This window comes from Tenuibacillus multivorans, assembly GCF_900103915.1.
Lineage (GTDB): Bacteria > Bacillota > Bacilli > Bacillales > Alkalibacillaceae > Tenuibacillus > Tenuibacillus multivorans.
The window spans coordinates 1-56,972 of the sequence record NZ_FNIG01000008.1 but is presented as its reverse complement, the minus strand read 5'-3'; the positions used below and the strand labels follow the sequence as shown (position 1 = coordinate 56,972).

The following is a 56,972-nucleotide window of genomic DNA, read 5'->3' as shown; positions in this document are numbered from 1 at the left end:
TAATGTTATTTTTCGAGATTTTCCACCTCATGAAAGTGAACAAATTACAAAGGTTATGGAAAAATTCAGGAAAACAATGATCAATATTCATAAAGAGATTTTATTTGATACTTACGGATATAAAGTCTCACCGTATATTTCGGATGTTGTGACCATACTTGAAGGTATTCTGAAAGAGTATGTCTTCACAATCGTTTTCAAACGGCAATTTGTAAATGTAAGAAAACTCGCAAATTTGATCGCCGTCAGTATGGATGCCATTGTTCAATCTTTATTGGATGTTGAACCAGTTCTAGATGAACAATTATTCGGTGAATTTGACATAGAAGAAGAGCTTGAAAATCGATTAAGCATTATTAGAGAAAAGATAACAAAATTAAATATATCGAACACAGAAATAGAAAAAATAGAATCGTCATTACAATTAATTCATGATGAAATATTCAAGGAAAACCCAAAAGTATTTTTACTGGAAGCATTGATTGTTTATTTGAAGAATGAAAGTGAATTAGAAGAAGACTTTGAACTAATGGAGCGTTTATTAGATAGATACGTTGGAGAGGATTGATAAATATGTCAGAAGTTAATACAGATCAAATAAAAAAAGCACCGATGCTTGCTGTTATGCTTGTCGGTGCGTTTTTTGCTTTATTAAATGAAACTTTGTTAGCAACAGCTTTACCGAGTATTATGGACGATTTTAATATTACAGAGAATAAAGTTCAATGGTTAACGACAGCTTTTTTACTAACAAATGGGGTTATGATTCCGATATCAGCATTTTTAATTGAGCGTTTTTCAACTCGAAAAATTTTCTTAACAGCAATCAGTGTTTTTATTCTCGGAACCTTTGTGGCATCTATATCTCATAGTTTTCCGTTATTATTAACGGCACGTGTCATTCAAGCTGCCGGCTGTGGAATTATGCTTCCGTTAATGATGACAGTTACGTTAACGATTTTTCCTAGAGATAAGCGTGGAAAAGCAATGGGATTTGCAGGATTAGTGATTTCATTTGCTCCTGCAATAGGACCGACTTTATCTGGTTGGCTATTAGAGTATAATTCATGGCGCTCGTTATTCTATGTGGTATTACCAATAGCCATTATGACTTTAATTGTGGCCATCTTTGTCATAAAGAATGTAACGAAACTGTCGTACCCTAAAATTGATATTATTTCTATTATTTTATCTTCATTTGGTTTTGGTGGATTATTATTTGGATTTAGTAGTGCAGGAGATGCTGGTTGGACAAATGAGCGCGTACTCATTAGCATTATTGGTGGTATAGTAATTCTAGCCTTGTTTATTTGGCGTCAACTTAAATTGAAAACACCTATGCTAGAATTTAGAGTGTTTAAATTTAATATTTATACGATATCATTAGTCATTACGATGATTGTTATGATGTCCATGATAGGGGCTGAGACCATGCTCCCGTTGTATATGCAAAATACTCGTGGTTTTACGGCTTTGGAATCAGGACTAATGTTACTTCCTGGTGCTATTGTGATGGGGATTATGTCTCCAGTAACGGGAATGCTGTTTGATAAGTTAGGTGCACGAAAATTAGCTATCCCTGGTCTTGCTATTGTAGGGATCACAACCTTAATGTTTACGAATTTATCCATGGAAACATCATTTACGTTTTTAGTTATTGTGTACGCTATTCGAATGTTTGGACTATCATTGGCGATGATGCCTGTTATGACGAATGGATTGAATCAACTACCGCAAGAATGGAATGCTCACGGGACGGCTATGGCCAATACACTGCAACAAGTATCTGCTTCCATAGGTACGGCTATATTAATTACAGTTATGACGACAGGTGCTGAGCGTTATAATCCAGATATGTCGGCCTTACAAGGGTCACAAGCTGAGATAAAAGAACAAATAGCCAATAACGCTTTAATCAATGGCTATAATATAGCGTTTATCGTTGCAACGGTACTTTCTTTTGTAGCCATGTTTTTATCATTTTTTCTACAGAAGAAAATTTCAAGTCAAAGCAAGCCATTAGCTTAAGTAGCATAGCACAGTTTTAAGGACACGTGAATTCACAATTGAGTTCACGTGTTTTTAATTTATCATTTCTATCAGCATAAGTAATCTATGTGATTTAAATATCGGCATTCTTTTTTATTTAAAGTCATGATATTATTTTTATGTGAGATTTAAAAAGACATGGAGGAATAGAAATGAATCAAAAACATATCATTTTTTTCGATATAGACGGCACTCTACTTGATCAGGATAAACAGCTACCTAAAAGTACAAAACAAGCGATCGCAACATTAAAAAAAGAAGGTCATGAGGTGGCAATTGCGACTGGTAGGGCGCCGTTTATGTTTAGAGAACTTCGTGAAGAACTCGGAATCGATACATATGTAAGCTATAATGGACAATATGTTGTTTTAAGGGGAGAAGTTATCTTTAAAAATCCACTTAATAAAGTAGCCTTGGATGGCTTAACTGATTTGGCCGTTTCCAATAATCACCCTGTGGTTTATATGGATCATGAGGATATGAAAGCTAATGTTCCTGAGCATGAATATATCCATGAAAGTATTGCCTCACTTAAAATTGATAAGCTACCAGGCCATGATCCGAATTATAAGGATAGAGTGTTATATCAGGCGTTACTTTTTTGTGAAAAAGGAGAAGAACAGCCGTATCAAAATAAATTTGATGAATTTGAGTTTACGCGTTGGCATCCATTTTCGGTCGATATTATTCCAGCAGGTGGTTCAAAGGCAGAAGGCATTGAAAAAATTATCGAGCAATTAGGTATTCCAAAAGAAAATCAAGTCGCATTTGGAGATGCCTTAAACGACCTAGAGATGTTAAATCAAATCGAACATAGCTTTGCGATGGGAAATGGGCATGAACTGGCTAAAAAGGCAGCAAGATATGTGACGAATTCAGTTGAAGATGATGGTATCTACCACGGTTTGAAATCAATTAGTTTAATATAGTATATGACCTTTAGGAATACTTTGGTATAATGATGTGAGATTATCCAAAGGGAGCGAGTGCAGTGAAAAAAGTATTGTGGGGGATGTTATTGTTGTTTTTAGTGGCTTGTTCAAATAATGACGAAAATGCTGATCAAAACCAGTCAGAGCAAGAAAAAGAGCCAGTAACTGAGGAAGAACAAGATAAAACTGAATCAGAACAAGAACAGTATCATGAACCGATTACGGTAGAGGATTTCCCTAATGCGTTTTTAGAAGGGAACTTTGAAGCGATTTATAATCAGATGAGTGAAGAATTTAAAAATATGGTAACGTTTGATCAATTTAAGGTATTAGGTATAGATTTTAATCAAAATGTTCAAGGTTTTAAACTCATTTCTGAGATGCCTTATCAAAATGTAACGGAATATCAATGGTTAAGTGACCAAGGTGATAAAGGAATACGTGGTCATTTTTCAGACGATTTAACGATACATGGACTTCAATTGATGCTAATTTCATCTCATCCGGAAACAGATAAGGAGTATACGCAAAATACTTATCAAATGCCTTTTAAAGGTGAATGGTTTACGTTTTGGGGCGGTACAAACGAATTAGTTAACTATCATTACGCCTTAGAAAATCAAAGATATGCCTATGATTTAATGATTGTTAAAGATGGTTATTCGTTTGATGGTGATCCAACTGATAATGAGAGTTACTTCGTGTATGGTAAAGACGTCATTGCTCCAAATGGAGGTGTGGTTGTATCAGTTGAGAATGGTATCGAAGACAATACACCAACAGTTGATACAAATGCTGAAAATCCATTGGGTAACCATGTCATCATTGAGCATGACCACAATGAATACAGTGTAATAGCGCATTTGAGGCCAGGGAGCTTAGAAGTAACGGAAGGGGATGTCGTGGAGACCGGTGATTTACTAGGTCAAGTAGGGAACTCAGGTAATTCCAGTGAACCCCATATCCATTTCCATGCTGCTGATGGACCAAATTGGGCAGAAGCAACATCTATTCGAATAAAATTTGAAGGAGACAAAAATCCTGTTCGAGGGGATAGTGTCATTGGTTTTGAAGAATGATTTTTAACAAGGGGAAGAGGAAGAAACGTCTATGTTAAAGCTTAAACAAGCAGAGAAAATCCAAGGTCATTCAAAAATGTTTTCCAATGTAGATTTAGAAATTAGACAGGGTGATTGCGTTACTATCCATATAAATGCGGATACCAGAGTGACCCTAATGCAGTTATTGACTGGGAAAGAGGAGTTATCATCTGGTGACATTTGGATTGATCAACAATTAATGACTAAAGGAAAGAAGCCAAGTTGGGAAAAGGTTGGCTTCTTATTTTTGAATGACGGACTATATGATCGATTAACGGTTCGTGATTATATCAAATTTAATATCAAACTATTCGGTTCAACTAAGACGGTTGAAGAAGTTTTAAATTTCGTGCAATTAACTAAGGAAGCGTCAGTTAAAATCGGTCATCTAACATTTTCGAAAAGGCAACGACTGTTATTTGCTCGGTTGTATATACATAATGCGCCTCTTATGATCTTAAGTGATCCGGATCAAAATGTAGATATTGAATCGAAAAGGATTATCATAAATGGACTTAACCAGCTTCAAAAAGAAGATCATGCCATCCTTGTTCTGACAAGTAACATGGAAAGTGCCTTAACGTTTAGTAATCATGTATATCGAATGGACGAAAGAGGTTTACACGAGGTTAATGAAAGTCAAGAAAATAATCATGACGAAGAAAAGTTAGATGAACAAGTAGACACCACATTGGTTGAATTTAATAAAATACCGACGAAAGTAAACGATAAAATTATTTTATTTGACCCCGTTGAAATTGATTATATCGAAAGTATTAAAGGCAGTTCTTACGTTTATGTCGGTGGATCTGGATATCAATGTACGTTTACGTTAAATGATCTTGAATCAAAATTATTATCCTTTGGCTTTTATAGATGTCACCGCTCTTATATTGTTAATTTACAAAAGGTTCGAGAAGTAATTACTTGGACAAGAAATAGTTTTAGTTTAATGATTGATGATGGTGAAGAATCTAAAATCCCGCTTTCGAAAAATAAGATGGCAGAATTAAAAGACATGTTGGGGTTGTAAATAACTCCACTCACCCTTAAATATGCTCCATTCATCTAAATTTTAATGCTGAACCTCCTAATATTGCCTAAACTGAAGGCAGTTACAAGGAGGGAGAAACAGATGGAAGAGATTATAAAAGTAGATTCTTTAACCAAATTTTTTGCCAATGAGGAGGCACTAGACGGATTGGATCTCTCCATTCACTCACGTGAAATTTTTGGATTTTTAGGCCCGAGTGGAGCTGGTAAAACGACAACAATTAAATTGTTGACAGGCCAATTATTACCTACGAGTGGATCAGCGACCGTTTTTGGTGTTCCTGTTAAAGAGGTGAATTCGCCTCAGCATCTTAAGAAAATAGGCGTTATGTCTGATAATAGTGGTCTTTATGAAAGACTGTCTATTTATGAGAATTTAAAGTTGTATTGTGAATTGTATCAGGTTACAACTGATCGCATCCGAGAAGTCTTAGAAATGGTGAATTTAATCGGAGAAGAGAAGAAGATGATCTCTAAGTTATCTAAAGGAATGCGCCAGCGTGTCGTATTGGCGAGAACATTTTTGCATAAGCCCAACCTTTTATTTTTAGATGAACCAACTGCTGCACTTGACCCGGTGAATTCGGAACAAATTCATCGAGGGTTAAGGGAGCTGAATCAAAATGGCACAACTATATTTTTAACGACACATGATATGCGAGAGGCTGAGACACTCTGTGACCGTATTGCCTTTTTAAATAATGGCGAGGTTCAACTCATGGGGCCTCCCAAGGAGCTACAACGTCAGTATAGTAATGGAAATATCCGATTGGAGTTAAAAAATGGCCATGAAGTTGAAGTTCAAAACAATAAAGAAGGTGCACAAAAAGTCCATGAGTGGATGTCATCGGGTGAATTAGTCCGTATCCAATCTCACGAGCCTACTTTAGGAGAAATCTTTGTGGATATAACGGGGAGGAAACTAATATGAATTTATCCGTCAAACGCATCAATGCTATCTTTCAAAAAGATCTGAAGGATATTAGTAAAAATATATTTGTGCTATCGACTGTGCTCATACCATTTTTATTTGCCTTTCTTTACGGGCGTCAGGGAGATGTCCCATTAGAAGTTCAATTTTTAATTATAAATATAGCCTTTACTGCCGTAGGTGCTTTTGTCCAAAGTGCTGTTATAGCAGAAGAAAAAGAGAAGAACACTTTAAGAGGTTTAATGATGTCTCCAGCAACTTCGTCTGAGATTTTAACAGGAAAAAGCTTACTAAGCGCTGTTCTGACCGTTGTAACAATGATTGTGTGTCTGTCAATTACCAACTATGTCGTAACCGATCCAATTATGTTACTAAGTATGATAATTGCTTTGATTTTCTTCATTTCACTTGGTACCTTGGTTGGATTAATGACGAAGTCATTGATGGAGGCTTCAGTGGTTTCGGTTCCCATCATATTTGTCTTTGGAATGGGAAGAATGTTTCAAGAGTTATTTCAAGGGAATAAACTAGTAATGATTTTTGATTATCTACCAAATGTTCAGTTAGAAATGCTTGCTAGCCAAATAACAGAAGGAGCTAGTTTTGCCGAATCGTTACCTTACCTAGGTACAATATTAGCATGGACCCTGATTTCAATTATCGTAACCGTCATAGTTTACAATAAAAGTACTTTGGATGCTTAATTTTTTTCAACAGAATAATATATACAGCTCTCGCTTTCGGGCGAGAGTTTTTATTATGAATAAAAGTATCAATGCTTAAGATAATAAAGACATAGAAAACTTTTCCCGCTTACTGGCCGTAAATAATTGAGCCCGCTATACAGCAGAAAGGAGTCTTTTTGTCATGTTCAAAAAAGCAACAGCTGTGTTTAAAATATCTGCAAGTGTTATGTTAGTGCTCGTGTTAATAGGTGTTTTGTGGCCAGATGGGTTGGAAGAAGCTACAACAAACATACAAGGATTTATTTCAACGACATTTGGGTGGTATTACTTAATTATCGTTACTATTTTTGTGTTAGTTTGTTTAGTTTTTTTAATAACGCCACTTGGAAGGATTAAGCTCAGTGAACCAGGAGAAAAACCAGAGTTCTCAAGACCTACTTGGGTTGCCATGTTGTTTAGTGCTGGTATGGGGATTGGTTTAGTGTTCTGGGGGGCTGCTGAACCAATCAGTCACTATGCCACGAGTTCGCCTACTGGTGAAACAGGCACTGATCAAGCTATAAAAGACGCTATGCGCTTTACCTTTTTCCATTGGGGGATTCATGCTTGGGCGATATACGGGATCGTTGCTTTAGTTTTAGCTTATTTTAATTTTAGACATGGAAGAAGAGGTTTGATAAGTGCTACACTACATCCAGTATTCGGTAAAAGTATGGATGGCACATTTGGGAAAGTGATTGATGTTCTTGCCGTTATCGCAACGGTAATAGGTGTTGCGACCACTTTAGGCTTTGGGGCCGTTCAAATAAACGGTGGTTTGTCCTTTTTGTTTGATTTGCCTTTAGGCTTTCTTATGCAATTAATTATTATTGTTATTGTTACAGTTTTATTTATGATCTCAGCATGGACAGGATTAGGTAAAGGGATCAAAATATTAAGTAATGCTAATATGATTCTCGCTGCTTTATTGTTTGTCGTAATGTTTGCCGTTGGACCAACCTTATATATTTTAAATTTATTTACTAATTCAATTGGGGCCTACGTGCAGCATCTTCCTTTCATGAGTTTCAGAATAGCCCCTTTAGATCCAGAATCACGTGAATGGATTAATAATTGGACCATATTTTATTGGGCATGGTGGATTGCATGGTCTCCGTTTGTCGGTATTTTTATTGCGAGGGTATCAAAAGGACGTAGTATTAGGGAATTCGTCTTTACGGTATTGATCATTCCTTCAATAGTTGGTTTCCTATGGTTTGCTACGTTTGGTGGAACAGCGATTAACCTTGAACATAATGGGATTGATATCATTTCTGATCTCGCGACAGAAGAAGCCTTATTTGGTGTCTTTTCTAATTTTCCATTAGGTATGATTGCTTCGATTGTGGCGATTACTTTGATTGGGACATTCTTTATAACCTCTGCTGACTCTGGAACCTTTGTATTAGGTATGATGACAACGGGTGGATCACACGAACCAGGTCAAAGAATTAAGCTAACATGGGGTGCACTACTGTCAGCTACAGCGATTGCTTTATTATATACAGGTGGACTTCAAGCTTTACAAAACACGATGATCATTGCAGCTTTACCATTCTCAATCATCATGTTACTAATGGCCTTTAGCTTTATTAAAGCCATCTATAAAGAGGGAAGGCAATTAGGAATTGGGAAGATAAATTATAAAGACAAAGAATTTAAAAAGAAAAAGTAAGGGTGCTGAAACTTGACCGGTTCCATTATGAGGTGCAAAACTGAAAAACTCATAGGGCACAAAGAAATCACAATACAATTTCACACGAAAAGGGGCTTGGATTATCAAGCTTATTGCCTTCTTCCACTAAAGCAGGACGATAATAAATTGCCTATTTAGCGGAACAAGGTGCAATATCGTTGAACATATATATTTGTTGGGATCGTCGTTCCGCTATTTTCGATAAATTGCCTATTTCGAGCACGATATGTAATCCTGATTCCGCTATTTGATCTTTTCATCCTCATTTTTAGGTGTTTTGGTCATTTAACGGAACCAGGATCCACTTCATCCCTTTTTGGACCGCTTTTCTTACATTTAGCGGAATGAGGATTCATTTCAATAATGAGTTGGATCCTGGTTCCGCTATTCTTGTAACTTTTATTTACATCTTTCCTCAATAATCCTACAAGTACACTTCTTTGCAATAATATCCCCATAAATTTCCAAAAACACATGCGAAATTACAAAAAATTCACAAGCCTCAATAATTATTTCCATATATGTGAATAGCATTGTGATTTAACCTGATTTTTTGTCCATAATCCTTCATAAGTGTAAGAAAAGAAAACACGTGAATTCACGTGTGAAATTGGTTCCGTTTCGACTTGTTTGCACTTCAAAACGGAACCCGTTAGCTGAAACTTTAATAAATTTTATCCCCATTAAAAATTGAATTTTTAACAATGACATAGTCTACGTGTCGAATAGCAGATAATTGTGAGCCGCCAGCATATGAAATAGCCGATTGCAAATCTTGTTCCATTTCAGTTAAGGTATCCTGTAAAGAGCCTTTATGTTCAACATACATTTTCTTGCCTTCAACGTTTTTCTTCTCGCCTTTTTGATATTCAGATGCCGAGCCAAAATATTCTTTGAAAAGTTTACCATCTTGCTCAACAGTTTCGCCTGGTGATTCCTCATGTCCCGCAAAAAGTGAACCAATCATGACCATAGATGCACCAAAACGAATGGATTTGGCGATATCTCCATGTGTCCGTATACCACCGTCAGCGATTATAGGTTTCGTCGCAGCTTTTGCGCACAGGCGAATCGCGGCTAATTGCCAGCCACCTGTTCCAAATCCTGTTTTAATCTTTGTAATACAAACTTTCCCTGGGCCAATTCCGACTTTTGTGGCGTCAGCTCCAGCGTTTTCTAGCTCCCTGACGGCTTCTGGTGTTCCGACATTTCCTGCAATAACAAAGCTAGAAGGTAAGTGTTTCTTAATATGCTTGATCATTTGAATAACTGCATCGGAGTGTCCGTGTGCGATATCAATCGTAATATATTCAGGTGAAAGGTTTTCCTCCTCGAGTTGTTCGATAAATTGGTATTCCTCGTCTTTAACACCTACACTTATCGATGCGATTAAATGTTTTTGTTTCATATTTTTAATAAAATTAAGACGTCTTTCAGGTTTGAAACGGTGCATGATATAAAAATAGCCATTTTCAGATAGATAGGTTGCGATCTTTTCATCGATAATTGTCTGCATATTTGCCGGTACGACTGGTAGTTTGAATGTACGACCTCCAAATTCAACAGATGTATCACATTCCGACCGACTTTTAACTACACATTTTGCGGGAATTAGCTGAATATCCTCGTAATCAAATACGTTTTCCACATTTATCTCCCCTAAAAGCGAATACTTTTTGATAACATTAACTTAATGTTCGTATATTGTTAATTTACATGATTCTTTAAGTAATGTAAAGTGTATGAATTTTAAGTTTCTGTTAAATTGAAAATTCATAGCGTTAGCGATATATTGAATGGGGGAGTGATATAATTGAAGATTGTCGATACGGTACCATTTTTTATGGAAAATTATAAACCGAATATTGAGTTTCTCAAAACGTATTATCGTCAATATCCGGATATTTTTGATGAATATTTTGCTTATCATTGTCAAAATACAGATGATAGGCTTGGACAGTCCATTCAAAGATATCCAGACTCATTTGATCAAATTAAGCAGGTACATCAAAATATCAAACCGATTATAGCTGAAGTGGGATATCGATACGAAGGGTTGTATGGTGTATCATTTCCGATTGATATTAATTTAATTGTCGGAGGATATGGTTCCAATGCCTATACACATCGACAATATGTCCCAAATATAACATTTGCCTTAGAGCGGCTATCTCCGAATGTGAATCATTTGAAAGTGATCGTAGCGCATGAATTTGGTCATGCTGCACAGAATATATTGTCTAATGAAGCGGGTATAAATTGGTCTGAGGTACGTTGGGATAGTCCTTTAACATGGTTAAGTCAAGAAGGGACAGCAACGTACTTATCAAGGTGTATTATTCCGAATTTAAATCCATCTATTTATTTTTCTTACGATGATGAAGGGTCGAAATGGTTAGCGTTTGCCGAAACACATAAAAATCGAATAAAAGATGCATTTCGGGAAGACTTTTTTAACCAAACATCTAAGGACATGTTTCGAGAGTGGTTTTCCATTAACGGTGGAAAACAATTTGGTTACAGCAGACTAGGGTATTATTTGGCTGACCTATTTTTTCAAGATCAAGTTATTAAATCAGGTGAACGAAAAGCGATTATGTCCTGGAAGGATGAGGGTTTTTACGATAAAGCCAAGGATTGGTTAAGTCGCCAAGAATAATAGTTTGCTATAATGTGGATGAGGTGATCACATGGCTCGTCAGCGTAAATTTTCAATAGAAGAACTATATCAGTCAACTAAAGAATTACTGTTAGAACGTGGTTATGAAGGCTTTACGTTCAGCATACTAGCAAGCCAATTAGATGTGTCACGCGGGACGATTTATAAATACTTTGAAAACAAAGAAGAACTGATTATGGAATATATGATATATGAAATGAATATATTTTTAGAGGATTTGACGGACATTCAACGTTTTCATAGCTTTGAAACCCAACTTGAGTTTTTACTTGAACTGATGTTTGACAATGTCGAAATCCAACAGCTAATTGAAATTGGTCAGCAGGTTCCAGACAATACGAGTTCAAAAGCAAAAGAACATAAGGAGCGATTGGATCATCTTCATCTTGAACTGTATAACTCATTGCAAAGTTTTATCCAATTAGGTAAAGATGAGCAAAAGATAAAAGAGCATTTACCAGACTCATTGGTTTTAGGGTTTATTTTTCAAGCGATTACAATTCCTAATCACTATGGAGTTCCGCATAAAGAATGGGTAAAATCCATTAAGGAAATTATCCGACATGGAATGTTCATTAAAGTAAATTGACACACTTGTTTCGTTGATGGAAAATGAAAATGACAAGAGTGTCATTTATTTTTTGATTAAAAGTAACACCAGTGTCATTTTGGCTCAATGTAAATGGAAAGGATTCTGAGATGAGAAAATTACTACAAGCTATAACTGATCGTGTCTCGACTAAAAAAGGGATGTGGATAACATTAACTTCATGGTTAGTGATTACGATGCTTTTGGCAGTCTTTGCGCCGAATGCAAAGGATTATGAAGTATCGCGGATTGCATCATTACCAGATGATGCACCGTCCGTAATAGCCAATGAAAAAGTCGATGAATATTTTGCTGAAGACGATGGAACTTTAGCATTGTTAGTTTTTCAAAATCAACAGGGTGAAATTAATGTCGATGAATTGGCCGGCGTCGTTGATCAAATACAAAATGAAACCATTCATGGTGTGAAAAGTATGGTTCCACTGTCAGATTTGCCGCCACAAGCGATGTCTAGCTTTCTTTCTAAAGACGGAACGACGGCCATGGTTCCGATGACATATGAAACCTCATTAGAAACTGATGAAATGAGTGAGTCGAATGAACAAATCAATGGAATTGTTGAAGCGTCGACTGACCTAAGTTTTTACGTGACAGGACCTGCAGGAATTGCGACGGATTCACTTGACTTATTCTCACAAGCTGATTTGGTCTTAATTTTTTCAACAATAGGTATTATTTTAATTCTTTTAGTCATTATTTATCGCTCACCATTGCTTGCGTTTATTCCATTATTAGCGGCAGCTTTTGTCTATGAAGCCACTATGCAAATACTTGGGCTAATGGGTAAAGCCGGACTGGCAATGAGTAATCAGACATTATCTATCATGTCGATTCTATTGTTTGCAGCCGTTATTGATTATTCGTTATTTGTGTTGTCACGTTTTCGTGAGGAATTAAAAGTACAGGAAAATAAATATGAAGCGATGAAGCTTGCGATGGGACGGACTGGAATGCCTGTTTTTTTCTCAGGTGGAACGGTTCTAGCTGCAATGTTAGTACTATTCTTTGCACAATTAGGAGATTATCAGAACTTTGCTCCAAGCTTTGCAACGACAATGGCCGTAATTATGCTTGCATCGGTTACATTAGTTCCAGCACTGTTTACACTGTTTGGTCGGAAATCTTTTTGGCCGAAAATCCCACGAGTGGGTGATGAACTGGTCAAAAATAACTCATTTTGGCTTAAGGTTGGGCGTCTTGTTTCAGGTAAACCCGTCATTTCAGTTGCGTTAGTCGGTATTTTCTTAATTGCTTCAGCTTTAAACCTGTTCAATTTAAAATATGAGTTTAACACGCTAAACTCATTCCCAGAAGATATGCCGTCACGAGCAGGTTATCAAATATTAGAAGAAAAATTTGACCCCGGTGATTTGGCTCCAACGACGGTACTGTTAGAAGGGGAAGAGGCTTTAAACGACGAACAGGTAGAAGATTTACGAGAGCAGCTCAGTCAACAACCGCTTGTCAATAATGTTCGAATGAACGGTGTAGCAGAAGACGGACGAGTCATTAATTACAGCCTAGCTTTTTCAGAAAATCCATATGACACCGAAACGATTGATGAACTAGAAGCCATCATACAAAATTCGGATGACGTATTAGCTAACAATCAAATTGAGGGAGAATTATACTTCGCTGGAGAGACAGCAACCAAAGTTGACGATCGTAATGCGAATAACCGTGATGTTGTTGTCATTGTCACATTGGAAACCATACTTATATTTATCATGCTAATTGTCTTAACTAGATCCATTAAAATGCCTGTTTATATGATGGGAACGATTATAGTATCTTTCCTAGCCGCATTAGGTTTAGGCAAGTTTTTAACAAATCTGTTCTTTGATATCGATACAATTAGTAATCGAGTCCCCTTATATGCCTTTGTCTTCCTCGTCGCCTTAGGGATTGACTATAACATTATGTTAGTGTCAAGGTTCCAAGAGGAAAGGAAGAAACATGGTGTTAAACAAGCGGTTGAACTAGCGGTTGCTAATACAGGCGGTGTCATTACATCAGCTGGTCTCATATTAGCGGCAACATTCGCTGTTTTAATGACACAGCCCGTACAATTATTGTTTGTTTTCGGATTCATTGTTGCGATCGGTATATTACTGGATACATTCTTGATTCGAGGCGTTTTACTGCCTGGATTGATTGTTTTATTTGAAAGGAAGCGGAGTGGATAGTGGAAATTAGCACACAATTTTTAGGTTGTGTACTAATTTTTATATTTGGGTGCTGATATTTGAGCGAGTTTTTGGTTGGACGAACATTTTTGGACAAAAACGATTAGTTTATTTTGAAAAAATATTATAATTTAGAGTTATTCATACGATACCAATAATTTATGCTGTGAAGCGGTGTGTAAATCGCGATAAATTCGATTGAGTTCGGTGCTTTCCATAATGGCATCCATACCAAGATAACGAAAAATAACTTGTGCGCCTGAAACAGCGCTATGTGCAACCTCTTGGCTTTTTGTCATAATATCGATGAGCTGATCATCGGTTACAGTCTCCCCATTCAGATGGGTATCCCACGATTGCTCGATGGACTGATAGAAGGCTTGCACATCTTTTATATAAGGTTGTTCTGATTGCTTAATTTTTTCGATTACCGTTTCATAACGGTTAGGATCCCAGGTTTCTTTCTTTTTCCCGGCATATGCTCTTGCTTCTTCGAAAAAATGTTTGGCGATACCAATAGTTGTTGACGCAATATTAGCTACTGAAAATGGCAAAAATGGGTAATGGTAGACTGGATCATCATAATGAAAATGTGGCTTCATAACATCAAAAGTATATTCTTCTGGCACAAAAACATCTTGCACACGAAACGTATGGCTATTGGTTCCTTTTAACCCGAACGCTTCCCAATCTTCAATAATTTCGACTTGTTCTGCTGTAAAGGTAAAAGCTTTAGCCATGCCTACAATTTCACCGTCTACCTCAATTTGACAGTTCGCAGTAAAAATTGTTGCATTCTTTGAACCACTAGCAAATTTCCATTCACCATTAACGATGTAACCTCCATCAACTTTTCTAGCTGTCCCCGATGGACGATCGCTTCCAGCTATATAAATATCCCGTTTAGAAAAAATATCTTTTGCAACTTTCGGATTCATAGTTGTTACAAAAAATCCCGCACCAGAACCTATTTGGACTAACCAGCCAAAGCTACCATCAATATACGCAGCATCTTCAAATATTTTAATCGCTTCAGGAAATGGAGTCATGTTCCCATTAAGCTCATTAGGAACAAATAGTTTAAATAGTTTTTTCTCATAAATTAACTCCAAGATTTCACGCGTTAACTCGCCGGAAGATTCAATTTCACGTGATTGACTTCTTATAAGCTGAATGTCTTTTTGACTAAACATTTATATCACCTTTCTAATTGTGAGATTCAGCGATACGTTTTAATTTACTAGCTCGGTTAGCAAGAAATTGTTTCATATATCTTTCTAAAAACAGTTTATCAGCTATAGATCCAAGTATGCCAAAGGGAGATTGATAGTCAAATATATCTATCATTACTGTTCCTTGATGCTGTATAATAAATTCGTGTTTATGCGTAAAGGATTTAAATGCCCCTTTAACCATAATATCGGTAAAATAATTGGGTTTGTCCATCGCAGTTATCTTCGCTGTCAGACTTTGTTTAATACCAAAGTGAACAGCTTCCCATGTGACTTTATCGCCTTTTTCGAGTAGGCCTTCAGTAACGCCAGCAATAGCTTTTTCTTTACTTTTAGATGTCGTTAAAGTATGTATTTGGACATTTCTAGCAAGGTCAAAGCAAACATCACTCGGCGCTTCTATATAGATTTCGTGTTTAATGATTGGCATAATCCCACCTCATAACCGGTTTTATACACATTATATCGTATTAAGAAAAATCAATATTAAAATTCAGAAAATTGTTGACTTTGGATGTAAATTTACTTAATATATAACTTAATGGTTATATAACTTCTGGAGGTGATGAGGACGTCGGGAAATATATACCGTGCGTTAGCGGATCCAACACGACGAAAAATCCTTAATCTACTATCAAAAGATGAGCATACCCAATCAGATATCGTGAAAGAATTTGATATTTCACAGCCTGCGATTAATAAACAACTCAACATTTTGAAAAAAGAAGGGTTTGTACATGAAAGCAAGTCAGGACGGTATCGTTTTTACTCATTAAATACGAAGGTGTTTGCTGTGGCTTATCAGCAAATGATTGACGAAATAGGTGCTATGTTAGACCAAACATTGGTCGACTTAAAACATTATGTAGAAAATAAGGAGGAAGACGATGATTAAATCAAAAACAGTAACAAGAGTTATATGGATTGATGCTTCAGTAAAGAAGGTTTGGCGTGCCCTAACTAGAAAGGAAGAATTATTACGCTGGTACACTTGGGATTGTGAAATTGATTTTCGTGAAAGTGGAAAGGGAACTACAACCACGGGTGGGGAGCTTGGACTTCTGGTACATTTGAAGAAATTGTAAAGTATGAAAAGTTTGTCCTACGTACGGGTGAAGATTCAAGAACTATTACGACTCTAACACCAGAAAAAGGAGGGGTCCGTGTAACGATTGAATATGAGATGCCTAGTCTAGAAAACGAACCAGAGATAAGAGAGAACATGGCCTTTGGAACGTATCAATTTATGACAAATCTAAAACGTGTGCTTGAGGACGGGGAGGATTTAAGACCAACTTTTTGGAAGTCCTGGCTTGGATTTAGTCATTCATCCGTAAGAGTTGAAAAAGGTTCTAAAGTTCGGGGTATTAAGGAAGGTACACCTGCTGAAAAAGCTGGAATCGATAAAGGGGATGTTATAACGGGTGTTAATGGGAAGCAGGTTGAATCTTTTCAGGACTTAGAACGAATGATTACAACGTCAGAAGTTGGAGAAATATTAACGCTGACTATAGATCGAAATGGAACGGAAGGGGATGTTCGATGTGAAACTGTACCATACCCTGTTGAATATCGGAAAAAAGTTGAGTGGTAGTTATTATATGGGATTATTTTCTAAAGGAAGGTAGCCCTTTCTTAAACAATCATTTATTTTTTAGTAAGTGCTTACATAAAGTTGTTAAGCAACTAGGTGAATATCATAGGATAGGGTTATATCTAGATAGTTGGAGGTTTATATATGTCAGTATCAGATTTTAATGCTGCTAAAAAGTGGTCGAAAATACCGAAAAATTTACAGGATAAGTTAATAGATAATGTATTTTGTTCTTCTTGCCTAGATGTTACAACGATTATTGATTATAGTATTAAAGATGATGATCATGGTATTGTCTTAAAAGGGAAATGTAAAACATGTAAAGGTAATGTAGCTAGATTTATTGAGGACTAAATACTATTTTATGTTATGATGGTTTATGTTATAATTTGCGTTGGAAAAATAGGGGGCATTAGTTCAGTGGGAGAATGCTTCACTGGCAGTGAAGAGGTCGCCGGTTCGAGTCCGGCATGCTCCATTAATTATGGACAGCGACACTATTTTTCGCAAAAAAGCGAGAGATAGTGTCATTTTTGTTAGAGTAGTTGAAACATAAAATTTACGGACATAGGTTCCGCCTAAATTGTAAAATCATTAATAATGATAAAATATAACTCGGTAAAAACCTTAACGTCACGATTATTCAAAAGATTATATTTTTTGGTTTGACAAAATACCTATGCGGGTATAAGATGAATGTGTAATTTGAACCAACACATATTAATCTTGTGTTGTTGAAGGAATAGAAAGGAGGACAAGCAACTATATGGAATACGATGCTAAGGTTAAAAATAGAATTAAACGTTTAGAAGGACAATTACGCGGTGTACTTCGCTTGATGGAAGAAGGTTCTGATTGTAGAGATGTTATTACGCAATTATCAGCGAGTCGTACAGCTATTGATCGAACAATAGGTGTGATTGTCAGTAATAATTTAATTGAATGTGTTCAAGAAGCTTATGAGAATGGTGAGGACTCGGAAGAAAAAGTTAAAGAAGCTGTTAACTTACTTGTTAAAAGCCGTTAGCAAAAAATATTTGTTGACGGATTTCATTTTATAGGTTAATATACCCCTGTGGGTATTAAAACAAAACTTTTAAGGAGGAATCTGAATTGAATATTGATAAATCATTAGACGCAAAAGGGATTGCATGCCCAATGCCTGTTGTTAAAACTAAAAAGGCAATTGAGGAAATTGAAAGTGGGCAAATTCTTGAAGTTGTTGCAACTGATGCTGGGTCTAAAAGCGACTTAACTGCATGGTGTAAATCCTCAGGTCACGAACTGGTTGACATGAATGAAGATGATGGCGTTTTTACGTTTTATATTAAAAAAGGTTAAAATATTTTTTTGGAATAATATATACCTGTACGGGTATATGTATTTAAGAAACGTGTTAAACATTTAACGACGTTCTTCCAGAATCATTAAACAAAATTAAGGAAAGGGAGGAATCCAAATTGGCTGACAAAAAGAAAACGAACATTATCCTCTTCAGCGGGGATTATGATAAAGCAATGGCAGCCTATATCATCGCAAACGGTGCCGCCGCTTACGATCATGATGTAACGATTTTTCATACGTTCTGGGGATTAAATGCGTTACGTAAGGATGAAAAATTACAACCTAAAAAATCGTTCATGGAGAAAATGTTTGGCAAAATGATGCCGCGTGGTGCAAACAATATGCCATTGTCTAAAATGCAGTTTTTAGGAATGGGTCCTAAAATGATTAAAGGTGTTATTCAAAAACACAATACTGTGCCTTTACCAGACTTAATTGACATGGCAAAAGAGCAGGATATTACATTGCTTGCCTGCACGATGACAATGGACTTATTAGGCCTAAAAAAAGAAGAACTTTTAGATGATATAGAATATGGTGGCGTTGCAGCATATATTGCTGAGGGGGAAGACGGCGCAATTAACCTATTCATTTAAAAGCAGGAGGTTATTAAAAATGAAAACAGTCGATACAATAACAGTAGCAAAGAGGTTAGACAATGGTGAACAACTTCATTTAATTGATGTTCGTGAAGTAGATGAGGTTGAAACAGGTAAAATACCTGGTGCGGTAAATATTCCGCTTGGCTTATTAGAATTTCGCGACAATGAATTAGATAAAAGTCATGAATATATTATGGTTTGTCGCTCAGGTGGCCGAAGTGGTAAAGCTACAAAGTACCTTGAAAGTAAAGGGTTTAAGGTTATGAACATGGCTGGTGGAATGTTGGATTGGAAAGGACCAGTTGAATAAACTTGACAGGAGGATGCGGTATGACTGAAATTAATGTCAATCACGTATTAGATGCAAAAGGCTTGGCATGTCCAATGCCTATTGTTAAAACGCGAAAGGAAATTGAGCATATTGAACCAGGCCAAGTGTTGTTAATTGAGGCAACAGACCAAGGTTCTAAAGCTGATTTAAAAGCTTGGTCTGAACGTAGTGGCCATCAATATTTAGGAACAGTTGAAGAAGGCGATGTCTTAAAACACTATGTTCGTAAGGCATCAGAAGTTGAAACAGGTAATGTTGCTTCGTTTGAGCAAAAAGTAAATAATGCTGAGTTAAAGCAGAAGCTAAATTCTGATCACGTCACATTATTAGATGTGCGTGAATCGGCTGAATATGCTTTTGGTCATATTCCAAATGCGATTTCGATTCCGTTTGGGGAATTAGAAAATCGCCTAGATGAATTAAATAAAGAAGATGAAATCTATGTTGTTTGTCGTACAGGTAACCGAAGTGATTTGGCAGCAAAATTATTAAGTGACAAAGGGTTTGAAAAAGTATACAACGTTGTTCCAGGCATGAGTGAATGGGACGGCGATATTAAATAACAGTAATAATGTGGTCAACATTACTGGAAAGGCCTTGCCTTAGGGAAGGTATATATTTTTAACTATATTAATACCATAGGGGGTATATAAAAATGACTGTTAAAACAATGACAGTAAAAGAAATAGCAAAAAAGGTTATTAATAAAGAGGAATTATTTATTTTAGACGTACGAAATGAAGATGATTTTGCGGATTGGAAAATTGAAGGTGACAAGTTTGAATACCTTAACAAACCATACTTTGATTTAATAGATGGAATTGACTCTATAAAAGATCAAATTCCGACTGACCGAGATGTTGTTGTAGTTTGTGCCAAAGGGGGATCATCAGAATTTGTAGCCGAGCAACTAGTTGAAGCTGGTTTTGACAATGTTTATTCATTAGAAGGCGGAATGAAAGCTTGGAGTGAACATTTAGAACCGGTGAAAATAGCAGATTTAAATGATGGTGGTGAGCTATATCAATTCGTCCGTTTAGGGAAAGGGTGCTTATCATATATGGTCATCTCTGACGGTGAAGCAGCCCTCATTGATGCGGTAAGAATGACGGATGTTTTTATCGATTTTGCAGAGGAAAAAGAAGCAACCATTAAACATGTATTTGACACACACCTACATGCGGACCATATTTCGGGTGGACGTGAGATTGCAGAAAAGACAGGTGCGATCTACTGGTTACCGCCAAAGGATGCATCAGAAGTTCAATTTAACTATCGACCACTAGAAGACGGGGAAGATGTACAAATCGGATCATCAAAGATCAGCGTTCAAGCGCTCTATTCACCAGGGCATACCATTGGATCGACTTCATTTATCGTAGATGATCATTATCTCATGTCAGGTGATATTTTATTCATTGATTCTATTGGTCGTCCAGACTTAGCAGGAAAGGCTGAAGATTGGGTTAGTGATTTGCGTGAAACGTTATATAAACGTTATAAAGCTTTATCCGAAGATTTAGTAGTATTACCAGCTCACTATATGACCAACCATGAATTATATGAAGATGGTTCAGTGGCTAAAAAACTAGGCGAATTGTACAAAGAAAATCATGGTTTGAACGTCGATGATGAAGATGAATTCCGTCAAATGGTGACAGTGAACTTACCGCCACAACCAAATGCTTACCAAGAAATTCGTCAAACGAATATGGGTAAAATTTCGCCAGAATCTGAAAAGAAACGTGAAATGGAAATCGGGCCAAACCGTTGTGCGGTGAAGTAAGTGTAATGAAATGGGAATTAGTGTTGTTTATCACTAATTCCCATTTATATGCTTCAGTATCATACCCAAGGGGGTGTTGAGTTTGGAATATAGTTTGCTTTTTATAGCTTTAATATTTCTAATTGGTTTTGCCGGATCTTTTGTATCAGGAATGGTCGGAATTGGTGGATCGATAATTAAGTACCCATTGCTTCTTTATATTCCATCATTATTTGGATTTGCAGCATTTACAGCTCATGAAGTTTCAGGAATAAGTGCGGTTCAAGTCTTTTTCGCCACAATCGGTGGGGTTTGGGCTTATCGAAAAGGTGGCTATTTAAATAAAGAACTCATTATTTATATGGGTATAAGTATTTTGGTTGGTAGTTTTATCGGTGGATATGGTTCACGTTTACTCTCTGAAGACTCAGTAAATTTTGTATATGCCATATTAGCAACAATTGCAGTCATTATGATGTTTATGCCCAAAAAAGGCATAGATGATATGGCGTTTAATGAAGTTACGTTCAATAAAGTATTAGCGACTATCTTAGCTTTAATCGTCGGAGTAGGAGCCGGTATAGTAGGTGCAGCTGGTGCATTTATCTTAGTTCCCATCATGTTAGTCGTATTAAAAATACCTACTCGAATGACCATCGCAACCTCATTAGCGATTACGTTTATGTCATCTATTGGTTCGACTGCAGGTAAAATTTTGACAGGACAAGTAATACTAGTCCCTGCCGTCATTATGATCGTGGCTAGTTTAATTGCTTCACCTTTAGGGGTTAATGTTGGGAAAAAGATGAACACTAAATTTTTACAGTGGTTCTTATCTTTACTGATATTAGCTTCAGCCATAAAAATTTGGCTAGATTTAATATAATGTTGAAAGCTCACCTTATGTAAGATGGGTTTTCGTTTATAAGGAATTTATAGTGACAGATTGGTTATATTAGATGGAGAAAAATACATTTTATTCTCAGGTGGTGTTATAATGTTTCATTATACGACTGAATCCAATCAAGCAATAGAGGACACAATCAAACGCCTTGAAAATACCTTAAAAGATGAAGGGTTTGGGGTATTATGGCAATTTGATATACAGGAAAAATTACAAGACAAAGGCGTGGATTTTGAAGTCCCTTATCGTGTTTTAGAAGTTTGTAATCCACATGAAGCTAAGCGTGTCCTAACTAAAGATAAATTGGCCGGCTATTTCTTACCATGTAAAATTGTGGTTTATGATGATAATGGTAAAACAAAAATTGGTATGCCAAAACCGACTGTCTTAATAGAGATGCTTGATGATGAGTCTGTAAAGAACCTAGCTAAAGACATAGAAAAGAGGTTAATTAACTGCATTGACAATGTATAATGCTGGATTTACAACTTGATTTTAAATATAGGTATCTTAATATTTTCATAAGAAAACTAATGAAAAAAGGAGGCTTATGATGGCTAAAACAATAACTTCAGAAGAATATCAAGACTTGATTAGTCATATGGACAAACCGGTTGTACTTGAATTTAGTGCTACTTGGTGACCAGGCTGTAGAATGTTGGGGCCGGTGGTCTCAAAAGTTGATGAAGAATTGGATACAGTAGATTTTTACAAGGTGGATGTCGACCAATCTCCAGATGTTGCTCAACAATATGGGATTCAAAGTATTCCGACGTTAGTCTTAATCAAAAATGGCGCGGAAACGAAACGTTCTGTAGGGTTTATTCCAGAAGAGCAAGTAATCGAATTTGCCCAATCCTAACGTATAAAAGTATTCCTGAATATATGTGATATTTAGGGATACTTTTTTTCATTGATAAATAAAGAGGAGTCCACAGTCATGAATATGGTTGATTCTCGTGTGTCCTCCTAAGGTTTTCGCCTGTTTTTATATATATAATTTTGGTTTAGAGGGTTCATCTTTTTTATGGTTGTTTTGCGGTTCTCGACTTGTTGTTTGGACATTTGAAGAGCGGGTATTGTTTGGTTTTTCGGTGTCATTATCGGATTGATCATTAGTTGATAATTCGGTTTTTTCAGAGCTTTCATTTGTTTCTTCACCAGATCCTTCATCTTCATCCATATTATTAAACTCCTTTAACATTTTTAGCATGGCAGGCATATTTTTCACCATGGGTCCGTATTGCCTTATAATCGGAGCCGTTTTTTCCACCATTTTCAGGGCTGACTGAACATTATTAAGCGTCCCGGTTAAACCTGAATTGGTAGTCGAATTCGTCGTTACATTTTCGATTCCTTGTGATGGCAATTGGTTCATAAACGGGCCGAAATTTTGAGGCCATTGTCCTGGGTTACCCGGATATTGTGATGGTACATTTGGAAACCCACCCTGGCTATCTATATTTGATTGGTTTCCTCTTTTAAAGATTGAGTTTAAGAGGCCTTTTGATTGAACGTTACCTTGTTGAAATGATTGAGGAGATCTAGGAAACATCATTTGATCAAAGGGTCCAGGAGGAGGCATTTGATTCATCACATTTTGCTGATTATTTTTATTTAATAATGATGTCAATAATTGGAGCACTGTTTTCCTCCTTTCACATTGTAGTCATTAATATTAAACCAGCGTGTTTAGAAATTAAACACACTGGTTTTAACTAAACCGCTTTAAATTATAGGATTTATATTGTCATTGGGCTTAATAGCCGTAACCACCGTATCCCCAAGCAGCTCCTACAATAATTAATAAAATGAACAAGACGACAATTAAAGCAAAGCCGCCTCCATGGCCATATCCATCTGACATAACATTTTCCTCCTTTTGTGTATTCGATAGTCATTATATGTGCGAATAACTGATACGGCAGGGCAATTGCGGAATAGTCATAAATATTTATTTAAACTTAACCGATTGTAAAATCTTATGACAAATGTCGCGACAAAATGGGTTGTAAATTCATATATTTATGTAGATAGCGATAAAAGGAGGGGATAAGTGTTGTTTAATAATTTCTTTGGTAATATTGAAAGAAAAACCGGTGTTAATGTAAATGAAGTCGTTCAATTAGCTCAATCGTTACAGAATGCCAATTTTAAAGATGAACATACAGTAAGAAATGTTGTGAAAAGAGTATCTGAAATTGCTGGTAAACCGGTTTCCAAACAAAAAGAAGATTATATTGTGAATGCGATCGTTAGCGGTAAGGTTCCTAAGGATATGAAGGAAATTGAAAAAATGATGGGGAAATAATGATAGCTTTATAATAAATAAGTGCCACTCAGGAATATGAGTGGCATAATCCTCCAATTGAATTTAAAACTTATAGAATTAATTAAAAAGATTTAATCCAATCAAATTTGCCGATACCGGTTCCATCTCCATCTCTCTCGCCCATACAGAAAGCTGACCGATATGATGGGTCTCGTGTACAGCTACATGTAATAGAACTTCTATGTAAAAGTAAGAAACCTCCTCACCTTGTTTGTTGACTCCGTGGAGTATATCTGTTTTTAACTTAGAAGTATTATAGTGATTTAGAAATTTTAACGTATAGGCCTTAGTTTCCTCAGATAATTCAATCAGTGCATCTAGGGTATGATAATCCTCAAAATTATGGGTTCTGGGTTCATCTTTAGCTAATCCTCTAAGCCAACGATTTTCAACATCAATGATATGGAACAAGGTGGGTAAAATTCCCTTCATACCACCTTTTCTTTCTTTTTGGAGTTCCTTACTTGAAAGGTCTCGACACCAATCAAACCATTTTTCACGAATAGTCCAGTTGTACTCAAATAGCGATTTTATATCATATAAACCCATTTATCTCCCACCCCTACGGAATGTTTAACGTTGTTTTTGAAATATCACGATCTCCGCTTAGCTCCTTTATTCTAGGAGCATCCTCCATTGTAAATGGTCGGTAACAAAGCCTTTCTGATTCTAAATGTAACGACATGTCGAACACTCCTTTAATTGTCAATACATAAGTATTCGACAAATTCTAGTTATTTCCTTTTAATGATGAATATGTGGATAATAATTTTTCAATTTCTTGATTAAGTTGCTCGATATTAGCGCGTTCAACAGGTTCGTTATTTAAGTCGTATTTCTGTTTTAATTCAATAATTCGGTGAACACTCTTGTTAATTCTTTCTTCAGTAATTTCACCTTGTTCGACAGCTGTTTTAATGGCTTGAATTGTTTTAGCGGCACGGTCATATTCGTGTGCTATCATGATTAAATCCGTTCCAGCTTGAATGGATTGTACCGCTGCTTGTTCGATGTCATTGTATTTGGTAATCGCCTTCATGGTCATATCATCCGTGACAACTACGCCATCAAAGCCTAGTTGTTTTCTTAAAACATCAGTAATAATAGGTTTTGATAGAGATGAAGGGTTATGCTCATCAATTTTTGGTAGTAAAATGTGAGCGGCCATCACCATATCGGCACCTTCTTCAATCGCTTTCTTAAATGGAATTAATTCTAAACTTTTGAGTTCCTCTAAATTTTTTCTAATCACGGGTAGTTCTGAATGTGAATCTGTTCCCGTATCACCGTGGCCAGGGAAATGCTTAATGACTGGCGTAATGCCTTCAGATTGCAACCCTTTCATGACTTGGATGCCGTGTTGGCTTACGCGTTCAGCTGTACTACCAAAAGAACGGTCACCTATGACGACGTTATTCGGATTATTGTTAATATCTAAAACCGGTGCAAAGTCAATATTGAAACCAAAAGCGTGAAGCTGTTTTCCGAGTAACCTACCAATTTCATAAGAGAATTCTTCATCATCTATTTCTCCGACTTTTTGGCTTGACGGAATATCTTGCAATACTGGTAAACGTTGAACACGACCACCCTCCTGATCAACGCCTAGAAATAGTGGAAGGGGGTTGTCTTGGTTTTCAGATTTAATTTGATTGAGGAATTGTGTTATTTGGGAAGGATCTTTTAAGTTTTGATCGAAAAATATTAACCCACCTACATGAAATTCATTGATTAAATGAAGGGTTTGCTCATCAGTTGTTGTACCTGGAACCCCAGTCATGATCATTTGTCCAATTTTTTCTTCTAACGTCATTTGATGAATCTTTTCCTGAATCGGGTCTCTTTGGGACTGTTGTTCTTTATCATTGTTTTGGCTTTGAATAAATTCCTCTATGTCAATTGCTTGGTAAAAATAAACTCCAAAAATGACTATTCCGATTATGACTAATATATTTTTAACCATCATGATTCCTCCAATCAACTGTTAGACGATACTACGATTGATACGTTACAAAAATTAATAAATCTTACTATCGTTAATATATCGCATTCATCATGAACAGTATACTTATTTCGTGTTGAAAATATAGGTGGGTATTGTGATAGGTATAGCCTTCGAAGTAGAAACAGCTTATTAGCTATAGATTTATTGAAAAATTTATGGGGCTCGGTTAAGCGAATAGCTGCTGAAGAAGAAAGCTATCAGCTGTAATATGAAACCAACTCGCCGAGATAGGGAGTTGGTTCTCTCCGTTCATTATTTATTTTGTTGATCCTGCATCTTAAATCTGAAATGACAGTTGCCTTCTCTTAAGACATACTGATCATGCTCCACTTCAAAATTAGGGTTAAATCCTCTAGCAACCGCTGGATCAATCATTTGACAATATAAAATCCCGTATTCGTGCATGTTGTCATCAGCCCATTGTTGACCAAATGGACATACGGTAAAGTTTTGTTCTATTTCGTTTGGTTTGTATTCAGTCGAGAAGGTAAAGAGGTCACTTCTTCCCATATCGTAGTTGGTTAAGTAATGATCAATCGTGTAATCTTCACCATTAGCCCGTGCACGTTGGGCGATACCACGACCGCGTTCCTCACCAAATGTGCGAACACCATCACGTACAGCATCCTTGGCTTGATTACCGAATTCGTCAACGACCGGTTTCGTGATTTGAGCAAATAACTTTGCCATTAAGGCGTATATCGTTTCATTCTCAAAGTTTTTCTTAGCTTGATGGTTATTCGGAATATAATTAAATAACGCATGATTTTCTTTTTCCATTGTCGCTTGCTTGGCAATATCCTCTGCATCTTTAAAGCCAAAGATTTTAACACCTTGTTGGATAAGTTTCTGGCCTTCTTGACCAAACTCGGAAACGATGGCTTTCTCCACATGAGTAAAAAGCTTTGCCGTAATGGCATACATCGAAATTGGAGGTATGTTTAAACGTGGTTCACTCATTTGATCACATCCTTGTTGAATAGAATCATAGGTTTGTAGTTTATTGTAATGCTTATCGGGGTTAAAAGTAAAGAAGTTCGCTAAGTGGTGAGCCCTTTGCGGAAGCTAGTAGTGTGGCGAGCTTTTATAAAAAAGGTGTGCTTGTTACCGAATCTATTCATCCCTTTAAAAATCGCCTTTTTACGTGATAGATATCTTTCTCATTATCCTGAACCTTATTTTCAATAAATGCCATTCTATCATCTAGTTGGTCGAGCTTGTCTGTGGTTTCTTCCTTGAAAGCGTACATCTCATCTCTGAACTCGTACATTTCCTGTTTAAATGCATTAAAGTTTTGCGAGAGCTCCGTTACTGCCTGAAGAATTTGTTGATTAACTTCCATAATCGCTCCATCCTTTCTATAAGTAAACAATGAAGTCCTTAGGAGAAATATATAAGTTAATTATCTCTATTTTTAGTAGAATCTCAACAGGACAAAAGAACTATTATTTTGACAAAAATCGAACGTTTATATAGTGGTTGCAGTTTCTTTTATAAGCTCACCATTTGGGGAGTTGGAGTCGCCAATCACGGGGCTGGAGTCGCCAATCACGAGGTTGGAGTCGCCAATCACGAGGCTGGACTCGCCAATCAGGGAAGTGGAAATCGCCAAATCAAGGGGGCGGCCCTGCAAAAGCATGAAACCGTCCCATCAGCTTAAGGAGCAACCGATTATTCAATTACCGAATCGCCCCATGTGGCAAGATAGCGTGTACTCCTTTTGATCCGTTCACAATTTGTGTAATTCTTAAGTCAACAGCTGCACTCGCCAAGGCGGTTGCTTCTGTTTTCTTAATATCATACATATCTTGTATGAACTTCACCATCTCATTAAGTGCAGTGGCTGTAGCTTCGTTGAGGTCCTCATTAAAGCCAAACGTAATCCATCCAGCGGGGGTCCATGCACGTGGCATCGTCAGATTCATATTTTCTTGAACGGTAAGTGTAATATCAACTAAATCCATTGGTGCTTCAATGGCTGTCCCAGAAACTTCGCCATCCCCTTGAACGGCATGGCCGTCACCGATTGAAAATAGGGCACCATCACAGGAAATAGGTAAGTAAAGGCTGCTCCCACGTACAAGTTCTTTACAATCAATGTTTCCACCGCAATAACGTGGTGGAGCTGTAATATGTAGACCGGATTCTGCAGGGGCTACACCCATAAGACCTATAAATGGCTGAAGACCGACGTGTAGCTCACGTCCATCTATTTTAGTTGTTCCAGTCATCGTTTGTGAATCTAGTTCCCAATCAAGTTGAACGTTTTCTTCATGAGCTAAATCAAGTTTTTCGTTTTGCCAGCTATTAAAACCACCAGCCCAATTTGATCCATACCAACCGAGATCGAGATCATTAATTCTTATCTCTAGTACCATTCCTTTTTTTGCTTCATTAATTTTTATTGGGCCAATCATGGGGTGACCGTTTACTTCTTCATTTTCCCTAGAGTCAAACATCACGCGTTCTTCTCCTTTTGATTGGGAATAGCCCCATTGAATATCAGGCGTCGTTAATTGGACTGTATCTCCGGAATTAACAGTCAATATAGGTTCATAATCTTTATTGAATGAACGATGTAAATGTTCAGTCTTTAAATCTAGTTTGTGGATCATTGTGACACTCCTTGAAAATAGTATTTCTAACAGCATCATATCACAACAATCAATTGTCCCGTTACAAAACTTATGTCAAACTAAAGAAGAAATATTTAAAAAATTAGTTTAGAGTAGGACAAATGTGTGGAGGTGCCGATACAATGAAACGCATTATGGTATTAGGAGTTTCATCAGGTGTAGGAAAATCTACTTTTGCACGAAAATTAGGTGAAGAAATGGGGATAAAAGTCTACCATTTAGATTCTCTACATTGGAAACCAAATTGGGTAGAGGTATCTTCAGAAGAGTCTGCGGCTAGTCAAAAGGAAATTGTTACTCAAGACGAATGGATTATCGAAGGGAGTTATAGTAGCACGTATCATATCCGGGTGAAACGTGCAGATACTATTATTTATTTGGAACTCCCTTTATATGTCTGTCTTTATCGTGTTGTTAAGAGGTGGTTATTAAACATAGGAAAAACAAGCCCAGATATGGGAGAAGGCTGTAAGGAAAAGCTAGATTATCAGTTTCTCAAGTTTATCCTGACATCCTACAATAAACGGAAGAAGAAAATGGTTAAGCGGCTTCAAGCATTTGATGACATGGCACCCGATCACAAAGTTGCGTTCCTGTTACGTGGCGACACCATTGACAGTCCGTTTGTAAACTAAAAGAAGAGTTAGGGGTGGTAGATTATGAAAGAAATGTGGAATAACGAAGATAAACTTAAAGAGCAATTGGATCAATTTGAGGTAGACGTTCCTGACTTTTCTATAAAAAAATCAAAATTGACTCGGATTGGTAATTGGATATTTGCCCCTACTCGAATACCTTTTCCGGAGTTTGGATACAAAGAGGTTTTTACTAAACTAATTGTGATATTGCCATTAATTTTAGTTGCGCTAACGATGCTTCCAGTGGTGGTGTTTTATTAATGAGTGTTCTTTAAACGAGGAACACTCTTTTTTTATATGACATTTGTCATCTCTTCATATTGATACCTGCCATGACTTCCTTTATTTGCTCATAATAGTGACGTTTTCTTGAAAAGATATCCATACATCATTCATCCGCGGATGTAAACATGACATTTGTTAATCAAAAGTACTGACGTTCATGACTGTTGTCAGGTACTACCTTTCACTAACATTAGGAGTAGATACTAAAGTAAAGTTTCAAGGAGGCCGTTATGAGTCATTCAAAATTAGCTCAACTAAAGAAAAACATAAGACAATTCGAACAATCTGATGCAAAAGCAAGTGTATGGCAGTTAATCAATACGATTCCTCCACTTTTTATTTTATGGTATTTGGCATATGAATCGATTTCGGTATCTATTTGGTTGTCACTAGCACTGTCTATTTTAGCAGCGGGATTTGTGGTAAGAACGTTTATCATTTTCCATGATTGTTGTCATGGTTCATTCTTTAAAAATCGAAAACTAAATCACTTAATAGGGACCGTAACCGGTATTTTAACGATGTTCCCTTATTCAAAGTGGAAGCGTGAACACTCAATCCACCATGCGACGAGTAGTAACTTGGACAAGCGCGGAACGGGTGATGTGTGGATTATGACCGTAAATGAGTATGTGAAGGCATCAAAATTAGAACGTTTACAGTACCGTTTATATCGAAATCCATTTGTCATGTTTGTACTTGGACCATTATTTTTATTTTTCGTATCAAACCGAATGAATCGTAAGGATGCGAAGAAAAAAGAGCGTCGTAATACGTATTTAACGAACGTATCAATCGTTGCCATTGCAGCGCTTTTGATTGTAGCAATCGGTTTGCAGAACTTCTTGATCGTTCAAATACCCGTCATGTTCGTAGCGGGAAGTCTAGGGATTTGGCTATTTTATGTCCAGCATCAATTTGAGGATTCTTATTTCGAAGATGAAGCGGAATGGGATTACGTCAAGGCTGCGATTGACGGAAGCTCGTATTATAAACTTCCAAGAATATTACAGTGGATCACTGGGAATATTGGTTATCACCATGTGCATCACCTAAGCCCGAAGGTACCGAACTATCATTTAGAGGATGCCCATGAATCAACACCACCGTTACAGCAAGCAACAACGATTACGATGAAATCAAGCCTTAAATCGATACATTTTAGACTTTATGATGAAGATCAAAAAATGTTTGTTAGCTTTAAAGGAGTCAAACCACTATTAAAAGAATCTCAGCATCATGTGATGAATCAAAAAGAAAGCGTATAACCTTACCGGAAAAGTCCTTCAATGTGTATTGAAGGATTTTTCTTTATATAAGTGTAACCCGCCCGTCTTTGTTATAATGAGAACACTAGTTGATGAAAGGACCCCATATTTGATGCAAAATTGGTATAATATTTTTCCGAAAAATTTAAGTATAAACATTTACGTCTGGATTATTTTTAGTTTTTTACCGTTCTTTTTTATTTTCCGCTCAACCTCATGGCTTGAAGTGATTCTGGGCTTTATATTAATCGTTGTCTTTTTTGTGGCTTATCGTTTATCGTTTTTATCGAATGGTTGGTTTTTATACGCTTGTGTATCGCTTATGATGCTGATTAGCATTGGCATGTCGCTCTTTTATGGATATGTTTATTTTGCATTGTTTTTAGCGTTTTTTATAGGAAACATAAAGCATAAAGGTGGATTTATCACGTTATATGTTGTGCATATCGTGACGACTATGGTGGCAGCTGGATTTAGTGTCATGACTCAGGAAGAACTATTTCGTTATCAATTGCCGTTCATCGTCATTGCTATTCTCGGGGTGATCATTCTGCCAATTAATACATACAACCGCCTGAAGCGACAGAAGTTAGAGGCTCAGTTAGTCGATGCGAATGAAAAGATTTCACAATTGATGGTATACGAAGAGCGACAACGAATTGCACGTGACTTGCATGATACACTAGGTCAAAAGCTATCGTTAATTGGGTTAAAAAGTGATTTGGCTAGAAGGCTAATTGAACGAGACCCTGGAACGGCTCAGAACGAAATTACTGATATTAACCAAACGGCTCGCACGGCGTTAAAAGAAGTTCGGGATATGCTATCAGATATGCGCGGTGCTAAATTAGACGATGAAATTGAACACGTGACGCAGTTATTAAAGGCTGCTGATATTGAAGTAGAGTTTAGTGGTGTGAAAGAGTTGAAAAAGTCTCCAGCTTTAGTGGAAGATGTTGTAAGTATGTGCTTAAAAGAGTTAGTAACCAATGTCGTCAAGCATAGTCAAGCGAACAAGTGTCAAATTAAAATTCGTGAAACAGATGATGAATTAAGCCTCTTGGTAAAAGATAACGGAGTCGGTCTTAGTCATGGCGGACAAGTCAAGGGGCATGGTTTAAGAGGGATTCAGGAACGGTTAGAATTTGTTAATGGAGAGGTCCAATTCGACCATCAAAATGGGACAAAAATTGAAATTCTCATTCCGAATGTGTCACGACGGGTCAAACGGGAGGAAGCAAGATGATTAGAATTGTTATTGCGGAGGACCAACGAATGCTTCTCGGTGCTCTAGGTTCTTTACTCGAATTAGAGGAAGATATGGAGGTTGTTGGGAAGGCATCGAACGGGGAAGAAGCGGTTGAATTAGTAAAAGAATTGATCCCTGATGTCTGTATTATGGATATAGAAATGCCTGTTAAGAGTGGGCTTGATGCCGCAGAAGAGATGATCGATTTACCCTGCAAAACGATTATATTAACCACTTTTGCTCGTTCAGGCTATTTTGACCGTGCCCGCAAAGCACAGGTCAGTGGCTACTTATTAAAGGATAGTCCGAGTGAAGATTTGGCTCGGTCGATTCGTTCAATTATGGAGGGCAGAAAGGTTTATGCACCTGAACTTGTTGACCTTGCCTTTGAGGAACCTAATCCGTTAACGGAACGCGAAACTGAAGTCATTAAATTAATTGCTGACGGTAAAAGTACAAAAGAAATTGCGAAAGAGTTGTTTTTAACCTACGGAACAGTCCGTAATTACATTTCGGTTATATTTGATAAGCTTGAGGTTTCAAATCGGGTGGAAGCCGTATCGAAAATAAAGGAAAAAGGTTGGTTGAAATAATCATAATCGGATTGCATGAGGAAATAATAGGCATGAGGTGGTTAAAATGAAAAAAATGTTAGGCGTCATGTTATTATTTCTAATCATCATACCTTATCGTGTACATGCTGAAACCCTTGACTGTCCTGAAGTATCCGATTTGGAGGAAACGACTGAGAAAGACCGTCAAGAATTTATGGAAGCATTAGAAGGTTTTATCAAGAATATTTATATCAGCGATGATGAGTACGGCCATTTATATGAAGAATGGGAAGTCATCACCGCAAAACCTTTTCCAGATACCGAAAGCAGTGCCTATGATGAAATTTATTATGAAATGGCGAAAAACTTCTGTGGTGAAGAGGTGGCCAATCGCTCTTGGTTGACTCGTATTTACTTCCCGAAATGGTCTGGTATTAGTGCGAGTAATTTAGAAGGACAGCTTTTTGTAGCTAAAAGTAAAGAAAATGGCTGGTTTGTCTGGTTTAGGTATCATTAATCGATAAACGATTTAGTTCAGCGGAATCCATTATTTTGCTCCTCCTAAGTTATTGATCCTAATGATTCCAAGTTCTGGTTCATCTGATTTCGCATTTGGAAAAATAAACGTCCAAGGCATACTTGTTTGAGGTGGGATGGTTAGGTTTGAGATTGTAAATGATCTTTTAGCGATGAGTTGATGTATTGTTTGATATTGAACTGTTGTATCACGAAAATGTAGCGACTCATCACTGCGGTTATGAATTAATGCTGTGACGAGCAGTTCGCCTTTATGATTAGTTGCATGCCACAACGTAACGACCTCTATTACTTCTTCCACGTGAGTTTTTGTTTTATTAAAGACTTCCTCTATTTTAGAACGATCTTGCTCTGAAATGGTTTTGTCCCACTTTTCTTCAAACTGGAGTTGCATAAGTACCTCCTGAGAATTTTTACTTTCTATCTATTATAATAGATGGAAAGACTAAAATAAAATCAGGGGGAACACAAATGCAGACCATTTATCAAGTCCTTGTGGTTATTCATATCTTCGCAGCTATAATGGGGATGGGACCTGGATTTATTCTAACGACAGTAACAAAATCGGCTCGTACAATGAGTGATTTGTGTCATGCTTATGAATTAAAACGACGGTTACATATATTTGTTATGGTTGGCGGGAGTTTATTGTTAGTCACGGGTCTATTAATGGGCTCGATTAATTCGTTTCTATTTCAATCAGGTTGGTATTTAACAAGTTTAATCTTATTCTTGGTTGCTTTAGGGTTAGGGCCAACCGTATTGAAAAAACGAGCTCGACCAATCAAACAGTTACTAAAGACACACAAAAGTGAAGAAATTCCGGAAGAATATGAACATCTTTCTCGAAAATTGTTACGCGTTGAGTATTTGGAAAATTTGATTTTTGTGATTATAATCTTGTTGATGATTTTAAAACCTTTTTAAAATTTGGAGTGAAAACCGTGTCATATATCGTAGTAGGTGGGGGCATTTTAGGTGCTTCAACGACATATCATTTAGCCAAATCAGGTGCGGACGTGACGTTAATTGACAGAAAAGATTCAGGACAAGCAACAGACGCTGCAGCTGGAATCGTGTGCCCTTGGTTATCTCAACGCCGAAATAAAGCGTGGTACCGCATGGTTAAGGGTGGTGCTAAATACTATCCAAAGTTAGTTGAACAATTGGCGGCTGATGGTGAAGAGAATGTAGGTTATAAGCAGGTTGGTACGATTAGTTTACATCATGATCAAGTAAAATTAGAGAAAACAGTTGAACGGGCAAAAAAACGTCGTGAAGATGCCCCTGAAATTGGGAATATTGAGCTTATTTCGAATAATGAAGCAAGAAAACTTTTTCCGCCTATGTCTGAAGAATATGGTGCTGTTTATGTCAGTGGAGGTGCGCGTGTCGATGGTCGGGCCATTCGTGATGCTTTATTAAAAGCAGCCGAAAAACGTGGTGCAACTCGACTTAATGGATCAGCTAACCTTCTTTATGACAAGGAAAGAGTGATTGGTGTCGAAGTTAATGGAGAGAAAATGTTAGCTGATCAAGTGATTGACACAACTGGGGCTTGGGCTAAACAATTATTAGAGCCACTTGACCTTCATTACAAGGTGACGCATCAAAGAGCGCAGATTATACACTTAGATCTACCTGATGCTAAAACTGATAATTGGCCGGTTGTGATGCCACCAAACAATGCTTATTTACTAACATTTTCAGGTGGACGTGTTGTGGTCGGTGCTACTCGTACGGATGAGGTTGAATTTGATTATCGAACGACGACTGGGGCTGTCCATGAGATTTTAGGTAAAGCTTTAGAGATCGCACCAGGGTTAGAGGAAAGTACGTTTGTCGAAACAAGGGTTGGTTTTAGACCTTATACACCAGGTTTTTTACCCATCATAGGCCCGGTTCCACATTTCGAAGGTCTCCTTGTCGCAAATGGATTAGGTGCTTCCGGTTTAACCAGCGGACCATACTTAGGAGCTGAATTGGCAAATCTCGCATTAGGGAAGGAAATGGAGCTAAATATTGAGGACTATGATGTAGGTCAGGCAATTGAATAAGGGATCCTTCCCTTATTTTTTGTCCCAGTCCTCCAATATTGACCACGTCATTCCGGGTTCTCCATTTAAAGATTTCATCGTCCCAACGTAGATATTTTCATTTAACACGTTTAGTTTGTGGTGCTTAATAATTTCCCTTGCTGATGCTGTTACCTTTAAATCATTAATGTTATTTGGATTAATCCAGACCAAAGAACCTTCATCGCTGTTGGTTAGATTAGAGTCCTTTGATATATAGCCAAAGTAGATATATTGAATCCGGATTTCGTTATCTTTTAATCGATGGGTCAAATATTGCAGGGTGAGCTTGCTAATTTGATGACTGGATAATCCTGTCTCCTCGTTAATTTCTCTTAAACAGGCTTCTTCTGGGGTGTTAATCTCACTAGCCTCCATATGCCCACCAATTGGAACTAAGTGACCTGCTAGAAATTTAGCATCCTCAGGTTTTTGTAAAAATAATATTTCCTGATCTTCATTTATGAGAAAAGCTGCAGCAAATTGTCTAAGTTTCAAAGTCATCTTCCTTTCAAGTCGTCATTCAAATAGTCTATGTAAATATTATTGAATTATATAGCAAATTTCAATTGAATTCTAGCTTAATATAAACTAGTTCCCGAAAGTGGGGGTGATTTTTACACTATACTAGTACATCTACCGTTACTATACTAACTTCGTTTTAATAGACTGTATAGAATCTATTAAAATGAGGTGAGAGTATGTTTGGATATTCTATGGTTCAAATGGTTCGGAATCATGGAAGCAAATTGGACCGGAAGCTTAGAGATCAGCTACTGACCTTATATCGCCCATTTAAATTTACACCTTGTTTCTTGCATAAATCATTTGAGTCGTATTTAAAGAAAAAGAAGAAATTTAATGTGATCGTACAATTTAATGATAATGAATCATGCCATCTTGAACATGAAATGAATACCTTAAACCAAGTGATTAATCGTCATAGACGATGCAAGCCCGGTAAGGATCTTTCAACCGTTCGTTGTTCCACTGCAACGGTAACACCTGAAGCTTTAGAAGAGGTATTTAGCGAATGTAATCATATTAAAAAAGTCTACTATGATCGAGAGGTTCAGGCATTATTAGATGTTGCTACACCGACAGTTCAAGCCGACGAAGTCGTACGAAACGGTTCTGAATCAACAGGTGAAGGGGTTAATGTCGCTGTTATTGATACTGGTGTTCACCCACATGAAGACTTACAGGGTAGAATCGTAGAGTTCGTGGATCTCGTAAACCAAGACACAGAACCGTATGATGACAATGGTCATGGAACTCATTGTGCTGGTGATGTTGCCGGAGATGGTGCCATGTCAATGGGGCAGTATCAAGCACCTGCACCGAAGGCTAATATTATCGGTGTTAAAGTATTAGATAAAATGGGTTCCGGATCTTTATCGACGGTTATGGAAGGGGTCCAGTGGTGTATTGAAAACCAAGAAACCATTGGAATAGACGTCATTTCCATGTCGCTTGGTAGTCCAGCTAATAGTAGTTATCAAGATGAGGATGATGACCCAATGGTAGATATCGTTGAAACAGCATGGGAAGCTGGTATGGTTGTATGTGTTGCAGCCGGTAATGAAGGCCCCGAACCAAATACGATCGCAAGCCCTGGTATAAGTAATAAAGTGATTACCGTTGGTGCAATGGATGATCGTGATACGGTAGAACGATCTGACGATATAATTGCTAACTTCTCTAGTCGTGGGCCAACGATTTATGGAGTCACAAAGCCAGATGTCGTAGCACCTGGTGTAGATATTGTATCTTTAAGATCTCCAGGGTCATATATTGATAAATTACAAAAGGATGCAAGAGTCGGGGAATATTACGTTATGTTATCTGGAACTTCGATGGCAACACCGATATGTGCTGGAGTTGTTGCTCTATTGCTAGAGCATGATCCATCCTTAACACCAGATGATGTAAAGGATTTACTCATTAATAACGCACAAGGATTAGGCGATCCTTATATTTATGGAGCAGGCTATATTCAAGCTGAAGAAGCCATCCCAGAAGAATAAAAAGTAATTCGTTGCAATTGGTTCAACAATTTGTCATACTATTAATGAAAATAATATAACTAAGCATAAGTTGTAGGGGGACCAGTGTTGCTGGTTGAGATAGTATCCGTAAGATACTGACTCTTCGAACCTGATCTGGCTAAGACCAGCGTAGGGAACACATTTTGTTTGAGATATGACTTTCGTGTGCCCTAGGTGTAAGCCTAGGGTTTTTTATATCCCCAACCAACTTATCTAGTTATGAAACAACAAGGGGGAAATAGAACATGAAAAAATTCATGATTGTGTTATTGAGTCTAGTACTTATCCTGCTAGCAGCGTGTAATGGAGAGGATAACAATGAAGATTCTAGCAGCGAAGAGGATTTAAAGGATATTCAAGTGGTGTTAGATTGGACACCAAATACGAACCATACGGGGTTATATGTCGCAAGGGATAAAGGATATTTTGAAGAAGAAGGTCTTGATGTTGAGATTATTATGCCTGGTGAAGCAGGAGCTGATCAACTAACAGCATCTGGTAAAGCAGACTTCGGGGTCAGCTACCAAGAGGGAATTACAGAGGCTAGAGTCCAAGGTATTCCACTTGTTTCAATTGCTGCTGTTATTCAGCATAATACATCTGGTTTCGCATCTTTAAAAGAAGAAAATATTACGGAACCAAAGGATTTTGAAGGCAAAACTTATGGTGGATGGGGAGCACCCGTTGAGAAAGCCGTTATATCGTCTATTATGCAGCAGGAGAACGCAGACGTTGACAAAGTCGATATTGTGAATATGGGAGATACAGATTTCTTTACGGCTGTTAAACGTGATATTGATTTCGCCTGGATTTATTATGGATGGACTGGAGTCGAAGCGGAGTTACGTGATGTTCCGATTAACATGGTTTATCTAACGGATTACAGTGAAAAATTAGATTACTATACACCTGTTTTAGCAACCAATGAAGATATGATTGAGAATAGCCCAGAAGTGGTAAGCAGTTTTGTGAAAGGTGCTGCAAAAGGTTATGAGTTTGCGATTGATAACCCAGAGGAAGCTGCGGACATTTTGATTGAAGCGGCGCCTGATTTAGACCCGGAATTAGTGAAGGCTAGTCAAGAATGGTTATCGCCAAAATATCAAGATGATGCCGAACAGTGGGGACTACAGAAGCTTGAAGTATGGGAAAACTATGCCGAATGGATGTATGATCACGATTTATTAGAGGAACCTTTAGAAGCGGAAAAAGCGTTTACGAACGAGTTTCTACCTGAGGAGGAATAAGGATGGCCACTTCACTTTTAAGTGTACAAATCATTCCAAAGACTAAAAATGGCGAAGATGTGATTCCCTATGTGGATGAAGCGATTAACGTCATCGAAGAATCCGGTGTTAAGTATCAAGTGAATGCGTTAGAAACAACGATGGAAGGTGAGCTTTCTGATCTTTTTTCAATCGTTGAGAAAATGAATGAAAAAATGGTCGAGCTTGGGAGTCCAAGTGTTATTTCACAAATCAAAGTGGTATACAATCCAGAAGGTGCGTCAATGGATAAATTAACGGAGAAGTATCGCTAATGCGTAAATGGATCGAGTTAGGGTGGCGGCCACTTTTGGTCATCACCCTACTATTTATCGTATGGGAAGTGTGTATATCCTTTTTTGATGTACCGGATTGGTTGTTACCAGCGCCGAGTCAAATTTTTGGGCTAATGATAAGTGATTGGACCAACTATTCACATCACGTGTTTTCGACGGTAGAGTTGGTTTTAATTGGATTTGTCATTGGTAGTAGTGTTGGCGTTATCGTGGCTATATCCTTACATTTGGTTCCGTTTTTAAAGCAGTCGATGTATCCATTATTAATTTTGTCGCAAAACATTCCTGTCATTGTACTTGCACCATTACTCGTTATTTGGTTTGGATTTGGTATATTACCGAAAATTATTGTCATAACATTGGTTTGTTTCTTCCCAATTGCCATCGCCTTGTTAGATGGCTTCCGACGAACTGACCGTGACCTTATGCATTACATGAAAATGGCGGGTGCCACAAAGAAACAAATATTTTGGAAATTAGAATGGCCACATGCACTCCCCTCATTATTTTCAGGGTTAAAAATTTCAGCGACTTACAGTGTAATGGGTGCTGTTATTTCCGAATGGCTAGGTGCTAGTGAAGGTATTGGTGTATATATGACACTTGCCTCATCATCATTCCGGACCGACCGTGTATTTGTGGCTATTTTTATCATTGTTGCCTTAAGTCTATTATTTTTCCTATTAATCATGTGGTTAGAAAAAATGACTATCAGATGGCAGGCATCAGAGGAGGGAGATTCGCATGGAACATCTAGAAATTCGTGACATTCAAAAATCATTCGGATCAAATCGTGTGTTAGATGGTGTGAATTTTTCCACTGAAAAAGGTGAGTTCGTCTCTTTATTAGGGCCCTCCGGAAGTGGGAAAAGCACATTGTTTCGAATGATCGGCGGGATCAGTAGCCCTTCTTCTGGTGATGTTTTATTAGAAGGGAACAGTATTAAAAATCACCCGGGTTCCGTCAGTTATACGCCACAAACACCTTCTCTAATGCCTTGGCGATCGATTTTAGACAATGTATTACTAGGTCAGGAGATCTCGGGGAAAAAGGATGAAGAAATGGCGGCTCAAATGCTTGAACGTGCCGGTCTAAGCGGATTCGAACAAGCGTATCCTCATGAACTATCCGGTGGAATGAAACAGCGTGTATCATTTATTCGTAGTATCTTAAGTCCACAACCCTTAATTTTACTAGATGAACCTTTCTCAGCACTAGATGAGTTTACACGAACCGATATGCAAAAGTGGCTGCTTTCGATGTGGTCTGAGCACCAACGTTCAATTTTATTTGTGACACATAATATTGAAGAAGCGATTTTTCTGTCCGATCGAGTCATTGTTTTATCTCAACGTCCAGCCAAGGTCATTAAGGAATTTGAAATACCTTTTGAACGACCGAGAAAAGAAGAGATTTTATTAAGTGAAGAATTTTTATATATGAAAAAAGACATTTATCAAGAAATGAGGTCTTCACATGCATCAGCCAATTATTGATAGTCATATTCATTTTGATCTATATAAAGAAGATGAAAAACGTCACATCCTTAAGGTAATGGAGGCTTATAAGGTTACGGATTTAATTTCTGTATCCCGTCATGCTCAATCAGCTCAAGAAAATATAGAATTGGCTAAACAAGATGAAAGGGTTAAAGTCTCAATAGGATATCACCCGGAACAAAAGCTTCCTAATCAGAATGAGGTAGACAAATTGTTCGAGTTGATTGATGGCTATCAGGATGAGATTGTGGCCATCGGCGAAGTTGGCTTACCTTACTACATGAGAAAAGACAATCGTTCTATTAAAGTAGAACCTTACCTTAATCTTTTAGAGAAGTTTGTTCAAAAAGCGAAAGAGCTCGATTTACCGATTGTTTTACATGCGATCTATGAGGATGCACCTATTGTTTGTGATTTATTAGAACAATACTCGGTAACAAAGGCGCATTTTCATTGGTTTAAAGGTGATGCTAAAACGGTAAAACGGATGATTGATCACCATTATTTTATATCGATTACGCCTGATGTTCTTTATGAGGCTGAAATACAGTCGCTAGTGCAGTCTTATCCATTGTCAAAGATGATGGTTGAAACGGATGGTCCTTGGCCATTTGAAGGGCCATTTCAAGGACAGATGACCCATCCTAAAATGATTCATGAAACGGTTATGAAAATAGCGGAATTAAAGCAATGCGAGGTTGCCTATATTTATGAAAACTTGTTTCAAAACACAAAAGATTTCTATAAGATAATTTAAACGCATAACATTATCATATAATTATGTTAAAATAGGAGTCATAGGAGGCTCGATATATGATACAAAATCAGTTTGTAATTCATGATCAAAAGAATAAACCTTTGAAGTTACGGGCGGAACGGGTGGCCTTTTATGTCCGTGGCCAAATAGTGGAGGCGGTGAGCGAGGACCATGAGTTATATTACCTCTTTTACTACAGGTCCGAATTCCTTACGGCCAAAAAAGCCACTAAAATTAGACGCGGTTCATACATCGCAAGTGCGTTTAAAAACGGACTAACCTTTGAAGCTTCTCATCCATTTATCCGCCAACTCATTTCTTCAAATCAATCCTCACGTGTCATTAATAATAAACAGCTTTTAAGAAAAATAAATAAACATTACACGACTCAAGAGCAAGCCTATATTTTAACATTCTTTGAATCCTTTATATCTAAAAAACAAATATTCGAAAAGATTAGAGCCATGTTTTATGAATATCGTCGAAACGGACAGTTGTTTGACGCCTATCAATTAATCCGCATTTTAATGGATTTTGCCCCTAAGCACAGTTTAGTTAAGTCTTTATCCAGTGACCTCATTTATAAAGATTTCACCAAAATGTATTACGAAAAATCAGAAGAATTGTTTACAAATGATAAAATTGAAGCGGAAAAAATCATGTTTAAAAATCGCGAAACTTATGATGAACAGTTGACCATGATGTTGGAACGAGAAGAACGTTGGATTGAGTTAATGGTTTGCTTGTATGATCAATTATCCCATAACCCTTCTACTCATCAGTACCAAACCTTTTATCAATTACTTCAAAAAAGCTGCACCGAGCATGAAGCCACACAGATTTTAGAATACCTCTCAAACCAAATTAACTTTATGCCACTCCAAAGAGATTTATGTGATTTATATTTAAGCACGAATCAAATCGAAAAAGTTTCACACCTTATCTCCCAACACCCAATTGATTTAAATGAAAAAGACCTAAAAAGAATTACGGAAGCACTCGAAACTGTTGATCCGAATCAGTTAACCCTTCAACTCGATGAGTTAAGCTTGTTATTAAATAAAGTGACGTCCAATAATCGAGATTTAGCCGAGCGATTATTGCATAAATTTATCGGTGTGATGTTAAAAGATTATGATTTAGATGTCATTAAAAAGTGGCTAGAGCCATTTAAAAAGCAACATGGGGATTTAGTAACTGTTGAGAAGTTTAAGCAAATATATGATTTGAATGATGATTTAGATCAGATGCAGGCACTAGGTGAATTGTATTATGAGTTTAAGGGTTGGAATCAAGCCTTAGAATGTTTTAGCTTAGAATCAGAATTAAAGCCTGACGAAGCGAAGCCTTTGAAATGGTTGTCGAAAACCTACCGTGAGATGGGTATGTTAGAAGAGTCTGATGCTTATCAAAAACTGTTTGTGAATGTGCAAAAACAAGCGTAATGAGAGCCAGTTACCTGATGTGGGTAGCTGGTTTTTTTAAAACGTTAGGGAATCAAACTGATTGTTGGGTCATTAGCTATAGTCATGAAGCCTTAAATACCGAAAATAGGGGAGTCGGTTAGAATACAATACAAAAATCGTGTAAATTATCTGAAAAACATTAACAACATTTAGAAATCTTTGGTATGCTTAAAGAAAAAGAGAAGAGAGTGATCATTATGGATAAAAAGTTGCAGCGTAGCTGGATGATGTATGATTGGGCCAATTCAGCTTTTGCTACAACCATTATGGCAGCTGTCTTTCCAGTTTTCTATGAAAGCGTAGCAGCAGTAACCTTAGCTGAAGGTACAGCCACTTCCTATTTTTCCTTTACACAATCTATCGCCGTTTTAATAGCAGCCGTATTGGCACCTGTTTTGGGAGCGATAGCTGACTTTTCAGCTGCAAAGATGAAATTTCTGAAATTCTTCGCTTTTATGGGTATGACAGCAAGTGTGTTATTAGTTACCGTAAATGAAGGGGATTACATATTAGCATCGATCTTGTTTATCATTGCCTCAGTTGGGTTTTCCGGTGGGAATGTCTTCTACGATGCTTTTTTACCAAGTGTCGCAAAGAAAGAGGAGATAGATCGCGTATCAACAAGCGGCTTTGCCTTCGGTTATATCGGTGGTGGTCTATTATTAGCTGTTAACTTATTAATGATTACGCAATACGAAATGTTTGGTTTTCCAAATGAAAAAGTCGCTAGTCAATTGGCATTTGTCTCAGTCGGTTTATGGTGGTTCATTTTCTCCATCCCATTGTTTAAAAATGTTAAAGAGGAAAAAAGCGAGCAAAAAGTTCGTCAAAAGTCATACGTCAAAATTGGATTTAGTCGTATTGGCGATACATTTAAAACGCTTAGGCATTACAAGCAATTATTAATTTTTATTCTAGCTTTTTGGATGTTTTCGGATGGCATTTCGACCATTATTCGAATGGCTACTTTTTATGGAGCGACCATTGGAATTGACTCGAATGACTTGATTGCCGCTTTACTTATTACGCAATTCGTCGGGATTCCGTGTACATTCTTCTTTTCGAAATTGGCCAAATGGATCACAGCCAAAAAAGCTTTAACCTTTGCTTTGTCTATTTATGTTGTGATTGTGATTTTAGGATATTTTATGGAAAGCGCTCTTCATTTTTATTTACTCGCCATTTGTGTTGGTTTTGTTCAAGGTGGTGCACAGGCGTTAAGTCGGTCGATTTTTGCTCGGATGGTTCCAAGGAATAAGCAAGCAGAGTTTTTCGGGTTTTATGGTATTACGTCTAAATTTGCGGCCATTTTAGGACCTGCTGTATTCGGGTTTGCAGCATTGCTTACAGAAAGCAGTCGTTTAGGTATCCTGTCATTACTTATATTTTTCGTGGCTGGTATTACATTACTACAGTTCGTTAATATTGAACAAGGTGAACGAGAGGCTAAGGCAGCGGAAGACCCTAGTGATATCGTTAACGTTCAAGTCAAATAATTATAAGCTCTCACGCTAAGCGGCTAAGCGTGGAAGCTTTTTAAACAATGGGTTCAGCAAATTGGTTTTCGCAGTTTTCATTTAATGGTCTGCCTGTATCATAAGAAATATCGCCTAAAAGCTCAAAGGCTTCCGAGCGAGCTTCATCTAGTGAACGATCCCAATATTGTAAAATGGCTGTGACTAAAGTCACTGCATCATCGCGTGCTTGTTTATATAAGTCAATAAAACTATCCGTATATGGCACTTTCGTCGCTGAATGGTACCAGTACTCATTTTTTTCATTGAGGTAATCAGTTCGATCTGTAATCGGCCGATGCGAAATAGGTGGAATGAATTTTGATAAAAGCTTAATTTTCCAACCATTTGGATCAAAAACGATTCGTAAGGCAAGCTTCATATGCTGATAGGATTCTTGGAAAAATCCTTCTTCAAAATTAAGCACTTGACCGAAGTGTTCCTGCAGAATTTTTTCCATCATACTTGATAATTCAGGTTTGATATAGGCTCCTACATCAAGTCTTTCAGATACAGGATTTTTCCAAGTTTCTACATTTCTAAAATTCCACATCATCAGTGTATCGATAATGGTTTCAAGCTTTTGATGATTGTAATCGTTATAGCCTGCCTTGTAGTGAATATACGGATGTGTTACGCGGTCGAGCACATGGTGTGTTACAAAGCCAATGATATAAGCTTTAGTCTCATTTGAAGCTAACCGACCATGCTCAATCATATCTTGCAATACGGAACCACATTTACGACGGTGCATCATTAAGCCCAAGTCATTAACGGTCGACTTCTTTGTCCAAGGCCAAGGGCTATGATAAAAAAGCGGATCGGGTCCCTGCGCACCGAGGTTAAAGTGATTCGTATGTTCGTGAACGTCAATTGGAATTTCGACATACTCCAAGACATCTTCACAAAATAAAATATGTGTCCAGACGTTTGGCATAATTATCACCTTTTTAATAATGGTTATATATGGTTTCGTTATACGGCGTCGAATTCCCTGCAATATAACGTTTATTCTTGTATGTTTTTGTTTAAAATGGTGATGACTAGCTTTATAATGGGGATAGAAGATTTTGAGGGGCACCAACCTAAGGAGGGGCACCCATGTTTAAATTAATCAAATATGCCATTATATTATTAATCTTTGGCTTTTTAATAAATTCATTACCCAATACGATGTTTAACACGAATGAAGAAGTTAAATCAGCTGAAGAGACATCCAACTTTGAAGCAGTCGTCGCGAATGTGGAACACCTTATTACATCAGTCGATTGGGTTGAAGTGACGGAAAAAGCGGTTGATGGCTTGAGTCAAGCAGCATTGATGCTGTCCAATTACCTAGAGGGTCAAGATGATACGGAGCCTAATGCTGTAACAACCTTTCAAAATGACTCAGAAACGCAAGTAGACAAAAGCTTAGACTCGAACCAGGTTCATGAGTTTGAACACCGAGTCCATGAATTAGTGAATGAGGAACGTGAAAAGCATGGGCTTGATCCGCTTGAGTTTTCGGTTGAGGTAAGCCAGGTAGCCCGCACTAAATCACAAGATATGGCAGACAACAACTATTTTAGTCATGAGTCACCAACTTATGGATCTCCTTTTGATATGATGAAAGACTTCGGGGTTGATTATTGGTCCGCTGGTGAAAATATTGCGATGGGTCAAAGGACGCCAGAACAAGTTATGGATGGTTGGATGAACAGTGATGGCCACCGCGAGAATATTTTACAGGAAAGTTTTACACATCTCGGTGTCGGTTTTATTAAAGATAACGGCACATACTATTGGACACAAATGTTTATTGGTAAATAGAGAAGCCGGATCACAGTCAGAGTGGTTCGGTATTTTTAATATGATTGATGTTGTAAGAATCAAAAGGGAAATACCGAGTAGCAAATGAAGAAGTGAGAGCGATTAATTTAGGATGGTGAGCGAAATAATTGGAGTGCAGAGCGAAAAAACCGGTGTAGCGAGCGAAATAACGGTTATACTGAGCGAAAAACCACGTGTGCCGAGCGAATTCTAAGAGTAGTGAACCAAAAATTAGTGAGTATAATAATAGTGGTTCAAATATTGGAGGTGTAAAAATGAATCTAAAACCAAACGATTACGTTATTTTGGCTCTATTATTAATCCTATTAGTCATTGATCATTTTATGGACTGGGCTCCACATAATATTATTTCTTGGATTTTTGTTGGGGTTATTATTTATAGTCTTAATTATAAAAAATACAAAGATACATCTATTAAAGAAATCCTTAATTGGCAAGCTTTAAGTACCGCTATCATAGTTGTGATGGTCATCGTTTTCACTTTAATTGGGAATGAAGCTAATCCAGGGATTTCCTTAACGAGTGGTGTATTCTATTTTAGTATTCTCTTATCGGTATTTGATTTAGTTTACCAGTGGCGCCAAATCAAACAAGGAACTAATGACAGATAAGATTCGATGCTATATAGTAGAGTCATCTATACTAGAGGGGGAAAAGCATGGAATCCTTATTTGGCTTTAACATAGAGAAATATCCTTTTGAGCTATTTTCTTTTTCTCACTTCCTTATGATTGTCATTCTTCTCATCATGGCGGTACTCATGTATGTTTTTCGTCAAAGTTTTAAGGAGAAGAAAACAGTAAAATATATATTGATAGCAGTCCTCATAACAAGTGCAGTTAGTTATCAACTTTGGTTTTTATTAAACGGACAATGGGATATTAAAATCAATTTACCACTCCAACTATGTTCGATTTCGCTATATTTGTGTACATTTATGCTATTAAGCAAAAGCTATCGATTATTTGAGATCACGTTCTTTGTTAGTATGTCTGGTGCGTTTCTAGCGATTGTGACACCAGAGCTCTTTTTTGGTTTTCCACATTTTCGCTTTTTTCAGTTTTTTATAGCTCATATGGTAATCGTTTTATCCTGTTTATATATGCTTTGGGTTGAGGAGTTTCGTCCAACTTTTATGTCCGTCATTCGATCATTTATCGTACTAAATGTTATCGCCGTGTTTGTTTTTATTATTAATAAATTAATCGGATCTAATTATATGTTTTTGGTTGAAAAACCGAGTAATACGAGTATCATCGATTATTTAGGTCCTTACCCTTGGTACATATTATCGCTTGAAGCTGTGGCGTTTGCATTATTTATACTTATTTATTTAGTCATTTATTTATTAAGAAAAAATAAAAGGGGCTGAGACAAAACTTTATTAAAAACATAAAATCCGAACTAGATTTAGTTCAGATTTTATTCACTACGTCAAAATGCTTCGCTTGCCGCGGGCACGGCTCGAGCCTCCTCGGCAGAAAAGCGCCGCCTGCGGGATCTCGAGACTCGTGCTGTTCCCGCAGGCGTCTACGCATTTTGACTCCGTTCATTTTTAATGATATTAGATGATATTGTTCGCCTTTTATCACCCTCTAGATATTTTTGTCCCAGTCTCCAATATGATTATGCGTTTCTTCTCCGAAAGATTGAACCAATTGGTTTCTCCTTTTTAGCTTCGTCAGTTCGGATAAAGTGACCGGAACCTATCCAGGCAGCCAAAGCAAACATGAGATAAATTGCCTGGGTTGCCTGAGCCCCTTGTAAGATGATTTGTAAGCCAATTCCTAGCCCTAATGACGGAACCATGACCAAAAATGTTCGAAAAATTCGTTCGAATCCTTTATGTGACGGTATTGGCCATATTTTTGAAAAAATAACACCTAAGGCAACACCTAAACCACTCACGATTAAAATTTGTACAATGACGGTAGGCGTCGGAAAGGGCCACCCCCCCATATAATGTCCAATTATATAAAACAACTGCAAGAATAAAGCAATTCCAAACACTTTCTTTAAAGCCCGTAAATCTAAATATGGTTGAAAAATAAATAACAGTAAGGTGATGATGGCGAAAATGGTTGTCATGATTATGGCACTCCTTTATTGATTAGGGGAGAGTTAAGCTCCCCCCCTAATATTATTTCTTTTCTGATATACGTGGGACGCGAATATCTTCAACCATTTCTTGAATCTCTTCTGGTGGAGCCGCAGTACGTCTAGAGACAATAAATGCCACAATAAAGTTCAGAATGGCACCGATTACACCAATACCTTGAGCTTGTATGCCGAAGAAGCTTTCAATAATCGGAGCTTCTGTACCGAATACCTGAACGGAACGCATGAGGGCGATCATGATAACGGTAAAGGCCAGACCAGTTGAGATACCCCAAATGGCGCCTTCCCGGTTCATGCGTTTATCGAAGATTCCGAGTAAAATTGCTGGGAATAGGCTTGCCGCAGCTAGTCCAAATGCGAAGGCTACTACCTCTCCGACGAATCCAGGAGGGTTAATACCGAAGTAACCTGCGATGATGACTGCAAGAAAAATCATAATCCGTCCGACTTTTAAACGCTGTTTTTCATCAGCTTCTGGTCTAAATATACGGTAATATAAGTCGTGCGAAACGGCACTAGACATAGCTAGTAATAGACCGGATGCTGTAGATAAAGCGGCTGCGAGACCACCGGCTGCAACTAAAGCAATGACAATAGGTGCTAGATTTGCTACTTCTGGGGTAGATAAAACAATGATGTCTGGGTCAATCGTGACTTCGTTATTCATATCTTCATCACCTGAGAAGGTTAAAATACCATCTCCATCCTTATCATCTAGTTGGAGAAGACCGGTTTCTTCCCATTTAGATGCCCAATTATAACTTTCTGCTTGTTCGATTGGTGTATCATGAAGGCTTGTAATGAGATTATATTTTGCAAAAACACCAATTGCTGGAGCAACCGTATATAATAGAGCAATAAATAAGAGCGCCCATCCAGCAGACCACCGAGCTGCACGTACACTTTTGACCGTATAGAAACGAATAATGACATGCGGTAATCCAGCTGTTCCAATCATTAATGCTAAGGTGACACAGAATACGTTAATAGCTGTCATATCTGTGAATGGGGCTAGGTACTCTGTCATTCCGAGTTCAATCTGCAAGACGCTTAGCTTTTGCGCTATATCACTAAAAGTTAAGGAAAGCTGTGGGATAGGGTTTCCTGTAAGTTTTAGCGAAATAGCTGCAGCTGGAATAATAATCGCAACTATTAATACAGAGTACTGTATAACCTGAGTCCAGGTAATCCCTTTCATCCCGCCTAAAACCGCAAAGAAGGCAACAATCGCCATACCAATGAGTACTCCAATAACAATATCAACTTGAAGGTAACGACTGAAAACAATTCCAACTCCACGCATTTGACCAGCTACATAGGTTAACGATATGAAAAGTGTCGCGATTGCTGCCACTGCACGCGCCGCATTGGAGTAGTAGCGGTCACCAATAAAATCAGGCACAGTATAGCGGCCAAATTTCCTTAAATATGGTGCTAAAAGCAGGGCTAATAATACGTAACCTCCTGTCCATCCCATCAGGTAGATTGTTCCATCGTATCCAAGGAACGAAATTAAACCTGCCATTGAAATAAAGGATGCAGCCGACATCCAGTCAGCAGCAATAGCAGCACCATTTGCGACAGCTGGAATTTCTTTACCGGCAATAAAGAAATTACTCGTATCTTTAACCTTCGAGCGCCAACCGATGTAAATGTAAATTAAAAATGTAATAACAACTAGTGTCAATGTTAGGGCTTCAACTGTCATTTAGAGCCCCCCTCTTCAGATAAAATGACTTCCTGAACATCGTATTCTTTATCAAGTTTGTCCATTTTAATAGCGTAGAAGAAAATAATGACTAGGAAGGTTAGTATTGATCCTTGTTGTGCAAACCAGAAGGATAATGGTACACCGAAGAATTGTATATGACTAAATGGGACGGCTAGTATAATACCTGCAACGAGTGAAACACTGGCCCAAATGATTAATAGAATACTAATCATTCGCGTGTTTTTCTTCCAGTATTCTTGTTGCTTTTGACTTAGGTTTGACTGTTCATTCTCCATGCCTTACACCTCCATATAGATTTCTCCCATCGATCATGACTTGATATACATTTATTCTTTGCAGCATCACCACCTTTGTGATAATAAATATGCAAAGGTATTTTTTAATATTATTCAAATTTTGATAATTGGGTAAATAGTGGTGCTGGTATATATTAACTCTTTTATTCTATTAATCAGTTGTTATAATGTGTCCATGGGGGTCAAAACATAAGGAGGATTTACCTTGAAAATGTTTAGACCAGCAGTTGCTATGTTTATAGCAATCTTAATGTCAATTATTCTAGCTACTGGACAAGTAGCAGCAAGTAGCCAACATGACCAAAGTAGCCAGAATGTTTATGAAGTTAATTATTTTACAATGCCATTGTCACTATGGTTCCAAGGAGAGTCCAATTTTGATTGGCAAGATCTAATTGATCAATTCTGGAACACAAACAATTGGCAAAATGAACCTGTAGAACAAGAGCAACCAGACAATTCTACTGAAAAACCTAGTAACGATTCAGATAAAAATGACAACAATCATGAACCGCAACAACCTAAAGAAGAGGAACCTGTAGAAGAACAGGAACCACAGCAAGAACAACCAGCTGAAGAACCTCAACAAGAGGAACCAGTCGAAACACCTGCTAATAATGGACAAGATCAAGTAGAAGAACCAACTCAAGATCAAGTCGAGCAGGATCAATCACAGACTTCTGAATTGAAAGCATTCGAACAACAGGTGGTTGACCTAGTAAACCAAGAAAGACAAAAACGCGGTTTACAACCACTTGAAGCATCAGTTGAGCTAAGTGATGTTGCCCGTGAAAAATCACGTGACATGGCTAATAAAAACTACTTTAGCCACACATCACCAACTTACGGTTCACCGTTTGATATGATGCAACAATTCGGAATTAACTACCGTACAGCAGGAGAAAATATTGCGATGGGTCAACGTTCTCCAGAACAAGTCATGAACGGCTGGATGAATAGTGATGGCCACCGTAAAAATATCCTAAACGGTAACTTCACACACATTGGTGTTGGCTACGTTGAAGCAAATGGACAAACCTACTGGACACAAATGTTCATTGGTAAATAAGAAATAGAGAAGAGAGAATAGAAAAAGGGAAAGGAAACACCCGCCGAACGGCTTGAATGCTGTTGGCGGGTTGTTTTTATCTTTACTTGGATTTTAAGTCAAGTTCAAGAATAACTGATTGTAATACACCATTTTTTAATGAGAGTAAAACAAAATTGTTTTTCGTTATTCTGATTCTCTTTGTCATCAGTTTGCCTGTATATCCACGCATGTCGATTGATTTTTTCCATATTTCGTTTATGTTCTGTTAATAAATGATGATTTAAATCTGGAATCATCGTAAAACCTCCTTTAACCATCTTAAGTATATAACACGGCGTCACTTTTTCCATTAGCAATGAGAATGAATTTTTCTCAGACTTTAGTTGTAAAAAGAGCTTTATCTAAATGAAAAGGTATGATAATATATTTAAAATTAAACTATTAATCCTAAGATGAAGAGAGTAGTTTAGGGGGAGACTCAAGCGAGTTAGGGAATGGTGGAAGCCTAATAGTTGAGCCTGAACGAAGCGCACTTCGGAGGAACGGCCTGAATGAAGTAGGGTTAGTCGGGGAGATCCCGTTATCAATGTCAAGGTTGGTTCAGTGTGAACAAAAAGAGTGGTACCGCGATATCTCGCCTCTTATTTTAGAGGCGAGATTTTTTATATTATGGGAGGTATTTGGATGAATTCTAAAAAAGTACTTGCAGAACACATTGCTTTTGAACTCGGAGTTAGTTCAAGTGAAGTTCTTGATTTAATTGAAGTACCGAAGCATGATAATCTGGGTGATCTGGCTTTTCCTTGCTTTACATTAGCCCAAAAACTTAAGCAGTCTCCAGAGGAAATAGCTAAAAACTTAACAGAAAAAGTGCAGCATCCTTTATTTGAAAAAGTAGAGGCTAAGGGACCCTTTTTTAATGTTTTTCTTAATAAGAAGATGGTTAGTCAAGAAGTATTAAAGACTGTCTTAGGAGAAGGTAATAACTATGGTTCTAGCCAGGAAGGTATTGGCCAAAACGTTGTTCTTGATTTTTCTTCACCTAATATTGCTAAACCTTTTTCAATGGGGCATTTAAGATCAACTGTCATTGGTCAGTCGCTTGCCAATATTGTAGAGAAAATGGGTTACCAGTCAGTAAAAATTAATTATTTAGGTGATCACGGTACTCAATTCGGAAAATTGATTTATGCTTATCTATTATGGGGAGATGAAGAAAAGGTAAAGGCGAATCCAATTAAGGAGCTTTTACATCTCTATGTTAGGTTTCATGAGGAAGCGGAAGACGATTCTTCACTAGATGATGAAGGTCGAGCTTGGTTTAAGAAATTGGAAGATGGTGATTCTGAAGCGGTTAAACTCTGGAAATGGTTTAGAGAAGAGTCTTTAAAAGAGTTTTCCAAAATCTATGATTTACTCGGTGTAGAGTTCGATTCATATAATGGTGAAGCTTTCTATAATGATAAAATGACTAAAGCGATTGACCTGTTAAAAGAAAATGGGCTCCTAACAACATCTGAAGGGGCAGAAGTTGTCGATTTAAGTGACTATGAGTTACCGCCTAGTCTGATTCAAAAACAAGATGGGGCGACATTATATGCCACAAGAGATTTAACGGCAGCCATTCACAGGCAAGAAGCATACGAGTTTGATCAAGCGATCTATGTTGTCGGTCACGAACAGAGTTTACATTTTAACCAGCTATTTATCGTTTTAGAAAAAATGGGCTACCAGTGGGCCAAGCATATGCATCATGTTCCTTTTGGATTTATATTAAAAAATGGCAAGAAAATGTCGACGAGAAAAGGGGAAGTTGTTCTACTTGAAGTAGTGATTCAGGAAGCGATTGAACTCGCTAAACAGAACATTGATGAGAAGAGTCCATATCTCGAAGATAAAGATGAGGTCGCTAAAATGGTAGGCGTTGGCGCCATTATTTTTCATGATTTGAAAAATGAACGTCTGAATAATATTGAATTCTCATTAGGGGAAATGTTGCGTTTTGAAGGGAACACAGGCCCATACATTCAATACACCTATGCAAGAGCGTGTTCAATCATAAGAAAAGCTGAACGCGCTATTGGATCGAATGTAGCAGGATTAGATGATCCGTATAGCTGGCCAATTGTTAAACAATTAGAGAGCTTTCCAAACGTAATATATATAAGTTTTCGTGAGTATGAGCCGTCTGTAATAGCTAAGTATTTGATAGACCTAGCACAGTCATTTAATAAGTATTACGGGCAAGTGAAGATACTAGAAGCGGATGAGATGATTGATTATCGGTTAGCTTTAGTAAAAGCTGTATCAATTGTGATTAAAGAGGGTCTGAGGTTACTTGGAATTCAAGCACCTGAAAAAATGTAAGGGGGGAATCTCAGTTCTCTTCTTACACTTTTTGCACCACATATGTATTGGCATTTGTTTTTAACAGTACAGGGCGATTGTTGCGTACTATTTCATACTCAAGAGGTTTGATGACATGTTTGATCATATTCCAATTTTGATAATGATGGTTTAGCTTTTCAATCATACGTTTAGTTGGAACATTTACTTCCATAAGGGCATCACGATCGCGATTAGTCTTTAGGTCAATTTCTTTGACGTCTGAATTGATAATCATACAATTAATGCCACCTATCTTTGTACCATTAGCCATATTACTTAAAACACGATCGAGACTTCTTTCTGAATCGACATGCTCTAAGGATGATACTGCTACGATGTAATCAAATTCATTAGGGGTGATGTCATATTGTGCGATATCGGACTTGATTGGTGTAATCATTTCTTTAACATCATATTTAACACTATAATGACTTAACTTTTCGAGTGCTGAATCAAGAAAATCAACACATATAACTTGTCCATTTTGTTTAGATAATTGTTGGGCAATTGGGATACTGTTCCGACCAACACCCGATCCAAGGTCTAACACGTTGGGATTTCGATTTTCCTTGAGCTTCTTGAGTGTTTCCATAACGGTTTGTACCGGTTTGTATAACCAGGAACCAGCTTCAAACAATGTGTATTGATCATAACAGTAATCATGGTATTTTTTTCCTTCGTTTCGGATGAAATCTAGTCGACTCATTTATTTCCACCTACAATGATTAAAAAATGAATCTTAAACTTTAGCTAGAGAATACTTCCTCAAAAAATCAATTTGTCTTTCATGTACTTCTTCAGATCCCTTTCCAATCCAAATCAGATGTCCCCATGTATCCACTTCTATTAACTCAGAATTAGGTATGTGTTCGCTTGCGTGTTTAGGGTGGTCTAACGAAACTGAATCATCATTGATACTATGAACAATCAGAGTTGGAGCTTTAATGTTTTGCAAGTGCTCTTTTTTTAATTGGTTAGGGAGTTGAATGTCAATCAAAAAACCGTGCCCCGAATTGTAACGACTATTCATTTTTTTCATTTCATCAATATCAGTAGTTGAAATGCGCTCCTGCAAATCTTTTCCTTTTAAAGTCGTAAAGGATGGAGCCATTTGTTTAAACATGAAATTGGGAAACCTGTTGTTCATGGTACGAGTCATGGCCCATGTGAATTTTTCCATCATTGGATTGAACATTATTTTGGCCATATAAAACAATAAATTTTTTGGCGTCAGCCATTCCTTAGTAACAGCACTTTGAAGGGTTAGACTTTGGACGTATTCTGGGTAGGTTGATGCAATATGAATTCCACTCGGCCCTCCAGCTGAAACAGCGATGATATGTATTTTTTCTAAAGCTAGGTGATTAACAATAGCACGATAGACATCAGAAGCCTTGTCGAGATTGTCCCAATGTTTTGACGTTTGCCCATAGCCAGGTCTTGATGGTGTGATGATTTGGTAACCGTTTTGAATTAAAGGTTGATAACCAAACTCCTCAGTTGAATTAGAATGACCTCCATGCAAAATCATGATGGGTTCACCTTCACCAATAACGGAATACTCAATTGGTTGGTTTTCATAGGTTATCGTATAGGTATTTCTTTTCATTTCAACACCTTCTTTCGTCGCAATATTACTTATTTCGACACCCCAAGTTAGAATCCTTTTTTGCACTCTAAAAATGTTTAATGTTGTTAAACGCTTTCGCCATTAATTTAGTGCAAGTTTTTCTTGTTGTAACATTTCTGTAATAAACAACGACGAACATACAAAGGGGGTTATCACGTGTATAAGAAGCTAATGATGACACTAGTGATGTTAGTATTGATGACCGCTTGTGGTAGTTCATCAACGCAACATAATCTGGATTCTTCCAAAATTAATGATCAAATGATGGAGGGAAATACGCAATTTGCGTGGGATATTTTTAATGAATTAAAAGATGAAAATGAAAGTGTGTTTATCTCACCTTTTAGTATTTCAACAGCCTTAACGATGACCTATCAAGGAGCTAGCGGTGAAACAAAAGATGATATGGCTGAAGTGCTAGGTTATAGTGAAATAGAGATGGAACAGCTAAATGAAAGCTATCAAGAGTACATTAATTATTTGAATCAGCTATCAGATGTTGATTTAAGTGTGGCCAATTCCATTTGGTTTAGGGAAGGTTTACAGGTAAAAGATGAGTTTATTGAAACGAACGAAAAGACGTTTGATTCTGGTATATTTGAACGAGATTTTACTTCAGATCAAACAGTTGATGAAATAAATCATTGGGTAAGTGATGAGACCGAGGGCTTAATTGACGAAATTATAACGTCATCAATCCCAGGTAATATTCAAATGTATTTAATCAATGCTATTTATTTTAAAGGAGAATGGCAAGAAAAATTTAATAAAGACCGAACTTCAAATGAAAAATTCCATGTGAATAAAGATCAAAGCGTCACCGTCTCCATGATGAAAAAAGAAGAAACCCTTCAATACGGTGAAGGTGAAAATTATCAGATGATTGAGATGGAATACGGAGAGGGAAGTACCTCGATGTACGTGATGCTGCCTAAAGATAATAAATCATTAGATGCTATGATACAGGATTTAGATGCAAGTCGATGGAATGGTATGATTGAAAATATGAATACAGAAGAGGACGTCATAATCGAAATGCCAAGCTTCAAGGTCAAGTATGGTGTTAAAAGCATTAAAGATAATTTAATCAGCTTAGGAATGGAACGCCCTTTTCAAGCAGCAGATTTTTCGGGTATGTCTGAGAGTGGATTAAGAATTGATGATGTCCTTCACAAAGCTGTTATTGAAGTGAATGAAGAGGGAAGCGAAGCGGCAGCAGTAACGGCAGTAGCAATGGTAGAATCAGGGTCACCAGAACGGAAAGTGTTCCAGGCGAATCGTCCATTTTTGTATGTGATTGCTGATGAAGAGACAGATTCAATATTATTTATGGGGACTTATTATGGGGAATAGAGAAGCTATTAACTTGGAGAGTGTAATCTAAACTGTGTAAGTAGAAGAGTGTACGGCTTCTATTTACTGGTTTAGATTTTTTTTATTTACCTAGACTGATTATATATGGAATTGGGAGGAATTCAAAATGACAAAAATTAAGCGTGATCCGAAATCAGTCAATCTAGCTAATAAAATTATTGAAGAGTACCAACCCACATCAGTAGAAGAGATGCAAAGTGCTCTAAAAGACATTTTTGGTCCAATGTTTGAAGCGATGTTAAAAGGTGAAATGAATCACCACCTGGGCTATGAATCGAATGATAAGACTGAAAAAGATTCTACGAATCGAAGAAATGGTTATGGAAAGAAAACGGTACACACTACGTCAGGAGAGTTAGACATAGCTACCCCTCGAGATCGTGATGGCTCG

General features: G+C 37.3%; 67 protein-coding genes, 1 tRNA gene, 1 pseudogene, 1 riboswitch and 1 other annotated feature (1 of these 71 running past the window's edge). Of the genes and pseudogenes, 49 read left to right on the top strand and 20 right to left on the bottom strand.

Annotation, left to right across the window (positions count from 1 at the left end; all coding sequences use genetic code 11):
* The 8 genes from BLP77_RS12045 to BLP77_RS12010 form a co-directional block, all read left to right on the top strand.
* Positions 1-568: the 3' portion of a hypothetical protein gene (locus BLP77_RS12045; RefSeq protein WP_245686873.1), read on the top strand. The gene continues 101 nt to the left of window position 1, outside the view; 568 of the gene's 669 nt are visible here — the last part of the coding sequence; its start codon lies off the left edge, out of view; the stop codon is at positions 566-568.
* Between the two features lie 5 nt (positions 569-573).
* The gene (locus tag BLP77_RS12040) at positions 574-2,028 is read left to right on the top strand and encodes an MDR family MFS transporter (protein ID WP_093857386.1); all 1,455 of its coding nucleotides are present in this window, start codon (positions 574-576) and stop codon (positions 2,026-2,028) included.
* A 173-nt stretch (positions 2,029-2,201) separates the two neighbouring features.
* Positions 2,202-2,978: a Cof-type HAD-IIB family hydrolase gene (locus tag BLP77_RS12035; RefSeq protein WP_093857385.1), complete on the top strand. Its 777-nt coding sequence runs from the start codon at positions 2,202-2,204 to the stop codon at positions 2,976-2,978.
* 62 nt (positions 2,979-3,040) lie between these two features.
* Positions 3,041-4,060 carry a M23 family metallopeptidase gene (locus BLP77_RS12030; protein ID WP_245686872.1) on the top strand — a complete coding sequence of 340 codons (1,020 nt, stop codon included), beginning with the start codon at positions 3,041-3,043 and terminating at the stop codon, positions 4,058-4,060.
* Positions 4,061-4,091: 31 nt separating this feature from the next.
* Positions 4,092-5,114, top strand: coding sequence for a LytTR family transcriptional regulator DNA-binding domain-containing protein (locus tag BLP77_RS12025; RefSeq protein WP_093857384.1), 1,023 nt, complete (start codon positions 4,092-4,094; stop codon positions 5,112-5,114).
* A 102-nt stretch (positions 5,115-5,216) separates the two neighbouring features.
* The gene (locus tag BLP77_RS12020) at positions 5,217-6,065 is read left to right on the top strand and encodes an ABC transporter ATP-binding protein (RefSeq protein WP_093857383.1); all 849 of its coding nucleotides are present in this window, start codon (positions 5,217-5,219) and stop codon (positions 6,063-6,065) included.
* A complete protein-coding gene (locus BLP77_RS12015) occupies positions 6,062-6,769 on the top strand; it encodes an ABC transporter permease (RefSeq protein WP_093857382.1) in 708 nt (235 codons plus the stop codon). The genes BLP77_RS12020 and BLP77_RS12015 overlap by 4 nt, the downstream gene beginning before the upstream one ends.
* A 163-nt stretch (positions 6,770-6,932) precedes the next feature.
* Complete coding sequence (locus BLP77_RS12010) at positions 6,933-8,465, top strand: glycine betaine uptake BCCT transporter (RefSeq protein WP_093857381.1); 1,533 nt, start codon at positions 6,933-6,935, stop codon at positions 8,463-8,465.
* 685 nt (positions 8,466-9,150) lie between these two features.
* On the opposite strand, the gene guaC is transcribed toward BLP77_RS12010, so the two are convergent.
* Positions 9,151-10,134 (bottom strand): GMP reductase, encoded by a 984-nt coding sequence (gene guaC, locus BLP77_RS12005; protein WP_093857380.1) that lies wholly within the window; start codon positions 10,132-10,134, stop codon positions 9,151-9,153.
* Positions 10,135-10,299: 165 nt separating this feature from the next.
* Between guaC and BLP77_RS12000 the strand changes: the two genes are divergently transcribed.
* The 3 genes from BLP77_RS12000 to BLP77_RS11990 all read left to right on the top strand — a co-directional run bounded on the left by BLP77_RS12000 (position 10,300) and on the right by BLP77_RS11990 (position 13,962).
* A complete protein-coding gene (locus BLP77_RS12000) occupies positions 10,300-11,145 on the top strand; it encodes a hypothetical protein (protein ID WP_093857379.1) in 846 nt (281 codons plus the stop codon).
* A 31-nt stretch (positions 11,146-11,176) separates the two neighbouring features.
* Positions 11,177-11,755 carry a TetR/AcrR family transcriptional regulator gene (locus BLP77_RS11995; RefSeq protein ID WP_093857378.1) on the top strand — a complete coding sequence of 193 codons (579 nt, stop codon included), beginning with the start codon at positions 11,177-11,179 and terminating at the stop codon, positions 11,753-11,755.
* 110 nt (positions 11,756-11,865) lie between these two features.
* Positions 11,866-13,962: an MMPL family transporter gene (locus BLP77_RS11990; RefSeq protein WP_093857377.1), complete on the top strand. Its 2,097-nt coding sequence runs from the start codon at positions 11,866-11,868 to the stop codon at positions 13,960-13,962.
* A 137-nt stretch (positions 13,963-14,099) separates the two neighbouring features.
* Here the strand turns inward: BLP77_RS11990 and BLP77_RS11985 are convergent, their stop codons facing one another.
* Entirely contained in the window at positions 14,100-15,155 is a 1,056-nt protein-coding gene (locus tag BLP77_RS11985) for an acyl-CoA dehydrogenase family protein (protein WP_093857376.1), read from the bottom strand.
* 13 nt (positions 15,156-15,168) lie between these two features.
* Complete coding sequence (locus BLP77_RS11980) at positions 15,169-15,624, bottom strand: SRPBCC family protein (RefSeq protein ID WP_093857375.1); 456 nt, start codon at positions 15,622-15,624, stop codon at positions 15,169-15,171.
* 135 nt (positions 15,625-15,759) lie between these two features.
* Here BLP77_RS11980 and BLP77_RS11975 point away from each other — a divergent pair, with 135 nt between their 5' ends.
* From BLP77_RS11975 to BLP77_RS11910, 14 genes and pseudogenes are all read left to right on the top strand, one after another.
* On the top strand, positions 15,760-16,089 hold the full coding sequence (locus tag BLP77_RS11975; RefSeq protein WP_093857374.1) for an ArsR/SmtB family transcription factor: 330 nt from the start codon (positions 15,760-15,762) through the stop codon (positions 16,087-16,089).
* Positions 16,082-16,407: pseudogene (locus tag BLP77_RS16195) on the top strand (SRPBCC family protein); the annotation flags it as partial. The gene BLP77_RS11975 and the pseudogene BLP77_RS16195, both read left to right, overlap by 8 nt.
* Positions 16,408-16,416: 9 nt before the next feature.
* The gene (locus BLP77_RS11965; RefSeq protein WP_342668929.1) at positions 16,417-16,788 is read left to right on the top strand and encodes a PDZ domain-containing protein; all 372 of its coding nucleotides are present in this window, start codon (positions 16,417-16,419) and stop codon (positions 16,786-16,788) included.
* A 144-nt stretch (positions 16,789-16,932) separates the two neighbouring features.
* Positions 16,933-17,142: a hypothetical protein gene (locus BLP77_RS11960; RefSeq protein WP_093857371.1), complete on the top strand. Its 210-nt coding sequence runs from the start codon at positions 16,933-16,935 to the stop codon at positions 17,140-17,142.
* Between the two features lie 52 nt (positions 17,143-17,194).
* Positions 17,195-17,266: transfer RNA gene (locus BLP77_RS11955), tRNA-Ala, on the top strand.
* 288 nt (positions 17,267-17,554) lie between these two features.
* Positions 17,555-17,815, top strand: a complete 261-nt coding sequence (locus BLP77_RS11950; RefSeq protein ID WP_093857370.1) for a metal-sensitive transcriptional regulator — start codon at positions 17,555-17,557, stop codon at positions 17,813-17,815.
* Between the two features lie 86 nt (positions 17,816-17,901).
* Positions 17,902-18,129: a sulfurtransferase TusA family protein gene (locus BLP77_RS11945; RefSeq protein ID WP_093857369.1), complete on the top strand. Its 228-nt coding sequence runs from the start codon at positions 17,902-17,904 to the stop codon at positions 18,127-18,129.
* 119 nt (positions 18,130-18,248) lie between these two features.
* Entirely contained in the window at positions 18,249-18,728 is a 480-nt protein-coding gene (locus tag BLP77_RS11940; protein WP_093857368.1) for a DsrE/DsrF/DrsH-like family protein, read from the top strand.
* Positions 18,729-18,747: 19 nt separating this feature from the next.
* On the top strand, positions 18,748-19,044 hold the full coding sequence (locus BLP77_RS11935) for a rhodanese-like domain-containing protein (protein WP_093857367.1): 297 nt from the start codon (positions 18,748-18,750) through the stop codon (positions 19,042-19,044).
* A 20-nt stretch (positions 19,045-19,064) separates the two neighbouring features.
* A complete protein-coding gene (locus BLP77_RS11930; RefSeq protein WP_093857366.1) occupies positions 19,065-19,628 on the top strand; it encodes a sulfurtransferase TusA family protein in 564 nt (187 codons plus the stop codon).
* Positions 19,629-19,720: 92 nt separating this feature from the next.
* Entirely contained in the window at positions 19,721-20,851 is a 1,131-nt protein-coding gene (locus BLP77_RS11925) for an MBL fold metallo-hydrolase (protein ID WP_093857365.1), read from the top strand.
* An 82-nt stretch (positions 20,852-20,933) separates the two neighbouring features.
* Entirely contained in the window at positions 20,934-21,716 is a 783-nt protein-coding gene (locus tag BLP77_RS11920) for a sulfite exporter TauE/SafE family protein (protein ID WP_093857364.1), read from the top strand.
* 111 nt (positions 21,717-21,827) lie between these two features.
* Positions 21,828-22,208, top strand: coding sequence for a DUF302 domain-containing protein (locus BLP77_RS11915; RefSeq protein WP_093857363.1), 381 nt, complete (start codon positions 21,828-21,830; stop codon positions 22,206-22,208).
* Between the two features lie 181 nt (positions 22,209-22,389).
* Positions 22,390-22,596, top strand: coding sequence for a thioredoxin domain-containing protein (locus tag BLP77_RS11910; protein WP_093857362.1), 207 nt, complete (start codon positions 22,390-22,392; stop codon positions 22,594-22,596).
* A gap of 126 nt (positions 22,597-22,722) precedes the next feature.
* On the opposite strand, the gene vrrA is transcribed toward BLP77_RS11910, so the two are convergent.
* On the bottom strand, positions 22,723-23,379 hold the full coding sequence (vrrA, locus tag BLP77_RS11905; RefSeq protein ID WP_093857361.1) for a VrrA/YqfQ family protein: 657 nt from the start codon (positions 23,377-23,379) through the stop codon (positions 22,723-22,725).
* Positions 23,380-23,493: 114 nt separating this feature from the next.
* On the bottom strand, positions 23,494-23,601 hold the full coding sequence (locus tag BLP77_RS11900) for a YjcZ family sporulation protein (RefSeq protein ID WP_093857360.1): 108 nt from the start codon (positions 23,599-23,601) through the stop codon (positions 23,494-23,496).
* Positions 23,602-23,793: 192 nt separating this feature from the next.
* Here BLP77_RS11900 and BLP77_RS11895 point away from each other — a divergent pair, with 192 nt between their 5' ends.
* The gene (locus BLP77_RS11895; RefSeq protein ID WP_093857456.1) at positions 23,794-24,045 is read left to right on the top strand and encodes a stage VI sporulation protein F; all 252 of its coding nucleotides are present in this window, start codon (positions 23,794-23,796) and stop codon (positions 24,043-24,045) included.
* 78 nt (positions 24,046-24,123) lie between these two features.
* Here BLP77_RS11895 and BLP77_RS11890 read toward each other — a convergent pair whose 3' ends face one another.
* The 6 genes from BLP77_RS11890 to BLP77_RS11865 form a co-directional block, all read right to left on the bottom strand.
* Positions 24,124-24,615: a DinB family protein gene (locus tag BLP77_RS11890; protein ID WP_245686871.1), complete on the bottom strand. Its 492-nt coding sequence runs from the start codon at positions 24,613-24,615 to the stop codon at positions 24,124-24,126.
* 13 nt (positions 24,616-24,628) lie between these two features.
* A complete protein-coding gene (locus tag BLP77_RS16140) occupies positions 24,629-24,751 on the bottom strand; it encodes a hypothetical protein (RefSeq protein WP_261753347.1) in 123 nt (40 codons plus the stop codon).
* A 45-nt stretch (positions 24,752-24,796) separates the two neighbouring features.
* Complete coding sequence (gene nagZ / locus BLP77_RS11885; protein WP_245686870.1) at positions 24,797-26,029, bottom strand: beta-N-acetylhexosaminidase; 1,233 nt, start codon at positions 26,027-26,029, stop codon at positions 24,797-24,799.
* Positions 26,030-26,323: 294 nt separating this feature from the next.
* Entirely contained in the window at positions 26,324-27,031 is a 708-nt protein-coding gene (locus BLP77_RS11880) for an L-2-amino-thiazoline-4-carboxylic acid hydrolase (RefSeq protein WP_093857358.1), read from the bottom strand.
* A 157-nt stretch (positions 27,032-27,188) separates the two neighbouring features.
* Positions 27,189-27,413 (bottom strand): hypothetical protein, encoded by a 225-nt coding sequence (locus BLP77_RS11875; protein WP_093857357.1) that lies wholly within the window; start codon positions 27,411-27,413, stop codon positions 27,189-27,191.
* A 337-nt stretch (positions 27,414-27,750) separates the two neighbouring features.
* Positions 27,751-28,686: an acetamidase/formamidase family protein gene (locus tag BLP77_RS11865; protein WP_093857355.1), complete on the bottom strand. Its 936-nt coding sequence runs from the start codon at positions 28,684-28,686 to the stop codon at positions 27,751-27,753.
* A gap of 143 nt (positions 28,687-28,829) precedes the next feature.
* Between BLP77_RS11865 and BLP77_RS11860 the strand changes: the two genes are divergently transcribed.
* From BLP77_RS11860 to BLP77_RS11835, 6 genes are all read left to right on the top strand, one after another.
* A complete protein-coding gene (locus BLP77_RS11860) occupies positions 28,830-29,342 on the top strand; it encodes a P-loop NTPase family protein (RefSeq protein WP_093857354.1) in 513 nt (170 codons plus the stop codon).
* A gap of 24 nt (positions 29,343-29,366) precedes the next feature.
* Positions 29,367-29,606, top strand: a complete 240-nt coding sequence (locus BLP77_RS11855; RefSeq protein ID WP_093857353.1) for a hypothetical protein — start codon at positions 29,367-29,369, stop codon at positions 29,604-29,606.
* Positions 29,607-29,860: 254 nt separating this feature from the next.
* Complete coding sequence (desA, locus tag BLP77_RS11850; RefSeq protein WP_093857352.1) at positions 29,861-30,898, top strand: Delta(5) desaturase DesA; 1,038 nt, start codon at positions 29,861-29,863, stop codon at positions 30,896-30,898.
* A 112-nt stretch (positions 30,899-31,010) separates the two neighbouring features.
* Positions 31,011-32,144 (top strand): sensor histidine kinase, encoded by a 1,134-nt coding sequence (locus BLP77_RS11845; RefSeq protein ID WP_093857351.1) that lies wholly within the window; start codon positions 31,011-31,013, stop codon positions 32,142-32,144.
* Positions 32,141-32,740, top strand: coding sequence for a response regulator transcription factor (locus BLP77_RS11840; protein ID WP_093857350.1), 600 nt, complete (start codon positions 32,141-32,143; stop codon positions 32,738-32,740). Before BLP77_RS11845 ends, BLP77_RS11840 begins: the two co-directional genes overlap by 4 nt.
* 46 nt (positions 32,741-32,786) lie before the next feature.
* Positions 32,787-33,218 (top strand): hypothetical protein, encoded by a 432-nt coding sequence (locus tag BLP77_RS11835; RefSeq protein ID WP_093857349.1) that lies wholly within the window; start codon positions 32,787-32,789, stop codon positions 33,216-33,218.
* 30 nt (positions 33,219-33,248) lie between these two features.
* Here the strand turns inward: BLP77_RS11835 and BLP77_RS11830 are convergent, their stop codons facing one another.
* Entirely contained in the window at positions 33,249-33,632 is a 384-nt protein-coding gene (locus tag BLP77_RS11830) for an SLAP domain-containing protein (protein WP_093857348.1), read from the bottom strand.
* Between the two features lie 77 nt (positions 33,633-33,709).
* On the opposite strand from BLP77_RS11830, the gene BLP77_RS11825 reads away from it, so the two are divergent.
* Positions 33,710-34,165 (top strand): DUF2269 family protein, encoded by a 456-nt coding sequence (locus BLP77_RS11825; protein WP_093857347.1) that lies wholly within the window; start codon positions 33,710-33,712, stop codon positions 34,163-34,165.
* Positions 34,166-34,182: 17 nt separating this feature from the next.
* A complete protein-coding gene (locus BLP77_RS11820; protein ID WP_371859595.1) occupies positions 34,183-35,295 on the top strand; it encodes an NAD(P)/FAD-dependent oxidoreductase in 1,113 nt (370 codons plus the stop codon).
* A 12-nt stretch (positions 35,296-35,307) separates the two neighbouring features.
* Here BLP77_RS11820 and BLP77_RS11815 read toward each other — a convergent pair whose 3' ends face one another.
* A complete protein-coding gene (locus tag BLP77_RS11815) occupies positions 35,308-35,811 on the bottom strand; it encodes an NUDIX hydrolase (RefSeq protein ID WP_176753063.1) in 504 nt (167 codons plus the stop codon).
* Positions 35,812-36,014: 203 nt separating this feature from the next.
* On the opposite strand from BLP77_RS11815, the gene BLP77_RS11810 reads away from it, so the two are divergent.
* The 8 genes from BLP77_RS11810 (at position 36,015) to BLP77_RS11775 (ending at position 44,141) form a co-directional block, all read left to right on the top strand.
* Positions 36,015-37,340, top strand: a complete 1,326-nt coding sequence (locus BLP77_RS11810) for a S8 family peptidase (protein WP_093857344.1) — start codon at positions 36,015-36,017, stop codon at positions 37,338-37,340.
* Between the two features lie 64 nt (positions 37,341-37,404).
* Positions 37,405-37,514: riboswitch (TPP riboswitch) on the top strand.
* Positions 37,515-37,606: 92 nt separating this feature from the next.
* Complete coding sequence (locus BLP77_RS11805) at positions 37,607-38,608, top strand: ABC transporter substrate-binding protein (protein ID WP_093857343.1); 1,002 nt, start codon at positions 37,607-37,609, stop codon at positions 38,606-38,608.
* A gap of 2 nt (positions 38,609-38,610) precedes the next feature.
* Positions 38,611-38,901, top strand: a complete 291-nt coding sequence (locus BLP77_RS11800) for a thiamine-binding protein (RefSeq protein WP_093857342.1) — start codon at positions 38,611-38,613, stop codon at positions 38,899-38,901.
* Positions 38,901-39,689: an ABC transporter permease gene (locus BLP77_RS11795; RefSeq protein ID WP_093857341.1), complete on the top strand. Its 789-nt coding sequence runs from the start codon at positions 38,901-38,903 to the stop codon at positions 39,687-39,689. The genes BLP77_RS11800 and BLP77_RS11795 overlap by 1 nt, the downstream gene beginning before the upstream one ends.
* Complete coding sequence (locus tag BLP77_RS11790) at positions 39,667-40,419, top strand: ABC transporter ATP-binding protein (RefSeq protein WP_093857340.1); 753 nt, start codon at positions 39,667-39,669, stop codon at positions 40,417-40,419. The genes BLP77_RS11795 and BLP77_RS11790 overlap by 23 nt, the downstream gene beginning before the upstream one ends.
* A complete protein-coding gene (locus BLP77_RS11785; protein ID WP_093857339.1) occupies positions 40,400-41,179 on the top strand; it encodes a TatD family hydrolase in 780 nt (259 codons plus the stop codon). Before BLP77_RS11790 ends, BLP77_RS11785 begins: the two co-directional genes overlap by 20 nt.
* A gap of 56 nt (positions 41,180-41,235) precedes the next feature.
* A complete protein-coding gene (locus BLP77_RS11780; protein ID WP_093857338.1) occupies positions 41,236-42,624 on the top strand; it encodes a hypothetical protein in 1,389 nt (462 codons plus the stop codon).
* A gap of 218 nt (positions 42,625-42,842) precedes the next feature.
* A complete protein-coding gene (locus tag BLP77_RS11775; protein ID WP_093857337.1) occupies positions 42,843-44,141 on the top strand; it encodes an MFS transporter in 1,299 nt (432 codons plus the stop codon).
* A gap of 40 nt (positions 44,142-44,181) precedes the next feature.
* Here the strand turns inward: BLP77_RS11775 and BLP77_RS11770 are convergent, their stop codons facing one another.
* Complete coding sequence (locus tag BLP77_RS11770) at positions 44,182-45,096, bottom strand: zinc dependent phospholipase C family protein (RefSeq protein WP_093857336.1); 915 nt, start codon at positions 45,094-45,096, stop codon at positions 44,182-44,184.
* A 164-nt stretch (positions 45,097-45,260) separates the two neighbouring features.
* Here BLP77_RS11770 and BLP77_RS11765 point away from each other — a divergent pair, with 164 nt between their 5' ends.
* The 3 genes from BLP77_RS11765 (at position 45,261) to BLP77_RS11755 (ending at position 47,364) form a co-directional block, all read left to right on the top strand.
* Entirely contained in the window at positions 45,261-45,971 is a 711-nt protein-coding gene (locus tag BLP77_RS11765; RefSeq protein ID WP_093857335.1) for a CAP domain-containing protein, read from the top strand.
* 275 nt (positions 45,972-46,246) lie between these two features.
* Complete coding sequence (locus BLP77_RS11760; protein WP_093857334.1) at positions 46,247-46,603, top strand: hypothetical protein; 357 nt, start codon at positions 46,247-46,249, stop codon at positions 46,601-46,603.
* A gap of 47 nt (positions 46,604-46,650) precedes the next feature.
* The gene (locus BLP77_RS11755) at positions 46,651-47,364 is read left to right on the top strand and encodes a YwaF family protein (RefSeq protein WP_093857333.1); all 714 of its coding nucleotides are present in this window, start codon (positions 46,651-46,653) and stop codon (positions 47,362-47,364) included.
* A gap of 254 nt (positions 47,365-47,618) precedes the next feature.
* On the opposite strand, the gene BLP77_RS11750 is transcribed toward BLP77_RS11755, so the two are convergent.
* From BLP77_RS11750 to BLP77_RS11740, 3 genes are read right to left on the bottom strand one after another with little or no spacing between them, the layout of a single operon-like run.
* A complete protein-coding gene (locus BLP77_RS11750) occupies positions 47,619-48,080 on the bottom strand; it encodes a hypothetical protein (protein WP_093857332.1) in 462 nt (153 codons plus the stop codon).
* Between the two features lie 52 nt (positions 48,081-48,132).
* The gene (locus tag BLP77_RS11745; protein WP_093857331.1) at positions 48,133-49,818 is read right to left on the bottom strand and encodes a sodium:solute symporter family protein; all 1,686 of its coding nucleotides are present in this window, start codon (positions 49,816-49,818) and stop codon (positions 48,133-48,135) included.
* Positions 49,815-50,117: a DUF4212 domain-containing protein gene (locus BLP77_RS11740; RefSeq protein WP_093857330.1), complete on the bottom strand. Its 303-nt coding sequence runs from the start codon at positions 50,115-50,117 to the stop codon at positions 49,815-49,817. The genes BLP77_RS11745 and BLP77_RS11740 overlap by 4 nt, the downstream gene beginning before the upstream one ends.
* A gap of 232 nt (positions 50,118-50,349) precedes the next feature.
* Between BLP77_RS11740 and BLP77_RS11735 the strand changes: the two genes are divergently transcribed.
* Positions 50,350-51,207: a CAP domain-containing protein gene (locus tag BLP77_RS11735; RefSeq protein WP_093857454.1), complete on the top strand. Its 858-nt coding sequence runs from the start codon at positions 50,350-50,352 to the stop codon at positions 51,205-51,207.
* 104 nt (positions 51,208-51,311) lie between these two features.
* Here BLP77_RS11735 and BLP77_RS15875 read toward each other — a convergent pair whose 3' ends face one another.
* The gene (locus BLP77_RS15875; RefSeq protein WP_176753062.1) at positions 51,312-51,485 is read right to left on the bottom strand and encodes a hypothetical protein; all 174 of its coding nucleotides are present in this window, start codon (positions 51,483-51,485) and stop codon (positions 51,312-51,314) included.
* A 144-nt stretch (positions 51,486-51,629) separates the two neighbouring features.
* Positions 51,630-51,834, top strand: a binding site (T-box leader).
* Positions 51,835-51,873: 39 nt separating this feature from the next.
* Here BLP77_RS15875 and argS point away from each other — a divergent pair.
* Positions 51,874-53,556: an arginine--tRNA ligase gene (argS, locus tag BLP77_RS11730; protein ID WP_093857329.1), complete on the top strand. Its 1,683-nt coding sequence runs from the start codon at positions 51,874-51,876 to the stop codon at positions 53,554-53,556.
* A gap of 22 nt (positions 53,557-53,578) precedes the next feature.
* Here the strand turns inward: argS and BLP77_RS11725 are convergent, their stop codons facing one another.
* Positions 53,579-54,283 carry a class I SAM-dependent methyltransferase gene (locus BLP77_RS11725; protein WP_093857328.1) on the bottom strand — a complete coding sequence of 235 codons (705 nt, stop codon included), beginning with the start codon at positions 54,281-54,283 and terminating at the stop codon, positions 53,579-53,581.
* A 33-nt stretch (positions 54,284-54,316) separates the two neighbouring features.
* Positions 54,317-55,186 carry an alpha/beta fold hydrolase gene (locus tag BLP77_RS11720; protein ID WP_093857327.1) on the bottom strand — a complete coding sequence of 290 codons (870 nt, stop codon included), beginning with the start codon at positions 55,184-55,186 and terminating at the stop codon, positions 54,317-54,319.
* A 177-nt stretch (positions 55,187-55,363) separates the two neighbouring features.
* On the opposite strand from BLP77_RS11720, the gene BLP77_RS11715 reads away from it, so the two are divergent.
* Entirely contained in the window at positions 55,364-56,560 is a 1,197-nt protein-coding gene (locus BLP77_RS11715) for a serpin family protein (RefSeq protein ID WP_093857326.1), read from the top strand.
* Between the two features lie 127 nt (positions 56,561-56,687).
* Positions 56,688-56,972: transposase (locus tag BLP77_RS11710; RefSeq protein WP_176753061.1), on the top strand; the 285-nt coding region annotated here is incomplete at its 3' end.

Coding starts and splice junctions, on each gene's coding strand:
- BLP77_RS12040 (WP_093857386.1), top strand. CDS start 574: ATGTCAGAAGTTAATACAGATCAAATAAAAAAAGCACCGATGCTTGCT.
- BLP77_RS12035 (WP_093857385.1), top strand. CDS start 2,202: ATGAATCAAAAACATATCATTTTTTTCGATATAGACGGCACTCTACTT.
- BLP77_RS12025 (WP_093857384.1), top strand. CDS start 4,092: ATGTTAAAGCTTAAACAAGCAGAGAAAATCCAAGGTCATTCAAAAATG.
- BLP77_RS12020 (WP_093857383.1), top strand. CDS start 5,217: ATGGAAGAGATTATAAAAGTAGATTCTTTAACCAAATTTTTTGCCAAT.
- BLP77_RS12015 (WP_093857382.1), top strand. CDS start 6,062: ATGAATTTATCCGTCAAACGCATCAATGCTATCTTTCAAAAAGATCTG.
- BLP77_RS12010 (WP_093857381.1), top strand. CDS start 6,933: ATGTTCAAAAAAGCAACAGCTGTGTTTAAAATATCTGCAAGTGTTATG.
- BLP77_RS11995 (WP_093857378.1), top strand. CDS start 11,177: ATGGCTCGTCAGCGTAAATTTTCAATAGAAGAACTATATCAGTCAACT.
- BLP77_RS11990 (WP_093857377.1), top strand. CDS start 11,866: ATGAGAAAATTACTACAAGCTATAACTGATCGTGTCTCGACTAAAAAA.
- BLP77_RS11985 (WP_093857376.1), bottom strand. CDS start 15,155: ATGTTTAGTCAAAAAGACATTCAGCTTATAAGAAGTCAATCACGTGAA.
- BLP77_RS11980 (WP_093857375.1), bottom strand. CDS start 15,624: ATGCCAATCATTAAACACGAAATCTATATAGAAGCGCCGAGTGATGTT.
- BLP77_RS11975 (WP_093857374.1), top strand. CDS start 15,760: ATGAGGACGTCGGGAAATATATACCGTGCGTTAGCGGATCCAACACGA.
- BLP77_RS11965 (WP_342668929.1), top strand. CDS start 16,417: ATGGCCTTTGGAACGTATCAATTTATGACAAATCTAAAACGTGTGCTT.
- BLP77_RS11960 (WP_093857371.1), top strand. CDS start 16,933: ATGTCAGTATCAGATTTTAATGCTGCTAAAAAGTGGTCGAAAATACCG.
- BLP77_RS11950 (WP_093857370.1), top strand. CDS start 17,555: ATGGAATACGATGCTAAGGTTAAAAATAGAATTAAACGTTTAGAAGGA.
- BLP77_RS11935 (WP_093857367.1), top strand. CDS start 18,748: ATGAAAACAGTCGATACAATAACAGTAGCAAAGAGGTTAGACAATGGT.
- BLP77_RS11930 (WP_093857366.1), top strand. CDS start 19,065: ATGACTGAAATTAATGTCAATCACGTATTAGATGCAAAAGGCTTGGCA.
- BLP77_RS11925 (WP_093857365.1), top strand. CDS start 19,721: ATGACTGTTAAAACAATGACAGTAAAAGAAATAGCAAAAAAGGTTATT.
- BLP77_RS11915 (WP_093857363.1), top strand. CDS start 21,828: ATGTTTCATTATACGACTGAATCCAATCAAGCAATAGAGGACACAATC.
- BLP77_RS11910 (WP_093857362.1), top strand. CDS start 22,390: ATGTTGGGGCCGGTGGTCTCAAAAGTTGATGAAGAATTGGATACAGTA.
- BLP77_RS11900 (WP_093857360.1), bottom strand. CDS start 23,601: ATGTCAGATGGATATGGCCATGGAGGCGGCTTTGCTTTAATTGTCGTC.
- BLP77_RS11890 (WP_245686871.1), bottom strand. CDS start 24,615: ATGGGTTTATATGATATAAAATCGCTATTTGAGTACAACTGGACTATT.
- BLP77_RS16140 (WP_261753347.1), bottom strand. CDS start 24,751: ATGTCGTTACATTTAGAATCAGAAAGGCTTTGTTACCGACCATTTACA.
- nagZ (WP_245686870.1), bottom strand. CDS start 26,029: ATGGTTAAAAATATATTAGTCATAATCGGAATAGTCATTTTTGGAGTT.
- BLP77_RS11880 (WP_093857358.1), bottom strand. CDS start 27,031: ATGAGTGAACCACGTTTAAACATACCTCCAATTTCGATGTATGCCATT.
- BLP77_RS11875 (WP_093857357.1), bottom strand. CDS start 27,413: ATGGAAGTTAATCAACAAATTCTTCAGGCAGTAACGGAGCTCTCGCAA.
- BLP77_RS11865 (WP_093857355.1), bottom strand. CDS start 28,686: ATGATCCACAAACTAGATTTAAAGACTGAACATTTACATCGTTCATTC.
- BLP77_RS11860 (WP_093857354.1), top strand. CDS start 28,830: ATGAAACGCATTATGGTATTAGGAGTTTCATCAGGTGTAGGAAAATCT.
- BLP77_RS11855 (WP_093857353.1), top strand. CDS start 29,367: ATGAAAGAAATGTGGAATAACGAAGATAAACTTAAAGAGCAATTGGAT.
- desA (WP_093857352.1), top strand. CDS start 29,861: ATGAGTCATTCAAAATTAGCTCAACTAAAGAAAAACATAAGACAATTC.
- BLP77_RS11845 (WP_093857351.1), top strand. CDS start 31,011: ATGCAAAATTGGTATAATATTTTTCCGAAAAATTTAAGTATAAACATT.
- BLP77_RS11840 (WP_093857350.1), top strand. CDS start 32,141: ATGATTAGAATTGTTATTGCGGAGGACCAACGAATGCTTCTCGGTGCT.
- BLP77_RS11835 (WP_093857349.1), top strand. CDS start 32,787: ATGAAAAAAATGTTAGGCGTCATGTTATTATTTCTAATCATCATACCT.
- BLP77_RS11830 (WP_093857348.1), bottom strand. CDS start 33,632: ATGCAACTCCAGTTTGAAGAAAAGTGGGACAAAACCATTTCAGAGCAA.
- BLP77_RS11825 (WP_093857347.1), top strand. CDS start 33,710: ATGCAGACCATTTATCAAGTCCTTGTGGTTATTCATATCTTCGCAGCT.
- BLP77_RS11810 (WP_093857344.1), top strand. CDS start 36,015: ATGTTTGGATATTCTATGGTTCAAATGGTTCGGAATCATGGAAGCAAA.
- BLP77_RS11805 (WP_093857343.1), top strand. CDS start 37,607: ATGAAAAAATTCATGATTGTGTTATTGAGTCTAGTACTTATCCTGCTA.
- BLP77_RS11800 (WP_093857342.1), top strand. CDS start 38,611: ATGGCCACTTCACTTTTAAGTGTACAAATCATTCCAAAGACTAAAAAT.
- BLP77_RS11795 (WP_093857341.1), top strand. CDS start 38,901: ATGCGTAAATGGATCGAGTTAGGGTGGCGGCCACTTTTGGTCATCACC.
- BLP77_RS11790 (WP_093857340.1), top strand. CDS start 39,667: ATGGAACATCTAGAAATTCGTGACATTCAAAAATCATTCGGATCAAAT.
- BLP77_RS11785 (WP_093857339.1), top strand. CDS start 40,400: ATGCATCAGCCAATTATTGATAGTCATATTCATTTTGATCTATATAAA.
- BLP77_RS11780 (WP_093857338.1), top strand. CDS start 41,236: ATGATACAAAATCAGTTTGTAATTCATGATCAAAAGAATAAACCTTTG.
- BLP77_RS11775 (WP_093857337.1), top strand. CDS start 42,843: ATGGATAAAAAGTTGCAGCGTAGCTGGATGATGTATGATTGGGCCAAT.
- BLP77_RS11770 (WP_093857336.1), bottom strand. CDS start 45,096: ATGCCAAACGTCTGGACACATATTTTATTTTGTGAAGATGTCTTGGAG.
- BLP77_RS11765 (WP_093857335.1), top strand. CDS start 45,261: ATGTTTAAATTAATCAAATATGCCATTATATTATTAATCTTTGGCTTT.
- BLP77_RS11760 (WP_093857334.1), top strand. CDS start 46,247: ATGAATCTAAAACCAAACGATTACGTTATTTTGGCTCTATTATTAATC.
- BLP77_RS11755 (WP_093857333.1), top strand. CDS start 46,651: ATGGAATCCTTATTTGGCTTTAACATAGAGAAATATCCTTTTGAGCTA.
- BLP77_RS11750 (WP_093857332.1), bottom strand. CDS start 48,080: ATGACAACCATTTTCGCCATCATCACCTTACTGTTATTTATTTTTCAA.
- BLP77_RS11745 (WP_093857331.1), bottom strand. CDS start 49,818: ATGACAGTTGAAGCCCTAACATTGACACTAGTTGTTATTACATTTTTA.
- BLP77_RS11740 (WP_093857330.1), bottom strand. CDS start 50,117: ATGGAGAATGAACAGTCAAACCTAAGTCAAAAGCAACAAGAATACTGG.
- BLP77_RS11735 (WP_093857454.1), top strand. CDS start 50,350: ATGTTTAGACCAGCAGTTGCTATGTTTATAGCAATCTTAATGTCAATT.
- BLP77_RS15875 (WP_176753062.1), bottom strand. CDS start 51,485: ATGATTCCAGATTTAAATCATCATTTATTAACAGAACATAAACGAAAT.
- argS (WP_093857329.1), top strand. CDS start 51,874: ATGAATTCTAAAAAAGTACTTGCAGAACACATTGCTTTTGAACTCGGA.
- BLP77_RS11725 (WP_093857328.1), bottom strand. CDS start 54,283: ATGAGTCGACTAGATTTCATCCGAAACGAAGGAAAAAAATACCATGAT.
- BLP77_RS11720 (WP_093857327.1), bottom strand. CDS start 55,186: ATGAAAAGAAATACCTATACGATAACCTATGAAAACCAACCAATTGAG.